The organism is Vibrio sp. R78045 (genome assembly GCF_042466085.1).
Taxonomy (GTDB): domain Bacteria; phylum Pseudomonadota; class Gammaproteobacteria; order Enterobacterales; family Vibrionaceae; genus Vibrio; species Vibrio cyclitrophicus.
In genome coordinates, this window is the sequence record NZ_JAXHBS010000012.1 from 115344 (window position 1) to 166955 (window position 51612).

Below are 51612 nucleotides of genomic sequence, written 5' to 3' on the forward strand. Positions count from 1 at the left end.
ACTAAAGCAACTGGTTAACCCACTTCCAAATGTACACAGAGAGTTCATTGATGTGACATTAGAGAACGTGCTTACTACATTGATCGGCCCTGCCTATTCGGTCATGTACGACGAGTACCAACGAAAGATCACAATCCAGCCCATTTACCGTGCAACTTTAAACAACTAGAACGAGGCTTATATATGTCTCAATCATTAGAGGCCATTCAAATGAGTGACAATCAAAACAACGTGCAAAGTTTACCTACGGATTTGTACAAAGATAAAAAAAGAGAAACGGAAGAGAGTGAAGATGTGGTTGAGGTTAGTGTGAGCAACACATCAGCTCATGAGGAAGATATGCCTTCTTCTGAGTATGCGGATACCATCAAACAAGAAAAGCCACCAGCAAAGCCCAATGGAATGCCAAGTGTCAAAAAAGCCCTTCAAACGTTTTTTAAGCTTACGGCAATCGCATCGGTTGTTGGTGGTGCAAGTTATGCTGTGTACACATATAAAGATACTCTGCTTACTTACCTACCTAGCAGTATTAATACACCACAACCAACACTGGTAGAAGTATCTCAACTTGAAGAGTTCAGGCTTTCTATACGACAGACCATTCAAGATAGCCAAGCTGAAACATTAAGCAAGACTGAGGAACTGCTTAGTGGCAAAGTTAACAAGTCTGACCATCTGACGTTGCAATACAACACGAATCAAAAGTTACTCACTTATAAAAATGAAATTGATGAGTATAGAAGTGAGATGGCATTTATGGACGCCGAACTAACAAGTCGTTTAGATACCTACAAAAGTAATATTGATACAATCCAGGCCTTTATATCCGAAAAAGCAGCAACTACATCGAATACTGTCTCTCCAAAGGAACTTAGTAAGTTCAAGGAACAGTTGTGGCTAGACATAAAGAGGTTTGTCGATAAGCAATCCAAGGCAGGAGTAATTAATCCTAAACAACCCAAAGTAACTTTACCAAGTAAGGCGTCAGCCAAGGTCATTGCTAAATCTCAACCTGTAACCAACGCAAAAGTAATATCTACTTCAAAAAGCGAACCTAAATCAACAGCAGCTCCAGAAGCTAACGTGCAAGTGAAGACTAATGTAGACGGTATGTCTCTTTATAGTGTTACAAGTGTCGGTGGTGACTACATAGCTCATTTAGCTAATGATGTTGTTCTGACATTTGCTAAGACTGGTGATTACATTAGTGACAATAGTGACTTTGTAGTCAAAGCCATAAAGCCAACAAGAAATGGCACCACACCAACAAAGATCCTTTTGCAAAACCAACAAACAAATGAGCTCGTAATTTTAGCAGCGTCTAGATAGGTGATTTATGAAAGGTCCTCTCTTTATTACAGGAAGTGCATTAGCGGCGTTACTTATTAGTTCTAATGCCTACTCGTCGACAATGAACGTACCGGTACTTACTACAAACCCAAAAGCAGCGACCGTAGATAATGAAGCTGCAAAGTTGGCCGAGGATGAATGGCAACGTAAGTCTTGGGATTTAACAAAGGAAGAGTGGGAACGGTATAAGTTAATAATTCGCACAACTAACCCTACTAGCCGTTTTTTAAACCTAGAAACGGTCGACCCATACCGAGTTCTATTTGATTACGCTGAAACTGACTTAGAGAAAGTGGAGTTATCCCGAAAAGCTATGCTCTATATCCGAAAACAGCATTTAAAAGAAGCTGAGTGGTTTGACTTAAATACCGCTGTTGGCAACGAACTATTCGGTGAACTTAAGGACAGCCCTTCAGCCCCAATTCGCTTTAATCAAATTGGCAATGTCGCTCTCGAGCCTATGGCAAAAAACAAAATGAGTAGAACCTTGTTTTTTTATAAAGTTGAAGGCTGTGATGCCCAGTGTGCCGAGAATGTTATTGATAGCGTTGCGAACGCCAAAGAGGAGCAGCAAATTGAAGTATTTTTGTCTAAAGATGGTGGAAAAGTAACAGAGAAAGATGTAACTGACTTTACCAATAAGTATGGAGTTACCAAGGATCAGGTTAAGTCAGATACCTATAATTTCCACATTGATAATGGTGAGGCTAAAGGCATGGGAGTCACTCATTACCCGACAATGGTTATCATGGGCTATACAGGCGCAATTTTCGCGACACGGTTATGATATGGATAGACGACTTTTCATAAAAAGCATGTCTGTTGCAGCTGGTGGTCTATTAATACCACCAGCAATAGCCAAGCCCCCTAAAGGTAAAGCGGTTGCTCCTGCTTATTTGTTTGCAGCACAGAAACATGATATTCCGCCCGAGCTCCTTTTTACCCTTGCCCATAAAGAAAGTGAACTCGGTTCTATCGAGATGCCTCACCCTTTTGCAATGAACTTTCGTGGCAGCTCCTTTTACTTTGACTCCCGCGCAGAACTGTACACCAACGTTAAGTACCTTTTGGATAATGGTCATCGTTCGTTTGACCTGGGCCCAATCCAAGTTAACTGGAAGTGGCATGGAGAAAAATTTGAAGATTTATGGGAGGCTACCCATCCAGCAAGGAGTTTAAATGTCGGAGCTGCTTACTATAGAGAGCAGTATGACAAATGTGGTGACTGGTTCACTGCTGCTGGGCTGTATCACTCCTTCACCCCTGAAAAGGCTGAAAACTACAGGAATGGCTTTATTCAGATTTATAAGAGGTTAGGTTATGCGTAATAAGCACGTATGGCTCCTATTCGTATATATGATGTCCATAACACCAGCGCACTCACAAGAGCTCATTGTTTTGCGAGATAAAGGTGGCAAGCCGTTAAGTGATTTTATTGCTCCTGATATTTTGGATCAAATCTCGGTACAAAAGCGAATTGAGAACATACAGAAGATCGAACATGCAGCTGCTATTGCTAAAGAAGAACAGGAAGACCCAAAAATGGTTGAGAAGAAAGTTCTTGGGTCGATGTTTCCGATTGTTAGTTACACGCTTAATCCAATAGCCCTTCAAGTTGATATAGAGCGGAAAAATTCGAGCGTTATAAATCCACTAGCAGTGATTGGTGACGATGATTTCTCGAAAGAGTGGGTAGAATCTAATGCCGATTACTTCATCTCCACAAACACTACTCTAGCAATAGTTGAAGCTAGTAGCCCTGATAGCATCCGCTACTATAAATCCAGATACCCGACGCTCACTTTATCAGTGAGGGTTGGTGACAGTTTAAATCGTGATTACGGGGTTCCTGGCTACCCCGTACTTGTTACCAATCAGGGTATTTATCAGTAACGCATTCGTAATGACCATTTAAACTCCTGCCCAATTTTGGGTACAAAAAAATAGGGCATTGAGCCCTATTTCGTTTTTTAGCTGGTGGAGTCATTCAAAGAACTTAACCTACTGCAACCAAGCCTGTGGAAGTATCGACCACATCATGAATAAACTAGCTGTAGCTACTGGCAAGAGCATGTTTACTGGCTCACCCTTGTGTCTAAGCGCCCTTTTAAAATCACAAGCAAACATCGGTATCGTTTTTCTGAGTAGAATCATCACAAGGCTTATCATAAATGCCCCTGCCCCTCTCTCCCACCCGCCACTCTCTGGACTTAATAGTAATACAAGACCTAGGCTAGCTGTTGGTATAATGACAAAACAACAACCAAGGGTAATTCTGTACAGTGCAGCCACTCGTCGAGAGGAATTAAACTTACATAACATATTAATCATCGCTTTCTCCATACGCTTGGTCACTTGAACGGTCCATGATGGCCGCTCAACGGTAACCCATTATTTTACTGTTTAGAAAACCGAGTTTTGCAGTTACCAAATTCAAATGACTCAGTGGATTGATCGTTAAGCTGATAGCTCACATGCGCACTCGTTAGGTCTTTGGATACATCAATCTTGAAGGTTTGTTTAGGCCCGTTCGGTTGATATGTCTCAAACTCACCCACAAAGGAATATTCACTTTTCTCATCAAGCTGAAGAACTCTTGTGATAGGTGGTTTCTTATCGTGGTACGTGTATTCAATCCCTTCACTGAAGATAGTAAAACTTAAAAGTCGGTTAGACATTGCTGAAACCCCCATACTCCTATCCCCAGATTCAGATAGACAGTTCACAGAAAAAAAGTTAAACGGCGTGTGATCTGCTTCGGGAGCTGCAAAAGCTTTCAGTGCAAATGAGGCTGAAATAATGGCGGCTGTACGCAGTAGAGCTACGGCTATTTGTTTAATGTGCATGAGATATTCCTTATAACAATCGAGAACAGACCACCAGCAATAAAATGTACGATTACAGTTCTTTACTAGTAATTAAGCTCAATAAAATGGGGTAATACCCCAATTATACAGCTAGAAATTGAAGAAGTCACTATTTGTGCGGCGTTGAGAGCATATGTCAATAAGGTCTTGTAAAATACTTGACACGAACTAAAGCTGCGGGGATTCAAAGTGGAAAGTACTAAGTACATTGGTGAGAAGAGTGCGCATCGAACAGAACAACCAAGTTTGAGTATTGGCTGCTATGAGGACATTTGGGCTGAAAGCCTTATTCAATCTATTCGCCATTGGTTTGAAATGGTTGATGTTGCAGAAAAGCCTTGGGCCTTAGAGCTTATAGGTCACCTTGAAACGGAACCTCATTCCTCTGATAGCCTCTTCGCGCTCGCAGAGTGCATTAAAAAGATCATCCTTAGCGGTGCACTAACCCCTGAGAAAGTATCCACAGCCGAAGCCTTCGAGGGGCTTATAGAGTGTGAGCTATCCAAACTAAGGGCTAAAGATAATCCCCCTTCAAATATCCAACATAAACACGCTGGCTAACACTTACTTTTACAACAAGCATAAAGGTGCTCAGATGACAGATTTTACAGTTGAAGTACTTAAAGAAGGCGACCTAACCTTGGAGCAATATCTTTCAAAGGAGATAGGTTGGCCTAGCAATGCAACATGCGCGACCCAAGAAAGTGATGGTTTAGTCGTTTATTGGAATGAGACCGTAGATATAGTGATTAAGGCAAGAAAAGAGGCAAGCGTGGTGTCTGGATTAATTCCAATCCTGGGTAACTCAAAAATTGCTCATATCACATACAAAATTAAAGAGGGCAATATTTACCTCTGTAGTGATTGGCTAGTGTCTGTGTTTGTACCGAAGGTAGTTAGTGATGAACTATAACGACGAATCAGCTCGCCTACGCAAGCTTATGTCCATTCCATGGGCTCCTTTAAAGATCAGTTTATTTTTGGTTGCAGTGTATTTCTTCGGGTCGACGATCGAATCAGTATCATTCATGTCATCTGCCCTCACAGTGGCCAGCTCTTATGGCTCTTGGCGATTTTATAGCTATCAAACATATTTTTCGTTAACCGTTCGACGTAGGAAACTCATACAGCTATCAAAGAAAAAGGAATTCTCACCTCTGTCACAACAGGTGTTTGTGGAACCTAATAGAGAGTTAAGCAATGAAGAGAAAATTCTCTTTTACACAAACCTAAGAGATTGCCAACAAGCATTGGATTATATCGAAGCTTTGAAACTCACACACTGGGTAGCCTTTAATGCAGAGCTGATAGCTGATCAACTATACCGCCCTATCAACACAAGGCGAGCCGCTGGCCTAGATGTCAATAATGATGGAACGCCTAACCTTCTCATTAATGGGGATTAGCCCCTACTCCTTATTAACCGCGCTGGTGGACATATAAGGCAATAAACTATTTAGAAAGGAATAATCATGAAACTTAAATTACTGGCTTTATCGCTCTTCGCTCCAATTGCAGTTAATGCTGCAGTGTTAAAACCGGCACCCACTCTTGCAAAGATTGAAGTGAGGTTTGATCAAAGCCTAGAGAAATATAGTATGGGTCTATCGCGAGTGCATGAGACAAAGCTACTTAATGTAAACACTCAGACATTGTTAGTTGGTTGGAACCATACAATCGATGAACAGGAAGTTCTCCCAATTCATAAAGACGTATCATCTGGTATTCAAATATACATGCAGCCTGTTCAAGGCCAACCAACCAACTTTGCGGTAAAGGTTACCTACAACACAGAGCTTGTTGTAAACGAAAAAAATGTGGTTGTGGCGTCTATGAGCCTTCCGGTTCATGAGTTCACGCAGAGCAAAATCACTGCGGAAGGAACTGTTAGCCTCAAGCAGGGAGAGCCGCCTGCTTGCATAACCGTTGATGGTATAGATCAACCTAACTCGCCATTTGAAGCTTGCTTCAGTGCTGGTTAATTCTTTCAATCAACCTTCGCTGGTGGAGTGACGCCTAGCCACCAGCGCTTCATATTCACCATTCCCGCATTTTTAGTCGTTCAATTTAAAAAATATACGGTGTTATACACATTTCTGTGCATAAACATTAAATAACAATTCAAGGCTCAATGATATGGCATCTAAGTGGACCCAGAAAACCCCCTTCTTTAACCCTAACAATACTCAATTTAAGAAGGTGCTAAGGATAATCTTGTCGGACCCTGACGGCATCTTCTTGGTGGTTTGGCTGCATTTGTATAAGGTCGACAACCGATTGGTAGCGATAGAGTCCAAAACCAATTACACCATCATTAAAGGAACTCCGGTTCCAGCCTGGGAGAGAGATAGCTACACCAAGCAAGAACTGAAAGATATCGAAATGGATTTTAGGCTTCTTGATCCTGAGCTTGATATCATCACAAACCAACCTGTGCACCTCAGTTGCTATTCCGACGCCGAGCAATACTTTAGCGACTGGGAACACGAATACTGCCAATGTGATGGCGGTTATACGACTTATTCCTCTAGATGTGTCCTTAGAACCATGCTTAAAATTTCCCACCCCCTTTAAACTTGCAGCTAAACATCAATTGATACATACTAAGTGTATCAATTGATATAGGAGTGATTGATATGGAGTTGCAAGCATTCAAACCAGTAAAACAACCTGCCAGCTTCTGGCAGCGAGTGGGCATCCCTGCTAGAGGGGTTACCCTTTATGAGATAGTCAACAAAGGCCTAGACTATGATGTTTTTGAAAAACTAGCTAAACATTCAAAAGTTGATAAGAAAGAACTGGCTACCGCTGTAACGATTCCTCGCGCAACATTAAACCGCCGATCTAAAACAGGCCGCTTCAACAAAGATGAAAGTGATCGCCTGTATCGATACGCGGAAATCTTCAGTAAAACAGTGGATTTGTTTGAAGGAGATGTTATTGCAGCATGTGAATGGATGAAATCTCCCGTAGTAGGGCTCGGTAACCGACGACCAATCGATATGGTTTCTACAACTGCAGAATCCGAAGGGGTTCTAAACCTGATAGGTCGACTGGAGCACGGAGTCTTCTCTTGATTACCATATACAGAATCGTTAAGGAGAAAAGAGCTGATACCGCTATGGATGGAAACGGAGCTCGTTTATACGGTGGAAGGTGGAATTCAATAGGCCGCCCCGCCGTATACGTCGCAGGGTCTGAATCGCTTGCCATTCTTGAGATTCTTGTGCACCTCAAGAATACTAAGGTATTAGACAGCTATGTTTTGTTCACTCTTGAACTCGATGAAGAAGATGCGCTTCTACTTAATAATGAAGACTTACCTAGTAACTGGAAAGAAGAACCAGCCCCTTTAGAAACTGCAGAGATTGGGGATCAATGGCTCTCAAGCAACAATAGCTTAGCTCTAGCTGTCCCATCAGTCGTTGTTCCTCGCGAGCTTAACTACATTCTAAATATTAACCACCCAAATTTTGACAAACTTATCAAGACAATGAAGAGACACGAGATATCTATTGATACTCGGTTAGTCTAATCCTGATTTGATAACTCCTAACTCAGTCTTTATGATCAAAAAAACGAGCCTATTGGCTCGTTTTTTAGTTTATTAAATCAGCTTCTATTAAAGAGAACTGAAAGTTTATCTGAACACTCAAAGACCGACACTAAGTTGTCGTCATTCTTTGGGTTTGTTCCATTAGCTATTGCAGCACTATGATCAGATAAGATTTGGAATAGCGCCTTTACATCGCTCCCATCTGTTTCACTTAACTTCTTTAAATAGTAAATGTTGTTTTGTTGCTGACTCGCGTATTCAACCAAAAGGCTCGCATTACCAATCACAACAGCAAAAGGGTCAATAGAAGACTCAACAAGCTTTTGAGCACACTTGCTTTCGTCGGTGCCATAGTGATTGTTTATGATGCCTACCAAAGCCGCAACGTTTGCTGCTTTTGATATTAGAGGCTTTTTACCGGCTTCCAGCAACTCTGCGCTATTGCTCATCCAGTCAGCACCTGCTTTAGCATCAAGAATGTGTATCTCAGTTAAGACCTCTTTCTCTTTGTTCGCTTTAGCATATTCATACCAACCAACCCCCGATGTCACAATGAGTACAATCGCGATAATTGGTCCAAAGAATTTAATTTTGTCGCTCATGAATAGATCCTTATTCTAATAATTATGTTTGTGGTTACCGCTACTCTGAATGCAGCTGGCACCATAGTTGACGTTGGTGAGTTACTTTTTCTTCTAGCTTTTCACACGTTAGGTTCAAAATACCAAATTGCGACTCCCCGCGATTAAAGCCATAGCGGCCAACCGTAAGAACGCCCTCACAACAAAGCTTGTTGATAGAACAAACTTGGCTATAGATAGTTTTAAGATCATCGAGAAAGATAACCTTTTTGTCGCGAACCAAAAATGCGGCTTCGTCATCCTGCAAAAGGATTTCAAGCTCATCAATACTTCCACGCCATTGGCAAGTTTGCTTTAGTTTCTCTGCGCACGAATACGCACCGATAACCTTTTGCAAAACACGCTCTTGAAGTACTGAAAATTCCTTAAGCAAAGCGTAAATGTAATGCTCCGCGTAAGTTATATCTGGCATTCCTGATGGGTTACCAAGTACTGTCTTTCCACTTTCATCCATGTATGTGAGGTTCATGCTTTTTTTGCATTCGCCTTTAAAATTACGGTGAGTATGGGTATAAATCAGTTGAGTTCTTTGTTCATTTTTTTCAAAAATCTTTGAGTTGGACATAGTGTTTTCCTTTTGGGTAAGAGCAAATAAATACTGCGTATAAATGAAGGCCACCAGCTGGTGGTTCGGAAATGAGTGGCGTACATCATAGATGCTGATACTTAACGCCAAGTATCAATCACTTAGAAATGATATCATATTAATATGCATATACACATTGTTGCTTCAACCACACAATGCATAACAATCAGAAAACTCACCACCCTAAAACATAAACAATCAAGGTTGATGATTTTTTATGCGTAAAGGTCTAAAAATAACCGGTGATATACAACAAGAGCTGAATATTTAATCACAAGCTGGTAGTTCAGTGCGCACTTCATCTACTTGTAAACGACGAATAGTAACTCGAACCAACGGCCTGTATTTACGTCTATGAAAGAAAACAAACTTGAGCACGGTCCATCGAAACAGCGCCCTTGGCCCCGCATAGATTCGAGACTGATCCATATACCAACCAGGTACACCCCTAATCTCATCACTAATAATTTTAAGGCACCGCTTAGATATCAGGTCGCTTTCTATAATCAGAGTATTAGAATCGTTATCGCGCTCTGAGGATTCAATGCCGGTGTAAATCATCCTTACTAGATACTCAGGTAAGCTCTTAGGAGTTAATTGGTTGAGCCCCGAACCGTTAGAAAGATCCATATTGATGCTCATTGGTATATGTAAGCCCAACTCCGCCTTACGTACATTCTTAATGATCATGACATCTCCCTTTAACTCATGGTCATCCATTGTCGACATAATGACCTTCGACACAATCAGCCAAAACACAAGAAGGCCCATGTAAGGTGTCAGAGAAGCGATCAGAAAAATGTTCACCCCAGTACACATGGTCACCACTAAAGCGAACGCTAGTGAACCCCCGACTCTGCTGAAGAAGCTTTTTTGTAAATAGAGGTTGATTTCGAACCGTGCTATGAGGTGGGCGTACGTTACATACGAGATAATTAACGATACACCAACAAACAGTATCCCTCTAAAGACACCAAGTGCTGCATCTAGGAAGCCATTGGAAAACACCATAAAAGCTACATCTACGAGCAAAAGCAGAAAAAAAGCGTACCACGGCCAACTGAGGTACTCAGATAGCTGCTCTCTAATAGGTACACTATAAACACTCTCATCCTCAATCATATACACCTAAACTCCTTATCATTTACCAGACCAATAGATTAACAGCAAAATGCCTCGTATTTCAGTTCACCATTTTACCCAGTACTACTTGTAAGCAAGACCGATATCATAAATAATCGCTGTGAATTAGGTTATAGATGCATTAATACCTACCCCCTAGCGGTCGCATCCCTCTTACACTCGCCTTGCTGGCAACTTCTTTATCAAATTCATCCCCAAAGGAACTTACTATGTCTGATACCCATAAAACCTCTAACATGCTGGTGGCTTGTCATAATGACAAAGGTGAACCGGATATGTTTTATTGCACCCTTAACTCTTCCGACAAAGGTCTAACAAATCAAACCCTACACGAACTAGCTATCGAGAAAGCCAAACAAAATGGTTTCCTCGGCCCATTCATCATTTATGGTCCAAAAGACCAAACCAACATTGCCAAACATGTAGAGCGCCTAGAATGCCCTATTCCCTTCTCACTGGAAGATAAATCAACTGAAGACCAACCCACCTCGATAACTGGTAACCTAGTTTTTGGCTGGGATGGTTTATCAATGAAACTAAATGGTTTTAGTGACTACCATTCAGATGATGATTTGGGGATCATAGGATTCCTTGAGCATTACAATGGCTCAGCTTATCTAAGAGCTTATGCGAATATCACTATAGATGAGCCAACACATAACATCTTGCTTGACGACGCTAGGAACGAAGTAAGAACAAACTAGCGTGACATTGTCACTTAACGACTGCGAGATGTAGAAGGTTACCACTTGACCAACCTTAGCGCTGGTCAATGATCAGGAACACTAGCCTTATGGCCATTCAATTGCTAATATTCAAATGCTTATTTGGTACATTGACGCTCTAAGTACCAAACACCTTTCTGGTGGCGTCCCTTACCTCCCCGCTACTCGTAGCACTTATGCCCTTACGCATGAACCTATGGCTTTACTGCCACAACCCCAAAAGGAAATACCATGTCTACTAAACTATACGTAAGAATCGAAGATCCAAAGTTAATTGGCGGCTTTACTATGCGTGAAGCAACTATTGATGATTACGCCTCTTCAATATCAACTGAAGATAAACTACAACTAGGTCATACCGCGTTGTCAGAAACCTTTAACAAGGGCGACGCAATCACTTCTCCAAATGAAATGAAACTCTACCTAGCTAATAAAATAGCGAAACTAGAGCGTGAAGAGTTTGGAGTGATATTCGGTGATAACCAACATCGAATCATCGCAGAAGAAGTTCTTTTTACCGGTACAGTAAATGCCTGCAACATTCACCCAAGGGAGATTATTAAACGTTCCCTAGAACTCAATGCTGCTTGTATTTGGGTGTACCACAATCATCCATCAGGTGATGCAACCCCATCTCAGGCCGATCGTCGAATAACAAGACAGTTAATTGATGCCCTTTCTTTAATGGAGATTCGCATACTCGATCACATGGTTGTCGGCGGGAACGAAGTAGTTAGCTTTGCAGAACGCGGCTGGATTTAACCTCTCAGCTTCATAAAACAAACAGATACACCCTCAACTATTCACCACCAGCATTTGCTGGTGGTGAATTAGCACCCCAAAAGGAAAATACCATGAAATATCTTAGTGATTACACAAACGACGCAATGTCCACGCTGTTTGAGAAAACAGGTACCTTCTTTGCGTTTAGCCAAGAGCAATTCCAAGAGCAAGCCAAAGAAAAAGCAAAATATGTTAGTTGTGGTAACGGTATGTACTGTCAATCAGAACACATAGAAACGCTTAAAACCGAGTATCCAACCATTATTAAAAATGCAAGAGAACTCGACCTGAAAGAAAACGGTGAAAGTGCCATTATTCGCCGCGAACTATTCAATCATGAGTGCTTCTACACGAATGATATAGAAGAGGTCGTAGAACGCTTGGAGCCATATGGCATAAGCGAAGAAAGCATCCTCAATAAGTTCAAAGAAATACGAAGTAAAGAAGACGTATAACGCTTAACCGTTAAAGCCATACCTTGTTGGTATGGCTTTCTTCACCACCCAAAAGGAATACACTATGAAACCATTACTGATTATTGGTTGTAGCAAACCAAAACTACCTGGTACCCATAACGCTTACGACCTATACACTGGTAATATCTATCAGATGATCAATAAGCAGGTACCCAATGTTCATGATCATTTTGAAGTTGTAATATTCAGTGCATTGCATGGCTTGATAAAACATGACGAACTGATTGAAAGCTACGATGTAGAAATGCATGATCAGAACAACCATGAAGCAACAACAAACTTCTTTAACCAACACTTCAAACCATCACGTCGACTGTTAAATAGCTATAAAAACAAAGAACGCGATTGCTATGTCATACTTACAAACCGTTATTTGAATATGTTTGAACTAATGTTTAAAGAAGATCAAATGCACAAATCATTCAATAGCTGTTACATAAGTCGTGGCCATAAAGGTATCGGAGAACTTAGAGGTCGCTTAAGCAAGGTATTAAGCTTTGTCAAAAATGGCATTCAACCTAAGCCTCCCATTACATTTAGGAGTGGTGTATCAAATAGTGCTGAACTTGGGTACATCGCAGCTGGTTGCAGTATCGGTGGTTCCTTAGCTCATACCAATACCGAGAAAAAATCATTCTTTTACAACGAACTGATTCAGACGACTAATCACTCAGCTTGCTTTATGGATAATGGTCTAGTCACCAAAGCCAGAGCGGGTGAAGACATCGATACTGACTGGGTTTTTAGTGAATATGCAAAAACAATCAAATACCTCCCACTTCGCATGAGTCGAAACCTTTTTACCGTTGTTCCTGATGACATAAAATGTAACGACAATGCGGTCAACATTGTACGCAAACACAAAACAGACATTCTGAAACTAACAAATCTGACTGAAGTTATATTGCCCATTCATAAATCTAACGACATCGAGTCTCACGCTCTAAGAATGATGCACGAGCTTGATTACCCTTCAAACATTAGACTAGGCATCCCATGCTTAGAAAAAGATGACTTAAACTTAGTTTTACCCCTCACCGATATCGACCGCCTACTGTCGATTAAAAACCCAAAGCGACCGAAGGAGAAGTTATTCAAAAAGGTCCACTTTTTTGGCATGAGTGATGCCTCATACCGCAACAAACTACACCCACGACTTTTGATCGCAAACCTTCATGGAATCGAAGGCAATAAGCTATCAATGGACGCATGTAGAACACCTAGTATCTTTGGTGCGAACCGAATTGGTTCAGAAACTGAAGAGGCCATAACTGAACAATATGAGTCACCACAAATCACCAAACTAGACTCGTTTATTAAGCATGACTATGACGTAGAATGCTTGGGAGATGAACCAATCGTTACACAAGAGTTGTTCGATATGATCAATGAAGATCAGGTGTTTGAGTTCCTAGACATTTACAATCGACTGATGAAAGGTCACCCAAGTCTTCAGATTGAAGTCAGAAAACAAGAAGGTATTGAGGAAGTCATCGCTTACGTATACCAAATAGTTTCCTGTCCCGACGTTAATAGAGTTTTGTTCGTTGAGTGTAAAAACCACTATTGGCGTAAATTCAGCCATTTATGCAGAAACTTTCAAACCCAATCTAGAGAATTAGTAAGATTTGAATCAATCAAAAAGGTATTTCAAAAGAACGAAACAGCGGTACCCGTCCAACTAGCACTTAAGTTGTCAGCATAAACGCAACTACCAACTAAGAGCTGGTGGAGTACCATCACCATCAATAAAAAAGCCGCCCTCGCTGAGGGACGGCTTTTTTATTTATCCAAACAATCTCGCTCTTCATGGATTGACGTGGTTTATCACCTGATTAACACACCCAAAGAAGATCCTATTAGTAGGCCGCAAATACATACCCAAATTAAGGTTTGTAAATCAACGATGTTTGCCACTTCATTCATTCGATCTTGTGCGTCCATTGACAGACTTTCCCCCATTAGCTGATTACTGGTAAAAGGCTAGTTTTTTTAAACCTTTCCATTTCCGATACTGGTACATGAAAATCTATCTCTGGAGGGTTATTTTTAGCACCGTTCATTTTGAACTGTACTAAGTGGTATAACGCTCGGTCATCAGCAGGAAAAACATGAAACTCACCTGTAGATGGTAGTTCGATGCTACAGCAAGCCACACCATCAAAAATCAAGATCATCGGGGTTTCAGGACTGTTCGGGATAAGGTCTATTTTGAACCCTGTAAAGTCATGTGTGTCCATCATTTTCCCTCTAGATCTCGTTGTATTCAGATTTGATTCGTTGAGCTATCTCTTTAAGCTCAAACTCGACTTCAAAGAGATAGTTATTATCACGACGATTAATCACTGGCGAACGCTCCACGTTGCGATTCAATATCTTTGCAGCTCTCAATATTAACCACGCTTCATAGTGTTTTTTAAACCAGTTTTTCATCGTGATTTTCCCCTAATAAGATTGATTGGTTGCGATTGATTTTACCGACAGCAACGAAGCTACGGACTTCAGTAAATTGATCTCATTATGTAGCGCATCACATTTGTCTAAAATAAAGTCGTAATCTTCATTCACTTTACTTATCAACTTCTGTAGCTGAACCATTTTTTTCAGCTTGGATTTAGCGACCTTCTGATCACCAATTTTGAACTCTATGGCAGCCTCAGCGCGACCTAACTGATAATAAAAATCAGTGGATTTCTCCTGGCTATGACTGATTTCTTCAGCCTCTTTGAGTTCAGCTAATTTAGCCTCTCGATCTTTAATGGCCTTTTCTGTTGCCGTAATCGCGGGGCTATAAGCATCAAATGATTTTGCCACGATTTTTCCCTCAACTTGCTAACCAAACACCAAAAACAAAACAAATCGCTCCAAAAAGTAGCCATTTCAACGAATTATTTAATCGCATCCTTTCCCCTATAAGATGGATTCGAAATAAGCTAAAGCGCTTTCTGCATAAGAATCACCATAACCCACTTCGGTCAATGCCGTCTTTTTCCGACTGCAATTCCTGGCATAACCAAAGCAAATCAATGCCTTTCTCAATGCCTTTCTTAATATCTGACATTTGTTTCTTTTCCCTCTGAGTTAGTTTGATAGTTTGCTAACAAGAAATTCGACCATTGGATCGAAATACACAAAGGCAAATATTTCCTCTTTATAGCTAAACGCAATAGCAATCAAAATGAACATTGCCATAACAGCAAATATATTCTTCGCGCTTTCCATTCTTTCCCTCGGTTAGTAAATTTCTTTGATTAACTGGATTCTGAACCAATCGGCAGATTCAAAGCCTGTCCATCCAGAACGCCAATGACGTCTTGCTTGCAATCTGTTAACACACAACAGTGGAACGCCCATTTTTAAACAAGAGGCGAGAAAGGTATCTCTGAACGTCCACCATTCGCAACAACCGTGATAGACGTTATCTAGTCGCTTTTCAACGTTCTGAGGATGCTCGTAGATGTCCATAATTTCCCCTCGTTATTCAAAAAATTGCACTTGATGCTCGCTAACTTCATCACCAAGCATCCATTGCCAACCATCTTCAAAGTCGTCCATATTTGCTTCGGGGGTGTCTGCATAAATTGCTTTAAAAACCCTCACGGTGACGTATGAACCGTCTTCGACTTCATCACGTTCGCAATGGAGTTGAAAGTCACCATTAACAAAATCAGAAAGTGCTTTTTCTGGCGTATCACCCTCGCCAAGATGTTTGATTGTTTCTTCAAAATGGGCACACGCGATGTAACCTTGTATTTGCATCTGATTCCCTCTTAACTATGAATTGAACGTTCAAGTAGGACTCGTTCTTGTTCTACTTTATCCATATCAATACCTAGAAATTTCGCCGCAAGAATTTCACCATTACGTTCTAAGTTGATAGGGTTTAACCAAGGTGTGTTGTTTATGCAGTTTCTGTGCTCACCAAATTGAACACCGTTCTTATTAAGGAACGTTAAAAACTCCATCAAGTCATTAACTTGCTCTCGTTTTTCAGCGAGTTTTTCGCACTCTACAAACTTTGTTTCGGCCATGTTTTTCCCTTACTTAACCAGTTGATATTCTTTCACAAGGCTATCCAATGGGATTCTAAGCCCATCGTGTAGCTTGCGAATCATTGAGATAGATAAACGTCTTTGACGGCTCAGAATCTCAGTAACACGGCTACGCTGACCAAGGAAAGGTACAAGGTCTTTATCTTCTAAGCCTTGCTGCTCCATACGGAACTTGATTGCTTCGATTGGATCTGGTGGTGCAATTGGATAATTAGCTTCTTCAAACGCCTCAATTAGAGTGGCAAGCACTTCTAACTCATCACCCTCTAGTGTGTTTGGTTCAGAATCCCAAAGCTGCTCGATTCGCGCTAAAGCAGCGCGGTTATCATCTGCTGTTTTGATTGGTTTAATATGCATATCTGCCTCTTCTAAACGGTTTTTGCATCAACTTTGTCATAGTCTGCATGTGTGCCAATAAAGCGAATATATACCATCGAAAATTTGTAATTAATCGCGGTGATCAGTCGATACTTATTGCCGTGAACGTTGAACACAACGCGATTATTGCCAACGAAAGACGCATTTCTGTACAGCGCCTTTATGTCTTGGGGCGTTTGCCAATTTGCGTGTTTGGCTTCGTCAAACCATGCCACTAGTGGCTGTTCAGAATCAGCGTAATTAGGCTGTTCCCAAAACTCTCGTAAAGTTGCTCTTGATAAAATTCGCATATATACCTCTGTCTACATTTCCCATTATGGGAAATACACAAAAAACAGTCAAGCGTTACTTTCCCAAAAAGGGAAAATAAATAAAATCATAAACCTAACAGAGTTATAAAGCCAGTTGCGCAGCTTGGCATAATTGAGTTTCTGAAATGTCGATGTACTCCAAACTCATACTCAGAATTACATATTTTATTTATTGGGATTTCGGGCACTTTAGGGGAAAAGGGGTATCAAACTTTGTTGTCACGCTTTTGTTTGGTGGTTATGTTGATAGAAGCTAAGTTTCGATCTTTATTGTCTTTCGACAACAGCCAAAAAAAAGCACCTGAATCAATCCAGGTGCCATTTTTGCGTTTTAGTATGGGGTTGTATCTATTTCGTCATGTAAACCTTGTAGATACGGCTAGCAGAGCATCCTTGAGCGTATCCGTCAGTTACCGTGATCGTGCAATGGCCATTTTGAATGTATGTATTGTAACCCAAACCAATAATGTGCCGATTTCCATTTACGTATGCGTATCTATAACCCGAAGGGAAATTGATACGACCAGACGTATTACCATTGTAAACATCTCTTCTTGTCCCGCCTGAAGAAGCCTTTGAAAAAGAGGCTGCTGAAGTTAAGTTACTTACTACTCCTGCAGAAGAGTCTCCTGCAACAGAATAGAATGACATACAACAGACAGCGGCTACTCCCCCTAGAACCTTAATAAACGATATCTTCATGTTATTTTTTCACCCCTACAATCGATCGGACATAACCAGTACCGCCGAACTTAATTGAAGAGCCTGGGTAGCAACTGCTACTCTCACATGCACCAGTTGACCAAGATTTCACAGTATTACAACCTTGCACATAAGTGTCAGTAATTATGATGTTACAATCAGGCACTGAAACAGTAGCTCTATCACTCGAACATTTATTTCCGCCACCATTATCACTACCTCCTCCCCAACCGCCACCCGAGGATGTTTCACACCAATGACGTGTAGTAGATGTTCCACTTTGAATATTGATAATTGTTGTTTGGCCTTTCCCTATATGGTGAGTTCTGCCGTTCACCGTGATCTGATTATATCCACTTGGAATATTCACACGACCAGTAGTTTTCCCTGTCCACAAGCGCTTTACCGTATCTGCGGGAGCGGCCTGAAAAGAATCACGCTGAGTCAAGTTACTAACAACGCTTTGAGTGGAATCACTAGCTTGAATATTGATAGAAGCAAGGCCTGCTACCAAAATGGCTAATATTTTCGTATTCATTATCTCTCTCCTGTCACAGAGTAAATGTTTCCTCGTGTACCAATATCCTCAGTACCGGACACTGAGCAGTGGCCATTACGACAAGTACGAGAAGTAAGATTTTGTTGAGTATTACAACCAACAACATACCGATCTGTTATTGTAATGATGCAAGCTGAGGCCTTAGCGGTTCTTCCTGACATTTGGCAACGGTTATCAGTCGGGGTACAGTCGGATGTATAATACTTACTCTCAGCACCCTGAACCGTTATTATTGTGTTTCCTTTACCCACCGTGTGCTCTACTCCATTCACGTAGAATGTTTTGTAACCAGACGGGAAATTCACGCGACCAGAGGTTTTGCCTTTGTAGATTCGAACTGCTGTACTAGCGGGAGCAGTACTGAATGAACTGTTTGAAGTTAAAGAGCTCACTACTGAGCTGGTGGAGTCTTGAGCTAACGTTGGTGCTGATAACAAAATACTTGCAACCATTCCCCCCAGCCCCAAAATAAATCCATATTTTCTCATTTCCAACAACCTTAGTTAGTCGATATATTAACCACCAAATTGTCATAAACATCGCTATTAAATACAACCAAGCACATAGTCATTTGATATTAATAGTTGCCTAACTATGATGCGCGTCCCATTAAAAATGGGCTCAATTTCATAAAAGAAGGAACAATTTAGTGACTACCGAGGGGGGTTGGTATAGAAGGTGTTTCGAGAAAGAGCAGGGGCGTTAACATTTTGAAGAGAACACCCTACAAAGAGCACACCTTGCCTTATGCCTATGCATGAAATTTTTTACTTTTCATATAATGCAATAGCATCCACGATAAAAATTTCACTTATAGTGCCATTGAAAAAAAATGGTTAGCTGATATTATTCATAACTCCTTTAGCACGAGCACCATTTTTAGTGTTCGAGCTGAGGTAGAGAAAATACGTTTAAGAAAGAGGCCAACTCATTGAGTTGGCTTTTTTGCATTATAAGAAGAGTCGATTTCAAAGAACGCTTAACTCACCATGGTAATTCGAGTAAAAAAAAAGCTACCGGATAACCGATAGCTAATTATGAAAAAGCCAAGACTTGGGAATTCTAACTCTCGGAACCCATTGGAATGATATAATGATGGTTAGAAAAAAATATCACAACAAGGGTATTTCCGTTCTACTACTGTCAACAAAATGGATAATTAAGAAACTCAGCCATCAATGGAGTTGATAGCATAAGATCCCCACTCACCCTCACTCTCTTATTGAAACCTGATTGATTTCACCGGAGTTAACTTTTACTAGCCAACTGAACGTTGTTATATTCATTGACGAGTGACGCTCGAAATACATATCTTGCTACGACTTATCACCGTATTTCTTAATCATAAACTCTACCCTCATCGCTCTATTCGATAGTAATCAAACAAGCTATTAAGGATTGACCACCAGCCTTAACTGGGGGTCCCAAACGCATTGAGGTAAAATTCTCTCTTCTCAACAACCGCTCTACGGCCAAAGGTGAAACACTTATTAGCTTTTGTGCACCATATGATTTGGCAACTTCCATCGTTTTCTTTAACAGTTCGACAGTAGACTCAGCGGAAAATTGGGTAATAGATTGAGGAACGCTGTTAAGATCGAAGCTTGTAAAACGTGAAAGCTCCCACACTTCTGAAGATTCAGGAGCTTTTAAGCCGTTTAATAATTCGGGGAAAACATCTTTCAGTAAGTAAGGCTTTGTTGTGGGTAATATCCGAGCGCAACCAACGATTTGATTATTCTCATCCTTTGCTAAGACGTAAATAGTATCCTCAGTATCAAATTGGTCCTTTTCCAGACACAAGTCAGTCGATCCGTAACCAGCAACCACTTCCCATTTGAGGTATTTGATAAATACATCATATCTGTAGCTGTATAGCTGGTTAATTTCCTTTTGGGGCAAATCACATGACATGCCAGTTACGTAGTGCATGCTATCTCATCTCATTAGAAATCTAGAAAAGTCAGTGACATAAGATAGCGTTGTATAGGATAAATCCTAGCTCGGGATTTTCACAGGTTGACAGTTTACTTGTAAGTGCCCTTAAGGCTTTCAGAGAGTAATGCGCTCCAATTATTCATGAACAAATGTGACTTAACGCACTGATAGACCTCCTGAGTATTCATATGACAGCCACTTTCATCACAAATTATAAAATTCACAAATGGGTCTCCTACAATAACGTAATCACCATTAACAAATGACCAGTCAAGCCCTATTGATAGTTTCGGTGATGTACTCGTAACCAACTCCAAATATCCACTTAACTCAGTGAGAGTATTGAGTTTGTTTTGTGTATAGTCTGCATTAAGTTGGGCATCTAAAACCTCAAAAACCATTACCTCAAGTTGGGTTAATGTTAAATGTATAACTCCGTCGCTCGTACGGTCAAATTGTTCAGCATTATTAATAGATAGCAAAATAAATCCTCTTTAAACGTATATAACTGGCTCCTCTACTTACTATGTGAATAGAGGAACCCACAATGAATTAATAGAATTATGAAGCATAACATCAATGTAATAATTGAAGACTACATACAGCAGTTGCTCACTTGTGAGTCTAAAGAAGATGTCACAAAAACCTTGCAAGCCGCTGCATCCTTTCTCGGTTTTGATTATTTCGCCTATGGAATTAAGACCAAGCTTCCTATTACATCACCTAGAGTAGAGATGCTTAATAGTTATTCTGACAAATGGAACGACCAATACATAAACAAAGGTTTAGCCTTACAGGACCCGTTAATATCTCTTGGCATGCAGCGAAGCCACTTTATTATTTGGGACAATGTTATTGATGAGTCAGCTCATTTTTGGCAGCAGGCTAAATTGCATGGTATCCATGCCGGTTGGTCTAAATCCACACACTTCCCTGGAGGAGCCGCCTCATTACTCTCATTTTCACGCGGGGAGTCAGATACGCCCATAAAAGAAATCAACGCTAATATGCCTTACCTGTTATGGATCGCTAGTATCGCTGACTCCTGCATGGAAAAAGTACTCGATATAAATACAACCCCCTCTCCTAGCACTCACCTAACCCCCAGAGAAATTGAAGTTTTAAAGTGGACGGCAGATGGAAAGACAATGTCAGAGATAGGAATCATTTTGAATGTATCTGATAGGACAGCTGAGTTTCACCTCGCTAACGCAGCAAAAAAGCTGGGGGCTCCTAATAAAACTTCTGCAGCAGTTCGCGCAGCCTTACTTGGTCTGATTTAGTCAAGGTACCACCAGCCACAAATACAACACAAACAGCTGAACAAAAGGGTGGCGCTCGTTATTAAATATGTGATGGTCAATTATCAAATCTCTTGATTTAGTACGCATTGCGTACTATTTTAGACATAAACTCCTAATGGTAATAATTGGGATAAATTAAACCGTAGAGATAGCCCCTTCTTGTATAGAGCCTATTGTGGAATTTCTTCAAGGTAAGCTATCGAACTGAAGGGGAACTAATGATCGATTTCAGAGGTGGTAAAGTCGGGTGGACAGAACTCAGTCGTCGCTATGGTATCCCGATTTCAACTCTTGTTAACCGTTATGATTCTGGTCTACGTGATGACGAATTGGTGAGTAAGCTACATAAGGGCAGCGGTAATAAACGCGCAGCATCCAAACTTACAAAAGAAGAAGTCATAGAAATAAAGATTAAGCTTCAAACAGCAAAGTTTACGCAAACAGAGATAGCTAAACAGTTTAACGTTCACCAAAGCCACATTTCTGATATTAAACGTGAAAAAAAATGGGCTGAAATTAAAATCTAGAGGAAATAAATTGTGAGAATTGACTATGAATACCTGAACAACTTCTTAAATTTAGTCTTAGACAATGGTACAAGTGACTTCAAACTCAACGCCGAATCATTTCAAACTCTATGGCCAAAGGGAGATGATGAAGCTTTAGATAAGCTAGTCTTCCACCTTGAAATATTAGCTGATCAAAATTGCTTAGAGTCAGCTCTTACCAATAAAGACAGCATTGGCTTTAGAAGAACAGGTTCAGGTTGGATAGTTAGTCTCGTACCTTTACGCCTTACAGCGACTGGACATCAATTTGCGGCTGACATAACCAAACCAACGGTAATAGATCAATTAAAAACGTCCTTCGCTGACGCAGGGCCTAATGAGGTTGTAAAAATCGCGTTTGCATTAAGCAAGAATGTACTTGAAAAGAAATTAAAGCAGATAACCGACCTATGAGGATTATGATTCATGGTCACTAGGATAACTATACTATCGGTTTTTGTTGGTCTGGGTATGTACCTTTCAAGCCCATATTTCAATACACATATTGACAAACAGCATGTCAGGAAAGTTCCATTTAACCAGGCTTCAACTGTCGTCATGGACGAGCCTAAGACCCAATACCTCCCTAATTCAGAGAATTTGCACAAGACCTTTGACAATGAGAGCTTAAACGCAACGCATGAGAAAAACACAATAGCAAACGCAGAGTTGATAATGTCTGACTCTCTACAGGACTTACACCTGAAACAGTTCACTGAGTACCTGAACGGAGAAGTTGCAAGTGAGCATACTATTATAGCGTTTTATACAGATAGCCGTTGGTATAACTTTTACGAGGATCTCGGGTACAAACCAGAAGATATTGATCAATTGATCGTTGTTAGAAACCAATATTTATCTGATGTAAGTCAATCGGGTAAGAAGTATTACTTCCACCGCTGGTCTAGCTCCCCCCACTCAATCATCTCAAAATCAATTGCCTTCGAAATTTTTCTGCACTTCGGTTACGGAGAGGACACGGAGATGATTTTAAGCAATAGTTTGGAAAATGTAGCTAGTAAGTATGGGATCACTACATCGCTGGTCGAGACAATCGCAAGAGTACACCTCCTGAATTCAATAGGTGAGATTGAATCAGCATCTGCGGCATTCAACTCGTCGCTAAACAATCAAGTTGATGAGATTAAATTTGATGCGGCTTTCGTAGAGTTTTTGGAAGAGCAAGCGGGATACTCAAAAAAAGTGATAGTCATCGGTGATAAGCCGCTACATGTAATAGTTGGTACTTTATCAACAAAAACAAACTCAGCAATCTTAGAGAAATCATCTCTTACTGAGTGATGAATTGATGTGGTGCGGGAACACCACATCAATCCAGCCAACAAGGACTAAAAAGGAGTCATTATGGCGACATCTAATTTAACTCACAATGAGCTAGCTAACAATCTTGCTCGCCACCTAATGGGCGAGAGTCGTATGGTATGGGAAGATCTCCCCGCAGGTAAAAGAGGTTCCGTTCGTCCTGATGTATTCACCATTGAAAAAAGCTTTGCCAACCCTAATCCAATTTCTTACGAAATTAAGGTTAGTTTATCGGACTTTCGTTCCGACGTTACGAAAGCAAAGTGGAAAAACTATTTAGACTTTTCTTATGGCGTTGTTTTTGCCGTTCCGAAAGGGCTAGTCACGAAAAAAGACATTCCTAATGGGTGTGGTTTAATCACATTTAACGGGGAGTTCTGGAATACCGTTAAACGCCCCACTCTTAATCCTGCCAAGCTAAATGATGATCTTTTATTAAAACTGCTCATTTCTGGCAGTCAGAGACAAACTCAACCAGAAATCATTCAACCTCGTGAATTTGAACATTACAAAGAACATGAGAAGTTACGTAAAAAGTTTGGAAAAGACATAGGTTCGAAACTTCATTTCATTGACGAATATCCATCAATGAAAAAAGAGTTAAAGAAAATGCGGAATAGTTTTTCAAACCTCTTTGATATCGATTTAGATCATTGGAATTTCGAGGATACTGTTCGCTGGCATATCGAACAGTTAGAAATAATGGCCAATGAGAATGAAAGAAAAGCAGCTATAGCTAAAGAACTTGGAAGCCTATCTAGCGATATAGAGCGTAGGTTTAATTTGATTATAAACCAATACACGTCATAACGAGGGAATGTTCTATGCAGATTAAAGCTGATTACACTCAACAATTTGATACTAAACGTGGCTTAGTATTTGTTCCTGACTTGATTATTGACGGTACCAAAACTTCAATCAAAAATGCTCAACAATATGATACAAAATCTGAGGCAATTTCAGAGGCTGAATCTGTAATTAAACGGTACCTTGAAAATAAAAACCCGACCAAAAAAACGGTAGAAGGTCTAGGTGACTTCAACGAATCAAGCGAATCAAACGCAAAAGCCTCTGCTAGCTTAAGAGTTAAAATGGAATCAATCCGACTTACCATCGATACCATGACAGATAATCAATATGGGGACTGGATTGAGAGTTTAGAATTCGATGAATTCTTAGAGCTTGCTAGTCTAAGCAGTAAATACCAAGACTAGGGGAAGGCATCGTGACACTGCAAAAATCGTCATTAAGGAAAATTATATGAAATGGTGTTGTGACACTTGCGAGAAATCAACCGTTCACTTACTAGATTACATATCTGATGAGACAAAAAGGCCAAAGTCATTCTTGTCTGCAAAATTAACATGCACTGTTTGCGAAACTGTTGATTGGGCTACTGATGAGATTTTTGAAGCTCATACTTGTTCTGGCAACGGTAATTGGTGTTGGTGTAACGACACTCAACACCAACATTGTACTCAGTGCGATGCTATCTGCAGTATCGACCCAACATATGAGCCGTAGCACAAAATAAGATTATCTTACGAACCCTTGTAAATGGGGTAATACCCCATTACTATATCATTTAATGAAATTATCAAACTGAGCTATTGCTGGTGGAAATTAATGATTAGGAACAACTATGTTTGAAACAAGGCTTAAAGCAACCCCTACAGATAAACTCAAAACTCTTCCTATTGCTTGGGAGGAAATCTACTCCCACCAAAAACGACTGATTAACGCGTTCTACAAAGCCCTGATTCATATCGTCAAAGGAGATCTGCTCGTTTTGGTCACGTTTTACCTGTCTACTCACTTCTTTGAAAACCCAATTATTATTGGATTATCAATCATGGAGATTGTTACGTTCTTCACAATTTTTCACCTTGTTTCATGGGTGGTATTAAAGTATCCGAGCGAACGTAGAACATGGGGGCACATGCAGCAGTTAACTAACTTTGAATTCATCAAAAGAACAACTTTCTTAGCATAACCCTTAACTAAATTGTTCATTAATAGACAGCAGGTATACTTAAATGAAACCTTGTAAGATCCCACGCTCAATAGCTGTTGGCAGTATATTCTACTCATATACTGCTTGCTCTTATGATGACGGCACGAGCTCGGTCATTGAACATGAGTGGCATGTCCGAAGCATTCAAAAAAAATCTACATGGATTGACCTGGCTGGCACGAGTATCTTAAACAGCACTCGAAAAACAAGATTTGTAGGTATGGCAAGTAAGGTCAACGGCTTAACTTGGGTAAAGGGGGCTTGGACTAAACATATACCTAAAGATCATTTGTTGAGGTTCGAATTTAAAGAGCAACTGCCTCAAGGGGTTTACACTACAAAGCTTCAAGCTATTAAGTATGCAATTGAGGTTTTCAATACAGACATACTCTGGTATGAAACAAAGCTTTCTGAGATAAACCAACCCTCCGAGGCTAAAAGGTATAGCGATGATCTACTCGATCTTAAGAAGGAATTAAAACTACTAAAAGGTAAACTAACTCGCTTAAGAAATTCATCAAAATAATTTTAGAGTGCCTTGTGATAACACTCGAACCGTTACTTTAGCAACTGGGTACCGAACACCCGAGGCGTAAGTTCCACCAGCTTTTTAAATGCAATTTACCTACTCAGCTATCACGTATTTCTGCTATTATCGTTACGTCAAAGGCACACTAGGTGTTAAGTGCCAGCGTTAACAAACGTCACCCCTCCTCACCTCACTTGGTTAATAAACCACTGCTTTTAGACCGTGATAAATCACAACTCCCAAAAGGTAAATCTATGAAACATAACGCCACAGTAATCATTAGTGATGACGATTCAGAACTTGAATTCCAAATATCTGCCACTTCCTCCCATTTGAGAACCCGCGCAATTGAACGCTTACTTGAAAATGAAAGTGAGTCTGATGTTCTTTCAATCGTGTACTGGACTGAATAGCCCAAAAGGAAAATACGTTAACCGTAAAGCAAATCGAGATGGTTCTATATCAATTTCACAATGGGCGTGAATTTATATACTTACCCGTCAATGAGATCATCAAGGCTACAATCAAATCTAGCAATTAACTAATAAATGGGGCCGGCATAATGCTGGCCCTCTTTTGTTTCTTACCCTAATACACGCTGAGTACTGTAGACCTGTGCGGATTATGCCCCTAGATATGTTGAATTGATGATTAAAATGAACGACAATCAAATGGCGTATTACATCATTTAGAAAGGTAGCCCTCATGGCTGTGCCGATAGACCAGCAGATTGAAACTTATAAGCTTAGATATGTTTTGACATACTCTCAGTATCGGGAACAGATCGACAAATGGACCCGAGAAGTATTTGACGCCGGTATTACTACGGACAAAGGCAAGCCGATCCCAATTACTTTTTGGGGAGTATTCCTTGGTATTAGCCGTAAAACACATTCAGACATTTATAAGCTAGTCCACAACACAAATGATATACCTAGCCCCGACAGGCTGGTGCCTAAATATTACGTCAGAAGCGTGTTTCTAACGAATCAACTTAGTAAAAGAGCTTTCAATGCAGAAGTAAAGAAAGTGTATGCACTCACTAGCCTGGGTGGTTCATTCATGACTGAATTAGAAGAGTCTGCAAGTAGGTAGAGGTTGGATATGTGGAAAAATAAATATTTAGGCTGCACTCCGGTAACATGGATTTCACTACTCATTGTATTTGCTTATTCAGCATATTTAGCCCTTGGGTAACAAACCCTAAGCTTTACTTCGATTGCCTATAAAACTAATATTACCTCACAACGAGTGACATTGATGCTTTAAGTCACAAAGCTATGCTTGCATCCCTCTTAACTATCCATCGCTGGTGGACCTCATTGAATCCATACAGAAACACCCCAAAAGGAAATTACTTATGATCTGCAAAGTATCATCCAATACTTACACCTGTAAAACCCGTGGTCACGACATGAAGCTAACCATTAATGCTAATGGCTCATGCACGATGGCAACAATTAACTCTTCTCAACAGGCTCACAGAGGGCTTGGAATCTCAGAGTTTAAAAATATTTCTGAAGTTGAAAAAAAGTATAAGTCTTGGCGCGGGATCGCCGCACTAACACAGGCAAACACCAGCAATAACAACTCTTTCATTATGGTTAGCCCTTTAAAAGGCAAACTTCATGTTGATTGCGAAATCAATACGCATGACAAAGAGATACTTGATTACGTTTGTTACACATTCAGCTATCTGCTCAAACGAAATATAGAGACACCATTAAGCGAAGTCGCAGAACTTATTGAGTCATATCATAGTGATGAGAGAACGAAAGCTATCGCGAGTAAACTCCGTGAGTTAAGTCAACGACCAACTCTAAACGAAAATCCAACACACTAATGTCATCTTTACTAGAAAGCCCATGTATAAAAACGGCAAGCTAAATTGAAAGTGACTATCAAACAAATTCTGAGGGTCTTTGACCAACTCTAAATGAAAAACGATACAACGAGGTAACTATGTTAGACCGTTCAAGTTTTGAAAAGGTAAGGATTTGGGCCTATATGCAAGCAGGCGTTAACCGGCCACCTTTACCAAAAATTATCAGAAAACTATTTGCCAAGTCTCCTTTGCATCGAGCGTGGTTACAAGGTCATTCGGGTAGCTTCCTGTTAGCTATATTGGAGAGAAGTGCGAAATAGGAAACAAGGAAATCACTATGAGTTATATCCAACTGATAAATACGACAAACAATGAAGTGGTACAACAGCGTCTTGGTGGGCCCAGTGAGGTTAATCATCATAAATTGAACACTTGGAATGTGAAAACAGGCCTTAAGGTTATTTGCGTAGCCAGTTCAGACTATGCTCAACCGTACAAATTTATGAGTCCAGTACCAAAGGAAACCAAAGTTTTCGTTTATCAAGACGTAACACTGGACACTCTTCCAATAAACAAAACCCCTACTTGGACAGGAACGGCATTCGAACTCGAGACAATGGAACTTGGGGCTCACTCCATTGTAGGAGAGAGCTGGTCAGCTTTTACTAGTGACGGTAAATGGATCGGTACTTCTGAGTACTAAATACAAAAAGAGCGGCCTGGCCGCTCTTTTTTTATATCAAGACATTCAACATCATCTGGGCTTAGATTTTAGCCATTCAATCATTTAAACACCCTACCCACATTGCTGCCCCATATATCTAACTTAACGCTCTAAAATTGATTGTTCTAACTCACCAATGGTGGTCATGAACTTGGCATGAGCTCTCCAATTCATCTTCAAAATTGGTACGTATTTCTTAGCATCTTCACATTTATTAACAGCAATACCATCGTCACACAAAGCAAGATATATGCGATGAGACCTAAGTGATTCAAAGAGAGCTTCTCTGTCATAAATATCTACCGAATTTGCAATAACATCAGATTCAAGATGGTTAATGTAACGTCCCATCAACTCCCCCTCTGTCGTAACATCAGTTTGGAACGCACTGGCCTTACCCACAAGACCCAATATTATCAATATAACAGATACGAATCGCATGATTACATGCCTCACTTGGTTAATGTTATTACACCTAAAAATGGTGTAATAAATAGTTCTACATGGTAGATTCAACAAAGGATTATTACAACCCAACAAACCTAGATTGATTGCTTTTTGTACTAGATACACCCAGCTTATCCACTAAAAATGAGCATAACTGGGAATTAAGCTTTACTTTCAATAACTTAATCATGGTAAGCAATGAACCTTAAGTCAATATTTAACATCGTTAATCTTAAGCAACACCCCGAGATGAGACCGTTCATATACTTAGCAATACATGAGCTGAAACAAGATCCAGATGAAATATCGCTTAGAGATATTATCAGGTACTTAGAGAGCGAAGTTAACTCGGCCAACCAAAAACTCACCAAAGAGTTAGATAACAGCTCATTTGCAAAGGTGGATATAGAAAAAACAAACCAGCAACTCATAACCACACTAGAGAACGCTATGAGCTGTACCGCTGAAGACTGTGATATTTCGGTTGAAGACAATAGCTTCATAAGCCGAAGGGGCCATTTCATCGAATACAAGCGGGATTTCACAACGGAAATTGAGTACCTCAAAAGCTTCATCGTCCAAAGGCACATAATCAACCTGCCTATCATCATCAACATCATTGGTACGCCTAACGTCGGCAAAACAGCACTATCAACAGTACTAACCTCCACTGGGAGTAATGTAAGCTATTTTGATTGCTCTGAAAAAGTAAACATTAGAGATATTTTGATCAATACAGCCAGCACTACAGTAATCATAGATGGCTTAAAGCGAGGCCTTTGTTCGATTGAGTTTTTAAAGACTTTATGGGACTTCGCGAAGAAGGGCGGGATTATTATTTTTATGAGTTCAGAAGCCTTAGATTTTAACTACCTCAAAGAGAATGTCGTAGAGTTAAGATTAACGAGTGCGACATTAAGTGAAAGGTAGCTAGTCACTAAAGGTCCAGCATTAGTTATCTCTATCTTGCTTAAAGGTAAACCACCACCATATAACAGCCACAAGTAAAACTAAAAACAACCCACTTAGGTACGGAAGATTGATCGTATTCATAAAATTATTTAACACTCCAAAATAGTAGCTAATTTAAAAAGATCTCTTTCAGGTAAGGTTGAGCACCTATAACTTTTCCAGATAGCGTAATCAGCATCAGTGATGACTAAATCTAACTCAACGTCAACCGCATGGTCATGTAAGCGAAACATTGAATTGATAGCCGCAGCTTCAATTGACTGAGTATCTTGCCTAACCTTTTGAGCAGTTTGTATTTCGAATTCCAATTTCGCCCTACAGGACATTTCCAAGGGCGCGATGTCGGTGTCACTACATTCATTAAAGTGAGCTGTTATGAATTCAGTTAACTTCAGCTGATCACTTCTATCGATGTCGACTCCATGGTTATTGAATACCCATATACCAAGAAGAACAATTAACGCCGCACAAAAATACCTTTTCATAAGAGGACCACGTCACTTAACCATAGTTATAAATATACACGTTCCTAGCGAAATACATGGTCAATGTGAAAATTATGCGGCGTTGTTTGAGAACGAATCTTTATAAGTTCAGAATTAGCCTATCACGGATATTGAGGAAATGAGTCATGACAGTCGATTCAACATACAGCGAAAGTAAAGAGCTCCTTGAGCACTATCAAGTTCACGTCGACTACTTCTGCAAGGCTCTTGATAACGCCAAAGTACGGTCTCAGTTTGGTTGTTTCGCGATTTATGTAGATGAAAGACCAGTTGTATTCCTGGTTAGAGGAGAGGTTTTCTATCGATTGTCAGAGGAACAGTTAAAGAGTATTCCAGAAACATCTCGCCACCAGCTCAAGCAATCACTTCGCCACAACAGGTGTAGACATCAAAATTATCACAGAGTCGACGTAGATTATCGCTCTGAGGCCGCAATAAAAATCATTAAGGATTCGCTTAAAAGCTGGACCATCAAACCTCAGCGCATAGTTAGTGAAAACCGAATAAAAGACATGCCTAATATGCGCTTATGTCACGAGAGAATGCTAAAGAAGATTGGGATCACCACCCCGATTGAAATGAGACAAAATACAACCGAAGAAATCATGAAATCATTATTCAAAGGTGACATGGAACCAATCCTCATGCTTCAACTTGCCCTGTATATTGAGGGAGCTATTAAAGTTGAACATTGGTCGCTGATACCACATGAGCGTCGAGAAGAATTATCTAAATTCATTAACTCAAAGTGTCATGTATTCGTAAATTGATAAACCGCCCCCCCTTTTAACAGGAGCTTCCCATGAAAACCATGGCTTTCAACAAACACACTATTAGTTCAATTTTTAATAAGTTGGTTCGACTGTCTTTCAAGTTAATGATTTTGGCCGTCATTGCATTCGCATCTCAACTAGGCCAATACATGGTTAGTATTGAGGATGCAAGAATGCATGCCATTGCAGAATGGAACGATAAAAATCCAGACCGAATTGATGATTCAGTTACATTCATTAACGACTGCTTAAATTCAAGACCTAAAGAGATTAATGAAAACCTTGAAACAGAGTTCAAAAAAGCAATTCTAGTCGAAGAAAAACCGATTAGCATTTATGATTGCGGGGAAAAATTGGGGGTCGGTAGCTTGATGCTTGATCTAAAGAAAATGGACAATTCAATGATTTCATTGGCGTGGCCACTATCTATTTTTACTGACAACTTATAATTACCCTAAGACACTCGACTGAGTTAAAACAGAGATAAAGATTCAAATGACTATAGAAACTGAGCAACCTACAATCCAAGAACTTGAAACAAAAATGCAAATTTTACAGGAGGCGATTCATTTCGCGAAAGAGCATGGCTACTCAAGTGTTACTATTGATATTGACTTGCTAGAGGTGCTACTCAAAACCAGCAAGTCTAACCAATCAATCAACTAGCTTTAGAACGGGCTTGCCGTTGTTAGTTTTACTCTTAATTACATCCCGTTTTCCAAGGTGAATAAAACGCTCGCAAGTCTTTTTTAACTGCTCCTCTATTGAAGGATCACTTACCCCTTCCGACACCACTGATAAAGTGGCCAATTTTGGCTTGTCACTTTTCATTATCATCCTCCTTCATATGGGATTTATACTTTACGTATATTCAAATTTGCCTCTACAAATCATCACTGCTTTTTTGTATGGATAGTACTTGGCGCATGTAGGGGGCTTCCTTTTTCATCCATGACAGTTTGTAAGGCCCCCAATCTAATATGACGTAACGTCCGGTCTTCTTAGCACCTATAAACTCAACCTTTATATCAAGTCCTTCTAGTGAATCAATAATGTTCTGTATTGTCCTGTAGGGCATCTCTAGCTCACGTCGAAGCTTTGGAACACTATCTATACCGCAGTGGATCGAATAAGCAACCAAGTATCGCTTATACAATTGAGCCTTTGTGCTCATAACCCAAGCCTCATTAAAAACCTATCAAACATATATGAACTTCAATAAAATATTAACCCATTCCACCAAAGATCAACAGGTACCAATTGCTACCGCTATCACGGTCATTTTATTAAATCTATTTGTATCTAGTTGCAGGTTGGATTAGCATTAAATAGAACATTAGCGAACTGGCACTTTATCGCTAAGGACAACTGTCCGTGCCCCTCCCCTCTCTACCACCGCTGGTGGACTTAAAAATTGGCCTTTGCCACTACCCACAAGGAAACTCTAATGAAAATTCCATTCATCGACATGTGCGCTGGGATAGGTACTTTTTCCTATGCGAATGCACTTACAAAAAACTCGGCAATTGATTTTATCGGGAGTTGTGAAATAGATACGTTTTGTAATCGCGTCCTTCATAAACATGGCCATGAACTATTGGGTCCTCTCGACTGGATTGGTAAGCCTGAAAGTGAAAACCAACACAGCCTATATTGTAAAGAAATTGAACACCCCGCTTGTGAACTGACAGGTCTAACTACCATCACACACGAAGAGATCATGGAAGGTGTAGTTGAGTGGCCAAAAGGGATTTGCATTGGCTTTCCCTGTCAAAACATTTCGCCAGCATCTACTGAGGATTTGAGCGGCGTTGCCGGTTCCAAAAGTAGCATAATTGATGACGCTTTGAGCTTTGCTGAAAAGTACGACTTAGAATACATGATTATGGAGAACTCAAGTTTATTACCTAATCGAGGTTTAGATGTACTGCTGACAAAGCTTGACTCGATGGGGTTCGCGGCTGAGTGGGAAATTATTAATGCTGTTAATTTTGGGTACCCCTATTACCGGAGTCGTTGCTTTGTTATTGCATACAAAGAAAACACAGCTCCATTGAACTTGAATGAACAAGTATTTACGCGAGTAGCCAAGTTTGCAAACCAACATCCTGGCGACAAATTCCCATTACTCGATGACCATTCTCCTCAAAAGCGAGAATTGGCTGTTACCCTTGAAACAAAAGGTAACTTTCGACGCGACAGAGTTGGAGCACTGGGTAACGCAGTGGTCTTAGACAAAGCAAAAGCTATAATTCAGTCATTAAGTGACATGATAATTGAGAGTCAGCAATCCACGCTTCCTAACCTAAATTTTGATCGTCCAAACCAAGCGTTTGACATTAATCAGCTTGAGGTTAACAAGGCCGGTTACCGCGTAATGCCCAAAAGAGGCTTTATGATTAATTCTCAATACTACACAGATGAAGACAACAACACTCTTAATCCCCCTAGGAGTACCTATAAGAACCTATCTATAATGCCATCATTGATTAGAAGTGATATGAAGAACAACTTCACTAGTTCAAGCAGAACTTCGCGTCCTGGGACTCTCGGGGGCTTAGTTGGTGCGTTACAAACTAAATTTGGCTTTGACGCTGGTGGACTTAATCCACATTATTGCGAACTACTTCAAGGATTCCCCAAGGGATTTACTGAAGTCGTTAAAAATGAACTCAGTTTTAAGCTTCCATCTTAAGCTACACCCTAATACTACCTACCCCATAAGGAAAACATCATGAAGACTACCGACACATTTTCACTCGATAGTGATTTCAGCATCACCTACTGCAACAATACAAGAACCATCCGACAACTACCGAATAACTGCCTCCTTGCCACCAATCAAACCCATGGTGTGCGTTGTGAGTTCATTATGACACCAGACCTAAATTGTAATATTGACCTTGTCCTATGCGCGACAAAGGTCCTAATGGAGCATCAATATAAATGGACCGCCACCAAGAAGGAGCAACTCAATACGGTGAAGGCCATTGCTGATGAGTTTAAGTCGAGCAAGACGAAAGCGATGAACTTAACCACTCAATATTTACGAGCAAGGCTATGTTTGGTATCTCGAACAGCTTTTGAGTCAGTTCAGGAAACTGTACGTGGCGAAAACACGATATTTATTAATAGTGCCGATAATGAGCTGATCATCGATCTAAACCATCTTAAGTCGGTGGATGTTGAACGAGCTGAACTAGTAAAAAGCATCATTATCGAGGGTAGTGAAATACCCTTAATTGAAGATGTGATTAAACAAGATCATTGCCTGCTTTTACATTGCTAGCATGACGAATCTAAAGAATTTGAAAAATATATGAGCTGTTTACGCAGCTCATTTTTCATTCTGCTATCCACTACCCAAAAGGAAAAACCATGACTCAGGAACAATCAGTCATTCCATTGAAATTGTTAGATTCCCTCCTCACTAAAAGAGAGCAGCTAATTAGCATTTACTGTGCAATCACTAAGCTTCAGAAAGACTCTTTAGCTATTGAAGATAATATTGAGCAAGAAGTGCCAAGGGTTAATGAAGCGTACCTCTCTGTATTTTCGGGCCTATCCATTGTTGTTTCTCAAGCATTAGATGACAGTACCCAAAATCGTAGCCACGCCCGTTCCACCAGCCTCCGATACCTTTCACAAGAAGAAATCGATAAAAGGATTACAACCACAATAGACCGCGAACTCTGGAAGTTAGTATTCAACCGACTTGGACTAATGGGAATGATGTCTACCAATCAAAGGGCTCAACTTAACAAAGAGTTAACTGACTCTCCCAAGCCTTTTACTATTGATAACTTAGAACCCACAATGAGAAGTTACTATCAGGATAGGGATTTACATCACCTGAATTGCCTAATAGATACACTTCAAGGATTGAATGCTTTTTACGTAAGTAATCAGAAACCCGTCTTTAACAAGAAGATTATCATTGAGGAAACCACCACTACTAACAACACGCTCACAGTTAAACTTCAGTCGATAAGCGAACTTAGGCCGCTTGTTGCTTCAATATGGAAATGGTCCCTACACTCGGACTGGAAAATAACGGAAGACGGAGTAGCAAGCGGTGACCTTTGGGATCATCTAAATGCGAAGGTTAATGAGTGTGATGGAGATTGGGACTTATTAAGGCAACTCGACATAAATGGCATTAAGTTTAAGTTCTTCAAGAAAGGAACGGCTCATATCGAGTTACCCGCACCTCTAATTGACTGCCTAAACGCTCAAATCGAAAAAACTCAATTCCTAAATAAGTAATTAAAAGCCCGCGAATATCGCGGGCTTTTTGTTGATTGGTAGACAGGAAAGTTAAAGTGGTTACTCGTTCGCATGATGATTTAGTTTAACCAACCATTCACTGTTGATATCCCTAACTAAAATACCTTTATCTACTGCAGCTTCAACTAGTTGGGAAGCTCTGCTATAGCCTATACGCATGTAACGCTGGACCCTTGATACACCAAAGGATTCACCCTGAAATTCAGGTATAGTTTTCAATGCATTCAAATCACTTTCTAACATTGGGTATGACATTGTTTTAAACCCCTAGCTTTGTTCCTTCTCAAGGATTAACGCTTTCTTTGCTTCGATAAATCGTTCTATTTCAAGTTCGTACTTTTCATCGGACATTGCCTCAACCTGCGCACGGTCATAAACAGAGAAAAACTCAGCTCTTCCGCCTTTACTTGCCATGTAACCAATTAGCTTTTCAACAGCTTTTGAGTCAGTCATATCCCTCAAATTTAGGTTGCAGACATCTTCAAAAATATCGACAAGCATTTCCTTTAACGGTACGTCTAAGTAACCCCACATATCAGTAACCGATCTACTGTCCTTGGTAAAAACCCCTGTCAATATGCTGTGCACATACGTTTCGCTTGAACTACCACCGCCTTTTATCAAGGACTTCAAAACTAAATGTTGATAATGTTCCATAAATTTCAAATACCTTATTCCATACAATTTTTCACTTTGAATACCACCAACTCGGAGAATGACCAGCGGAATGGTCCACCATGGCTTTTCAAAAACAGGTTCTATGATATTTTTGCTGGCCACGCATCCCAATGAGCAGCTTCATACAAGCCCTCTCCAATCCCCATTAAAACCGAGCGATCTGAAATAAACGCTTCTTCTATTTTATTGAGTGGCGCGTCGTCTGGTAACTTAGAGAGCTCTCCAACTGGATGGTAAATCTCAACTCGTTTAACCCAGGTACGTACATCTTGAGGAGTCAACTTCGGCAATATTGTCGACATATCAACTTTCCTTTTGAGAGCTTTCCGTTAATACGCCACTATCCTTCAACGCATTGATTAGATCTGGTATTTTGTAGTCATTAACGTGAGCTAATAGAGCCATAATTGCCGCCGTAGCTTTCACTTCATCTTTAGCGGCATCAACTAATTGTTCCATAATCTCATCTACTGATATATCTAGGGGCATCTTTGCTATCCTCTAATGATAATGAGTGACGGTGGTGGGAGTCTCACCCACCCGACTGGTACCTATTACGTTGAGAGTGGTATTAACTCAACTACCTGTCGAACTACCGTCATGATTCTCTGAGCCTTAAACGTTTTACTAACTCTTCTTCTCCATGCTGACTTTTAATGTGCATTGCTACAGCCATTGGAGTGTCAAAAGCCCTATTTTTCTTCTGCTTACAACCTTGCACAGGGCAACGATAACCATGATTTCTTAATTTAGATTCAGCCATGCGACTCTCCCGAAATTAGTGCGAGCAATTTAGGTCAATCTCCATTGCTAGATCTTCCATTTGAACCTGATCTAATCTAAATCGTTTACCGTAACAGTGGCAGACCTCACACCTCATCCAATCAAAGATCTTGTCTTTTTTCTTGTCTTCAACAGATACCAGCGACCACTTTAGCCAATCATGATTACAAGTCATTACATGAACTGGCAACTGTGGCTTCGTTGATTGATCTCTATATTCAGCGGTGTATTTGTAATAGTGCACCTCATACCCCCCTTGGGAGACAAATTTAGCGCAATCTGAGCAAGTTCTCCACCAGCCAAAATTCTCAGATTCAGTTTCATCGAGGTAATATTTACCAACTGCTTTAGGATTGCTGCATAGTTGACAGTCACGTTTACGCTTAGCTTTACAGGCTTCACCAGTCAATACCGCAATAGCAGCCTCTATAGACTTAAAACTCATAGTTATTCAACTCCTATTTCGTTAACCGCTCAATAACCAATGCGAGAATAGCGGCACGGCCAGCATGATTAGTCTTGTCCATGGCTTTACGAATGGGCTTAACGAGTTCATCAATGTGGGTATTTATAGTGCGCTCTTTTGCTTTCTTGAGCATCGCAGCTTGAGTCTGAGCCGACCTTTCAAGTGTCGACATTTCGCGATCAAATCCACCTAAAATATGCGGCCTTATAGGTAAGGCATCAGAAAATGATATTGAAACAATTTCGTTGGTTGTTGGGTCAATACTCCCCGTACCAGAATGAATCCATCCTGTCGACAACCGGCCTTTGGATCGTGTTTTTTTAAAGAGGCTGTAGTTATCCGTAAGGAGTTCACCATTAACAAGAGGACACACCAAAGCTACGAGTGTTGTTCCATTAAGTCGCTCGCCCATATACGCATACGTAATTGTCTCTTCCTCAACTACTTTTTCTTCCATACAGCCCCCTTAAGCCATGTAATTTCTAACTAAAGTAGACAATGGCAAAACAAGGTGTCGATAGTCAGACACTGACTCATCAAAAACAACTACCCTTGCTTCATTACCTGATTCCTTTACCTCATGAATTAACTTGTCTGCAGAGTAATACCAATCAAACCTATTAAGCAGACCATTGTTGAGGTTTAGTAGGTTATTCAATGAAACTAGTAGCTTTTGCTGGCCATTTACCATAACTGATTATCCTTAACCGCTTAATCAAATCCGGTTAACTATATAGTACGCATTGCGTACCATTGCAACTACTGCAATAATCGGTCAATCGCATCCTTAGCTAAAGTGGGGATTTTGCGATAATCCTTAGATGTTTCGGGCATGCGATACGTTTTTAACGCTCTCGGGTTAATATTGGTCCTATATGCCAATTCATCCCACGTAACACCAAGCTTTGCTTTTACACTATTCAGATATTCTTTTTGAGTCATAACTACTTTTAATTTTTATAATACGCATTGCGTACCAGTTTAGCTTGCAGTTCTACAATGGCAAATTCTTTTTGGCAAAAGAAAAGCCGCCCCTCATATGAGGAACGGCTTATAGTTACTTATGACCTAATAAAACTGTAGTGTCAGTTTCTAGGTTGATATATTTCATAGAACAAAACGCAGAAGCGGCAGCTTTCTCGGTTATACCAAGCTCATCAGACGCTTGTTTAGCGCTAACAATCCACCCCTTCAGGCGTCCCATCTCTACGTTGATTCGCGTCATAAAATTCTGATTGAAGGTTAAGTGCATAGAGCCTTTTTTGAAAACTTTCGCAACAAATAATACCTCTCTTTCACCATCTTCATTTTTGAAGAAAAACTCAACTTTCTCGCCACTTTTATACTTATGTGCCATAGGGTCAAGATTGTCGATACAGTCAAAACCAAGGTTATAAGCAATGGCCATTAAATCCACCAGCATTTCACCCGTAGAAAATGTTGAGTGTTTCTCCTCACGCTTAACCAAGCCAAATGAATAGATAGGGTCCAGCACCATTCTGTATTCAAAATAGTACTTCGCACCATCCTCTTTTTGCCAGCGCCACGAACGGTTAGAGTTAGCAAATAATGAACGATTACTTTTGTACAACTGGACATTAACGGCATCATCCAACTTAACCATTGTTTCCAAAAATTGGCTATCCAGGTAAGTACTAGTGTTTTTCAGTGCCCACATGACAATGGCTCGTACATTATCGCTCGTCAGATCAAGATTAGCCTTCGACTCAATTTTACAAAGTAGTTCTTTTCGAGTTGAAGCCGTCAATCTTTGCTTTAACTCAGGTAGTGAATCAAACAACCGTCTCCAATAAATTGATTTTATCGATTTCAACCTGAACTTAAGTCGAGATCGCAATGTATGATCAGCCCCGCCGAGCTCCCTAATTACATCTTGAGGTAGATTTGATATTGCATTGTATGTAGAAAAGATAGAATTCATCTCAGTATCATATGAGCTGCAGATTTGCGTAACTTCATCAAACCTTGTAACCAACTCTTTTGATCCTGACTTAGTTAAATGATCAACCATTCTATCTTCGATTTCCCCTTCAATTTGATAATTGGCTAAGGAACATCCACTTGATTTTTTAATATCTGGGAATGTGGTATCAAACCATGCATCGAAAGGGTCTGTCGAACTAGAAGACTCTTTGTAATAAGAGTTACCTTTTGCAAAAAAACGTACAACATCAACAACGACATTTGCTTGCCTATCGGCATATTCATAGCTAAACGTACCTAGAACCTTCTCCTGCCACCCTCTTAGCTTCATAGCTCCTAGAATGTCAGCTTTCTTTTTCCAACGTTGAGGCATTATGAGGACCACTGAGTCGCTAAAGGCCTCGGTAAGTATTTTGGTAGCCCAACTCACAAACTCTAAATATGGTGAATTACTAAAAATCAAATCCACTCTTTTATCTATAAGTGTTTGGGCGTGAAAATCAGTTCCTAAAACAGTTACATTCGCGGGGTATAAGTTACGGAGGGTTTCAGATATTTCAATAGCATAACGGTCTCCCTCAGTTAGTTGGCAAAGGACGCGACCGTCTCCTGCACCACAATCTAAAACAGACAGTGGATCAAGTGTGTAGGTATGTTTTTGTATATCCTTAATTATACAGTCAATTTGCTCTTGAGTTGTCGGGTACCATTCGTAGTCTTCTTTACGTTCACGAACGATGCGTAAAAGAGGCAGGGTATTAATCGACGCCTGTTCAGTATCAAATGAGAGTTGCTCCATGATGGGATTTCCTTATGGGGTATGGGTATAAACTATAAACCGAAAGTAAAAAGCGCTCTTGGTAGAGCTGGTTAGGAAGGGGCGCAAGCATGAATATGCCCTGATGATGTAAACGCCTAAATCATCAATTCGCTTTAAATGTACAACATATCTCAATGAAACTACAACAAAGTCCAACGACAACCAAAGAATTGAACTTGAGAAAAATAGTGTTAATATAAATTGGTTACCAGATAACACTGATGCTTAAAGTTATCGAAGCTCATTGCTTGCATCCCTTACCTACCACCACTACTTATTTAGTAGACTTTTACTCCCAGCCTTAATCAGGCACCACCCCATAAGGAAATACCATGAACACGACGATGTATCAGGTCAAAGCTGTCACACCTCAAACAAAATTACGCCCCGTTGCTTATCGACACCTAAACACAGATCCGAATAAGGCTTATTTATACGCGCTACTCGATCAAGATAATGACTTAATAGGCCCTCTAAAAGGCTCCCTACCCGTCACTTTTGATACGATAGGTTCACTCCATAAGGTGACAAACAAGCCCAACCCAATCCGCACCGAGTCTTACCATGCTTACCCCATTCGCTTTAGTTACGACGGAGACTTTGTTGAACTTATCTTGGCTGAAGAGCTATCTAAAGGTGATTTCGAAAATAAGCAAAATTGGAAGGACATACTTAAAGCCAATTCATACTTCTAAATAAAGACTATCCCACCAGCTGGTGGCTAACCCCATAAGGAAATTGCATCATGGCAAGCGTTAAACTAATCATGTCCAAATCTATCAACACTCATCTCCTTAGTAGTGACCAACTTGAAGCGCTTAGCGACTTATCAGGTGAAGACGGTCACACAGAAACAACTATTGATGGCGTCGTTTTGATTGTTGATGAGCACTACGACCTAAAATCGATAGATATCGAACCGGTCACCGAAGTTTTAGTTAAAAATAAAATTCCTTACGATCTCCATTACGAGGCGTTTGGCGACAACCGAGACGAATATGGAGTTATTTACATGCGTTTCTATGGAAACGCTGGTGAGTGCACGGAAATTCGAGGTACCGAAAAGGAACTAAGCATCAATTTAAGCGAACTCAAAAAAGCGATGGAGACATCAACTTTAACGCTAACCGAGCTTGTTAATGGTGCAATTGAAGAAGCTGAAAAGCTATCTTGGACACATCAAACAAAGCATTACAACCTATAACGGCCTCTGGCTACACCCCAAAAGGAAAACACCATGAAACCATTAATCTTTCAAGCAATTGGCTTACCTATGTCGGATGAAAATAGCATCAGCTGCAGAATTCGAACGGTAACAATGCATAAGAACGGACGTAAGGCTTACCTTGAATTTATTGGCGTACCAGTTAAGGGAGAAAACCCAAAATACATCGATACACGCATCCTAGATGCTGGCTTTGATTATTGTGGGAATGTGAGCAATGCCTTTTACGTTCGCGAAGACAATGAAGAAAACGACTTTGTTCAATTGAACAACTCACACGATCTAGGCCATTTTGATTTTACTCAGCAAGGTATTTTAGCCTTCGTAAATAAGATACTAGGATTTGACTCTGCAGATAACGGGTTTACCGATCTTCAATTTACAGATGAACTAGAATATCCACGCTGCTGTTTATGTTAAGGAGGCAGTATCATGCTAGTTGAGATTAAAAGAATCACTAAGTGTGGCAGCTATACTAAGTGGGAAACAGAGGTTTTGGGTCGAAATATTGAAGTACGGCAAAAGGACGACGGAAAGCCGCAACTAACGGACTTAGCGCTAACCTTCGCGCTTGATGACAACGGCCTAAGTGCTGATGAATTTACTAACCCTGTAGTAAATGCAGGAACAGGCGATAAGTTCATCATCTCTTCAATTCCTTTGAGCACCACAATGAATTTTTGCAATCGAAAATTAAATGCAAATCTAACTTGTCTGGTCGGCTCAGCTCACCGTCACTTGGATGCTTATGTGCTTACTTCACGATATGGCAAAAACCGTCTTGAGGGTTTATTAAGTAAGATAAATGAACGCTCCGAACGTCGCTTTGACCGAGTTAAAAAGGGAGGTAATTGTAATCGCTCCCCTAAAACGACCCGATTAGAACGCCAGTTAATGTCCATTATTAACTTCTCACTTAAAGCTAAACCGTTATGAGGAGGGGTTATGACAACCTTCCATGCAAAAGATAACAAACTTTGGACTCTGGATGCCGAAAAGGAAGAGTGGATATGCGAAGGTAAAACAATCCCCGCATTAAGCTCCGTACCTTTTACATTCGAACAGTCTATTGTGTTTATGTCAGGCTTCTTAAAGCTTGAGCTCGTTAACATGAAGTCAAAAAAACGCACAGTCGTTAAACTACCTTCGGCTCCAAATATTCTGAACACTGGCTCACGCTCCATTCCTGGAGTTACCGTCAGTGAGATGGGAATTGAAGAGATGATTGTTGGACTAGCTATCACTAAAAATGAAGCTGTGGGACTGGCTGACACCCTATTCTACGTAATCAATGAAGGTGGAGAACACACACAGTTCGAAACCACGATGTTTGATGACAACTGCGAAGACATACCAATTCACTGCTCATTCATCTAATTTAATAGCCAGCTTTTCGCTGGCTATTTTTTTTCAAAACCTTATTATGAATTTGAACATTGATGACACTGGCACTCGATCATCACAGTAATTACTTTTACTGGTGCCCTTACCCCTTACCCCTTACCTCTCTTGAGGTCCTTAATTCACATTTAGCATCTGCTTACCTTCCCCAAAAGGAAATACAAATGATCAATTTAACCTCCACCACAATCAATGAAGTATCTAACCGTCTAACGGCTCACATTAACTGGCTTAATCGCGAAGAGATCGCCATACAAAACCGTAATTTCTTCAAAGAAATCTTTAAAGATTCAATCGAAGGGTACGAAAATGAAGACTTTGTTCAGCCGCTTATAGAAGGGTTAACCAGTGATTTTCATCTAACTGTCAAGGGTGCAGAGCATCCATCTGGTTATAATTTCGACAACAAACCTGAATGGCAAGTTTTAGTTAACTTTGGCATTTTTGATTGTATGTTTTCGTGGACAATGGAAAGCAGCAACGGCCACCAATACTGCAGCGAACAAACAGCAGTTTTTGACAGTTACGGGAACTTAACTAATGAACACTCTATTGAGGTAGAGTGTATTTTCGGTGCCCTGTGTAATGAAATCTGCAAAAAAATTATGGGGGGAGCGATACAAGACACCCCTTCCGTTTCCAGTATTACCTATGATGACTTTTTAAATGCTCAGCGCTTCTTTAACACCTTTGGCCAACCAAGCTCATACTATCGTGTATCTTCATCAATACGCATTGGTGAAAAGGAGTTTGAAACAACCTATCTTGTTGAAGCTAGCTCGAAGAAGGAGGCGGAATTAAATTTACTTAAGTACTTGGTCACTGACGAACGTGGCATCGTTGAACAGGATGATGAGTACTATGAGAGTGACTACAATGTTTGCTACGAGCAGTTTGCTGTAACGCATTTAACAATGTGCGAATTTGAAAGCTGTAAGTCCGACTATCAACTTGTTGAACGTCAAAATGTACCTAAAGCGAAATCTGATGATATTCAACTAGTGTGTATTAATGCTGACGAGCCGACGCTTGCGTTACTTGGATCTGAACACCCTGTAGGCAAACCACCTACACAAAATTCGTTCATCATAGATTTGAGTAATGTCGCACAACAAGACGATGGTACCCCGAACTTGGATTGTACGGGCTTTCAAATCGTTCAGGACACCGCAGACTCTCTAAGCGTCGAGCCCATGAAGATTGCAGGTCAATGTATTATGATCGGAGATGTGTTAAGTGGCCAGTTGGCCATGCAGAGTTACCTGGTTAATATCGCTGTTTTTGATCATCTAATAGACAAGGCGAACGATGAGTGTAAATTTACGTTTGAAGACAATCACGCTGTTATTTTTGACCTCTCTAAAGATCCCAAGCTTTGTAGTGAGCTTGAGCTCTATCTGGAGAAATGGAATAGCCAATACATAGTTGTAAAGAACGGTGGTTTCTCGGAATAACCCTAATCAATATGTTCACCCCTTAAACCACATAGCCAGCATTTTTTGCTGGCTATTTTTATATCAAGATTCTACTATGAAAAGGAATATTGATGACAACGGCACATGGTCATCACAGTGCTCACTGGTGCCCTTAAATAGTTTCCCTCGACTGAGGAGCTACTTCACATTAAGCGTCTGCTTACATCCCAAAAGGAAACTCATATGGCCTTTACTCCATACCTATCGAGTATTTTTTGCAATACTAACGAACAATCAATTCCTCGACCAAAAACTTGGAACACCGCTCCAGCACCTTTCTCCCACTCTATTCGAGATAAATTTAGCTGGGTTAAAACACCATCCATTTTCAATGAAACCTCTTTCGTTGCTCTGCACCAACCCAAAATAGGCGGCGATATTTTTGATTACACATCAACCCTTCCTCTTGGTGTCCAAACGTATCAAGAAGACAATACTGCGTATTGGAACAATTGTGCGCGACTTGCGCTGTGTTGGATTAATTACTATCGAAACACAAAGCAGCAATGCCTGTTGAACTTAACTGCCATTAACGAAAAGTTGCCCTACCCCTCTAACGAAATGAAGAGTCGCCTTCGTATTGCTTCTAAAGGGATACGAAAATGGAAAGAGCATTTTCACTGGTATCGACTATGTGCAAAAACATCATTTGGGCTCATTACTCCAAATGCACTTCCAAAAGAGGTTTCATTGCGTAGAGCTAACTTCGTAGCTACACACATATTCATTTCGCACCAAAAGTCTGAATGTTACTTCTATTGTCAACACATGCATTCATACCTATCTGAAGCGAGTGTTGCCTTTATAAGAAACAGGAAAAACAATAGCGACATACTGCTCCTTCCTCAAACAACCACTGTCTATGAAAATTGGCACTATATTGCAATTGCTTTGCTAGTAGAGAAAACCGTCAAATACAGTTGTAATGAGCTTATAGAACACAAAACAGTTTCAGCGTTATTTTGTCGCCTGTTTTACAGTTCAGAAAGCTCAAACTCGAAGATAAACCTGCTTCGACCTCTTGAGCGTTATGCCCGTAAATACCTCAAACCAAACATTTTTCAACGCTTTGCCAATATGGCTAACCAACCCATTTAACATCCACCAGCTGGTGGCACCCCAAAAGGAAATTTAATATGTTCAAAACTATCCACTTAGATGTTCGTGGTGGCGCGATAAAGCGTTACGTCTTGAGATTAAAAGGTAAGAACAACCGTTACTACTCGATTTCAATTGAGAATGTTTCTTTCGAAAATCGATACCAAACCCTACTAGATCCTCTCCAAAAGTTTAGTGTTGAGATATGCAGAGTAGAAAAGCCTTACAGCTGGACTTTCCACACACTCATATCCACCACCTATAGAAACAGTGATTCCGTCATATCATATCTAACTGCACAGCTAGTTCGAGTTGGAGCAATTGATGCCGGTGTGCCCGTTATTATTTGCTTCACACTTGACGGAACCATGCATTCTTGGACAGTAATGAATCCAGGCCTGAACGATAGACAAACAGGTATTGAATCGCGCCGTCACTTACAGCTTGTTCCACAATTAGCGTAAATAGTCTCGAGCGCTCAGACCGATTTACACAACCGTTTGTTTTCAGCTTCCTACATGAGGCTGAAAACTACATCTGTAGAGCTAACACGAGTCAGTTAGAGAAATTGTTAGTTGTAATGAGAGACCAAAATCACCTTTAAGTAGCTAGGCGAAATTCATTTCTACAAATTAACCCCAAATCAGGGCCCTTACCCTGACGACGGGTATGTGGCTCACATTTATTCAGGAGTCACCATGAACAAGGTAAAAATCTCTTCCAGCTTAGACGCAAACACTCAGCCAAAATGTGGCGATGTTGTTATCCCGTTATCAGGCGAACACATCGGCGTACACGCAATGATCTGCAACCACCACTGCACAATTGAAAACCACGTTTATGTTGGTTACCACGTAAGAGGCAATAAGATCCCAGGCGAGTTTGACTCAGTCCAGTGCTCAGGAGGTCCTTTTCAAAACGTCAAAATCTCAAATTTAACTCTAATAGGTACGAAAATGGAGTTGTTTCTAGATGCTCGGGTGGTTACGGGACCAAACCGCTACGACAAATACGAAGAGGAAGTTAACGTATGGTTGGATGCAACAGAAACAACCAACAGTAATGAATTAGGCCGCTCATACAAGACCTACCAAGATTTACTGAACGGAGAAAAAGAGTTGAACCAGTTATACACTAAACATTTAGCTAACTGTGATGACATTAAGCCCAAAGCAAATGACCGACCACTCAATGGGCGACACGTTTTAAGGGGTAGTCATCAAGTTTGTAACGACCGCCTACAGTTCCACGAAGACTTTATAGCGAAAATCATGTTCACCTCGTACAAATCAAACCGGAAAATCGGCTTACGAAAGCGAAATGCTTCTGAAGATGTGAAGTATTTATACGAGAACCTGCAATTAGGACTGGTACTAAAGGATGATGAAGAGCTTAATGCTTTACTCGAAGCTTATAGCATTACCGAAACAAGCTACGATGAAGAGATCAGTTATTTATTCATCACTCCAAACATCGATATATCAACATGGGCCAATCTTGAAGTAAAAAGAGATTAGCCCTTACCCCTACAAAAGCCGCGATCATTTCGCGGCTTTTTGTTTGAAGATGAAAACAGTTATTGCTTACTCAAAAGCGATACGAATAATTCCATCGATCGAGTCTGCAAATCCATGCTAATATAAAGGTTCTTACAGATGCATTGGTATTTAAAGCATCAACTCTTTATGAGTCATACCACTAAATCATCCGTCTCAACCTAGAGACCATGCTAAACCCCTCTTCTATCTAGAACTCTCCCAAAAGGAAACACAATGAAAGCCATCTCATCTTTGAGTGCGCTATTGTTTTGTACTTGTATTAGTACTACTGCTTTAGTTCACGCTTACAATCCAACTCAAGATCCCTACGGTAAAGATAAAACAGAAGAGATTGACCTTTTAAATATCACTTCAGATGTTGAAATCGACCTACAATGTTTTGCTATTACTTTAACCCCAAATCCGCGCCAAAAATGCGAGCCTATATTGAAGAATAATGGCTTAATTCAAGCGGCCATCAGTACAAGACCATTTAGTATTTAACGAACCCCTCACCCAAAAGGAAACACCATGGAAATTCATGATATCGAAAAACTGATCAACACTAACCTTGCTAACCGCACACCTAAAACTGCAAGTGATATAGCGATAAACAACAGTAAAGTACTCTCAGAGGTCTTGCTAAATTGCGGCCTTGAATCAAACAACCCTTTACTAGTATTCCTTTCAAAAAAACCGTTTTATTTGACGATTAAAGGAAGTTCTGACTACAGAGATACAAATAGTGATGGAGCTGAAGAATGGAAAGTACTCTTTCATCTCAAATGTGATGACCACAATCTAAACACTTGGTTTGAACTTACCTGGCTTACAGATCGCCATGGTGGTTCATGGGGATCATATGACCATGAAGTAACTCATGATGAAGATATTGTGTCTGCCTTGAATAACTACGGTAAAGGCGATGCAGATGTAAAACTGCCTGCCCTAAAAGAAGCTCTCGTGGGCTTAGCTAACGAGATATCAAGCGAAGAACCCGTTTCTGATATTCGTGGCCATGACGATCACCGAGTTCAGTTAAATGGATTCTCTAAAGTAGATATCGAACTAGCGGATAAAATCATAAATGCTGACTACGGGGTAGATAATTACTACGTAACGACTACTAATTTTTATGATGGAGAGATGGAAGTTGCGAAGCTAAGTCTCGTTAAATCTGATTGCCCTTCTGACGCTAGCGAGTTTGCAGCTTTACATCACGGTGGTCATATTGACGCTACTACTGTCGAAAAAGCAGGTAAAGGATATTTCATTAAAGGAAGTGACTCGGCGGTTATACCTGGGGAAGCTCGTAGCATCTCGCACTTAGAGTTCTTAATTGCAAAAGATACTTTACATATTGAGTTTCTCGGTACTGCTAAACGTGAAAAGTTTCCTGAAATTATTTATCAATAAGTGACGCGCCCCCGACTAACAACTTAGTTAGGGGGCTTTTATATCAAGTAAACCAACCACCAGCGTATAACTATCGGTTAATTAGCCCAACACGGATCACCTCTTCCATATTGAGAAAAGTAATCTCAGTTATAAATTTAGGAGTCCTAAAATGAACCAAGCACAGCCTGTAAGTTATATACACTTACTTATAGGCTGTGCTTTTTTTTTGCTCAAATTCAAGTTTCCGAGTTTCCTATGAGGGCGAATAAGCAGCTTTGGTCAGGTATAAGCAAAACTAATGGTAATTCTGACTGACTTGGGTATTATGTTGCATGAGCAAACTGCTTGCTTGTGTTCCGAACCTTGGCTTGCCAATTGGCAAAGATCGTATGATCAGCAGAATAATCCCCTACCAATAATATCTTTACATCAATGTGTAAGGAGTCGGACGTTGCTCATTGAACTGTGAGGATATATCTATGCGTACACCAGACGACTTATTGCGTTTCCCAAACGGTACAACTGTTTCAGAAATAAAGAAGCAAGCTAAGAAGCTCAAGAAAGAAACAGGCAAATCACACAGTCAGGTGCTTAGGCAATTAACTAAAGATTGTGGCATTGACCTACCTTGGGAGAAAGCACTTAATCAACTAAGAACCTATTGGGATTCACATTTCGCTGAGTTCATCTTCCAAGAAGAACCAGAGTGGGATTTTACCGTATTGATCGGAGGTTTCAAAAATGAACAATCAGCTCTTAAATACGCCAAACGTGACGGTAGCTTAAAGTGGTTTAACGGTATGCTGCTGTTTAAATATGATGGTGATGATCATCCCGAATGGCGCATATTAGATGAGCGAGAAATCGTCATTAAACAACAAAAGCCTGAAACAATAGGCAATATGACTGTTTACCCCCAAGACTTCGAACTAGTGAAATTCAGATCGCACGAATTTTCACAAGTAGTAGGTCGTAAAGTAACTTCATTCGGTAGCCTCGCTTACGGTGTATCAAAGTCTCCTTTAATACAAGAGCTTCCCACGGTTGAAAAAAACCAACCTGATTTCATTAAAGGTGAGGTGCTAGGTCTTAAATTTAGAGCGAGCCAATTTGGACATAAAATCTATCAAATCAAAGGCGTGATAGATGATGATAAACACCACTACATTCATACGAACTTCAATAAAAACCTACTATGGTTGGCGCTAGCTCTAGAGAAAGCCATAAATTTCGATAATTACAAAAAACTCAGAGTGGCTTCATTACCGATGAAGCATTATTCATTGACCCATCTAGAATTGTACGATTTCTCGAACCAACGTGAATTTGATAAAGAATTTGAGGGGATGGAGTGTCATGTTATCGACTTTTCTAACTTTGAGTTACCAAAAATTGAAACTCTATCGAGCCCATTCATTAGTCTCTTTTGGGCGATGACTCAATCAGTAATTAAACTGCAAAGCTCTTTGAATAAGTTTTCGGATCACAACGTAGTAGATTACGAGTATGCTATGAAATTGATAAAGCTAGGAGAAATCCAGTCTATTAGCGATTCGATATTAGATGATGCTAAGAAAACATATCAATACCCCAAAGACTACTACGATAAGGTCACTGCTTCGGTCTTACCATTGATTCATTACGCACCTATCTCACAACCTCATCTAAGCTAAACCCAATCGCATTACTTCAAATAAATTGAGGTAATGCGAGTTTCCTACATTCCAGCTCTTGCCATAGATTCAGTGGTCACACTATTTCGACTTGACAGCGCTACAATGTAGCGTATCATAATGTTTATCTAAAGAAGAGGTGATCACCATGAGTTCATACTCACAAATGGAATTGTTTGATGCTGTAGAGCAATCCTACATGGAAAACGATGGCAAATTGTCACAACGCGAGCTATACAACTCTGTCGCTCAAAAACTTGGTATAAATCCAGACACCCAATACGGTGAAGTTGGTAAACAAAAGAATGTGAACTTGTTCTATCGAAAATGCCGATGGATTCAACAGTCGTTAAAAGAAAAGAGACTACTCACGCAAGTTAGTCGTGGTATTTGGGAAGTCGCGGGAAGTGCGAAAGATAAGCTTCACACCATTAACGAAGCTAAAAGTGTCATCGCAATGTCTACGAACTTAGGAATAATGATCTGTTCAAAATCAGAGGCAGTGTTTGGAAATGACATTATCGAAGAAGATATCGACCTCGTATTGACCAGTCCACCCTACATTTTGCAGCAAGCCAGAAATTATGGCGGTACAAATCAATCTAAAGAATGGGTCGCATTCATTATGGGGATCATTGAAAAACTCACCCCGCGACTAGCGAAAGGCGCAAGTATTTGTTTGAACATCGGACAAGATAGCTTTCATAAAGGAGTACCAGCTCGCCAAACGCATATTGAACGACTGATTATAGAAATGGAAGATGCGGGTTTTTGGCTGGTAGATAGACTAATATGGCAATCCAATAAAGCTCCAACGCCTTATCCTTGGACGTCCTTAAACCGATATATGCTAAAAGCGAGTTACGAGTTTTGCTTACACTTCACAAACGATCCCTTATCACTCAAATCCAACAATCAACGTGTGTTATTACCACATACTGAGCAGTACAAAACCTTTGTTCGCAGTGGTGGGACACGTAGAGCCGCGATTCACTCTGATGGCGCACATACAAAGCGAGTGGGCGATTATAGTGGTGCAGATTTAGCGAAAGGTAAACTCGCCTCAAATACACTTTACTTTGCCAATAAATGCACTCGGAATGAAACCGTCAACCTATTCGCTAGAGAGAATGGAATGCCGACGCATGGAGCTAAAATGCCTTGGAAACTTGCCGAGTTTTTAGTGAAATATCTTTGTCCTGTTGGTGGCCTAGTCGTAGATCCATTTGGAGGCTCAGGCACGACAGCAAGTGCTTGTCAGGAAACTGGACGCAACTGGGTCAGCATAGAGCCTGTTCTTGAATATATCCGCCAGTCCTTTACACGCTTCACATCACTCGAAGATGATGTGTGGTTTAACCCTGAATTCATTAAGTAGGCCGTAAATGACGAATCAAGAGTTCAAACAGCAAATATCAAACTGGCAGTCTTTGATCACTCAAGCAAACGTAACGTTATCCGATGGACAACCGTTACCTGATAAATTTTTTCATGTTTTTTTAGGGGTGGGTTCTTCAACATTTCGGAAAATGATTAACGGTCAAGATTCCATGCGCGAGATACAGCCCTACACTGCAAGAACTGTGCGTTTTATTAATAAGCTAGAGCCAACCGTATTTCTTGATGAAGTAAGGCTATGCATCCCGCAATACATGAAACAGTACCGCGCTACAAAGTAGCTCAACCTGAATTTCCTATCTCATCACATAAAAACAACCACTTACACGCAGTGAGTAAAAAATATACTACCATATGGGAAATGATAACTTCCTATATGGGGTGAACTTCAATGGT

At 40.4% G+C, this 51612-nt stretch carries 81 protein-coding genes (1 of these 81 cut by a window edge); 50 read left to right on the forward strand and 31 right to left on the reverse strand.

Going from position 1 to position 51612, the window contains the following annotated elements; genetic code table 11:
* The 5 genes in view from SJY39_RS10255 to SJY39_RS10275 are tightly spaced (at most 14 nt apart) and all read left to right on the forward strand, a layout consistent with a single transcriptional unit that may run on beyond the window.
* Positions 1 to 169, forward strand: partial view of a hypothetical protein gene (locus tag SJY39_RS10255; protein ID WP_229636332.1) — the end only. It extends 272 nt beyond the left edge of the window; the window shows 169 of its 441 coding nt (coding positions 273-441); its start codon lies beyond the left edge, outside the window; the stop codon is at positions 167 to 169.
* A gap of 14 nt (positions 170 to 183) precedes the next feature.
* Positions 184 to 1329, forward strand: coding sequence for a hypothetical protein (locus tag SJY39_RS10260; protein ID WP_229636333.1), 1146 nt, complete (start codon positions 184 to 186; stop codon positions 1327 to 1329).
* Between the two features lie 7 nt (positions 1330 to 1336).
* On the forward strand, positions 1337 to 2137 hold the full coding sequence (locus tag SJY39_RS10265) for a hypothetical protein (RefSeq protein ID WP_229636334.1): 801 nt from the start codon (positions 1337 to 1339) through the stop codon (positions 2135 to 2137).
* Position 2138: 1 nt separating this feature from the next.
* Positions 2139 to 2678, forward strand: a complete 540-nt coding sequence (locus SJY39_RS10270) for a hypothetical protein (RefSeq protein WP_229636335.1) — start codon at positions 2139 to 2141, stop codon at positions 2676 to 2678.
* On the forward strand, positions 2671 to 3243 hold the full coding sequence (locus SJY39_RS10275) for a DUF2859 domain-containing protein (protein WP_229636336.1): 573 nt from the start codon (positions 2671 to 2673) through the stop codon (positions 3241 to 3243). The genes SJY39_RS10270 and SJY39_RS10275 overlap by 8 nt, the downstream gene beginning before the upstream one ends.
* 503 nt (positions 3244 to 3746) lie before the next feature.
* On the opposite strand, the gene SJY39_RS10280 is transcribed toward SJY39_RS10275, so the two are convergent.
* Positions 3747 to 4196, reverse strand: coding sequence for a hypothetical protein (locus SJY39_RS10280; protein ID WP_229636337.1), 450 nt, complete (start codon positions 4194 to 4196; stop codon positions 3747 to 3749).
* 210 nt (positions 4197 to 4406) lie between these two features.
* On the opposite strand from SJY39_RS10280, the gene SJY39_RS10285 reads away from it, so the two are divergent.
* From SJY39_RS10285 to SJY39_RS10315, 7 genes are all read left to right on the forward strand, one after another.
* Positions 4407 to 4778, forward strand: coding sequence for a hypothetical protein (locus SJY39_RS10285; RefSeq protein WP_229636338.1), 372 nt, complete (start codon positions 4407 to 4409; stop codon positions 4776 to 4778).
* A gap of 34 nt (positions 4779 to 4812) precedes the next feature.
* Positions 4813 to 5130, forward strand: coding sequence for a hypothetical protein (locus SJY39_RS10290; protein WP_229636339.1), 318 nt, complete (start codon positions 4813 to 4815; stop codon positions 5128 to 5130).
* Positions 5120 to 5623 carry a hypothetical protein gene (locus SJY39_RS10295; protein WP_229636340.1) on the forward strand — a complete coding sequence of 168 codons (504 nt, stop codon included), beginning with the start codon at positions 5120 to 5122 and terminating at the stop codon, positions 5621 to 5623. Before SJY39_RS10290 ends, SJY39_RS10295 begins: the two co-directional genes overlap by 11 nt.
* A 66-nt stretch (positions 5624 to 5689) precedes the next feature.
* Entirely contained in the window at positions 5690 to 6199 is a 510-nt protein-coding gene (locus SJY39_RS10300; protein WP_229636341.1) for a hypothetical protein, read from the forward strand.
* A gap of 154 nt (positions 6200 to 6353) precedes the next feature.
* Complete coding sequence (locus tag SJY39_RS10305; RefSeq protein ID WP_390241927.1) at positions 6354 to 6791, forward strand: hypothetical protein; 438 nt, start codon at positions 6354 to 6356, stop codon at positions 6789 to 6791.
* 62 nt (positions 6792 to 6853) lie between these two features.
* Positions 6854 to 7294, forward strand: a complete 441-nt coding sequence (locus SJY39_RS10310; RefSeq protein WP_229636343.1) for an antitoxin Xre-like helix-turn-helix domain-containing protein — start codon at positions 6854 to 6856, stop codon at positions 7292 to 7294.
* Positions 7291 to 7752 (forward strand): RES family NAD+ phosphorylase, encoded by a 462-nt coding sequence (locus tag SJY39_RS10315; RefSeq protein ID WP_267869867.1) that lies wholly within the window; start codon positions 7291 to 7293, stop codon positions 7750 to 7752. The genes SJY39_RS10310 and SJY39_RS10315 overlap by 4 nt, the downstream gene beginning before the upstream one ends.
* Positions 7753 to 7829: 77 nt before the next feature.
* On the opposite strand, the gene SJY39_RS10320 is transcribed toward SJY39_RS10315, so the two are convergent.
* The 3 genes from SJY39_RS10320 to SJY39_RS10330 all read right to left on the reverse strand — a co-directional run bounded on the left by SJY39_RS10320 (position 7830) and on the right by SJY39_RS10330 (position 10128).
* Entirely contained in the window at positions 7830 to 8375 is a 546-nt protein-coding gene (locus SJY39_RS10320) for a hypothetical protein (RefSeq protein WP_390241928.1), read from the reverse strand.
* A gap of 40 nt (positions 8376 to 8415) precedes the next feature.
* Complete coding sequence (locus tag SJY39_RS10325) at positions 8416 to 8979, reverse strand: hypothetical protein (RefSeq protein ID WP_390241929.1); 564 nt, start codon at positions 8977 to 8979, stop codon at positions 8416 to 8418.
* Between the two features lie 288 nt (positions 8980 to 9267).
* The gene (locus SJY39_RS10330; protein ID WP_390241930.1) at positions 9268 to 10128 is read right to left on the reverse strand and encodes a hypothetical protein; all 861 of its coding nucleotides are present in this window, start codon (positions 10126 to 10128) and stop codon (positions 9268 to 9270) included.
* Between the two features lie 224 nt (positions 10129 to 10352).
* Here SJY39_RS10330 and SJY39_RS10335 point away from each other — a divergent pair, with 224 nt between their 5' ends.
* The 4 genes from SJY39_RS10335 (at position 10353) to SJY39_RS10350 (ending at position 13832) form a co-directional block, all read left to right on the forward strand.
* Positions 10353 to 10847: a hypothetical protein gene (locus tag SJY39_RS10335; protein ID WP_390241931.1), complete on the forward strand. Its 495-nt coding sequence runs from the start codon at positions 10353 to 10355 to the stop codon at positions 10845 to 10847.
* A 252-nt stretch (positions 10848 to 11099) separates the two neighbouring features.
* The gene (gene radC, locus SJY39_RS10340; RefSeq protein ID WP_390241932.1) at positions 11100 to 11630 is read left to right on the forward strand and encodes a DNA repair protein RadC; all 531 of its coding nucleotides are present in this window, start codon (positions 11100 to 11102) and stop codon (positions 11628 to 11630) included.
* 92 nt (positions 11631 to 11722) lie between these two features.
* Positions 11723 to 12106, forward strand: a complete 384-nt coding sequence (locus SJY39_RS10345) for a hypothetical protein (protein WP_229636349.1) — start codon at positions 11723 to 11725, stop codon at positions 12104 to 12106.
* Between the two features lie 64 nt (positions 12107 to 12170).
* A complete protein-coding gene (locus SJY39_RS10350) occupies positions 12171 to 13832 on the forward strand; it encodes a DUF6884 domain-containing protein (RefSeq protein ID WP_229636350.1) in 1662 nt (553 codons plus the stop codon).
* A 256-nt stretch (positions 13833 to 14088) separates the two neighbouring features.
* On the opposite strand, the gene SJY39_RS10355 is transcribed toward SJY39_RS10350, so the two are convergent.
* The 13 genes from SJY39_RS10355 to SJY39_RS10415 all read right to left on the reverse strand — a co-directional run bounded on the left by SJY39_RS10355 (position 14089) and on the right by SJY39_RS10415 (position 20549).
* Complete coding sequence (locus tag SJY39_RS10355; protein WP_229636351.1) at positions 14089 to 14370, reverse strand: hypothetical protein; 282 nt, start codon at positions 14368 to 14370, stop codon at positions 14089 to 14091.
* A 7-nt stretch (positions 14371 to 14377) separates the two neighbouring features.
* A complete protein-coding gene (locus tag SJY39_RS10360) occupies positions 14378 to 14560 on the reverse strand; it encodes a hypothetical protein (RefSeq protein ID WP_229636352.1) in 183 nt (60 codons plus the stop codon).
* Positions 14561 to 14572: 12 nt separating this feature from the next.
* On the reverse strand, positions 14573 to 14941 hold the full coding sequence (locus tag SJY39_RS10365) for a hypothetical protein (RefSeq protein ID WP_229636353.1): 369 nt from the start codon (positions 14939 to 14941) through the stop codon (positions 14573 to 14575).
* Between the two features lie 420 nt (positions 14942 to 15361).
* A complete protein-coding gene (locus SJY39_RS10370) occupies positions 15362 to 15592 on the reverse strand; it encodes a hypothetical protein (RefSeq protein WP_229636354.1) in 231 nt (76 codons plus the stop codon).
* Between the two features lie 12 nt (positions 15593 to 15604).
* Positions 15605 to 15886: a hypothetical protein gene (locus tag SJY39_RS10375; RefSeq protein ID WP_229636355.1), complete on the reverse strand. Its 282-nt coding sequence runs from the start codon at positions 15884 to 15886 to the stop codon at positions 15605 to 15607.
* Positions 15887 to 15897: 11 nt separating this feature from the next.
* Complete coding sequence (locus SJY39_RS10380; protein WP_229636356.1) at positions 15898 to 16158, reverse strand: hypothetical protein; 261 nt, start codon at positions 16156 to 16158, stop codon at positions 15898 to 15900.
* A gap of 9 nt (positions 16159 to 16167) precedes the next feature.
* Complete coding sequence (locus SJY39_RS10385; RefSeq protein WP_229636357.1) at positions 16168 to 16536, reverse strand: type II toxin-antitoxin system HigA family antitoxin; 369 nt, start codon at positions 16534 to 16536, stop codon at positions 16168 to 16170.
* Positions 16537 to 16547: 11 nt separating this feature from the next.
* Positions 16548 to 16847 carry a type II toxin-antitoxin system HigB family toxin gene (locus SJY39_RS10390; RefSeq protein WP_229636358.1) on the reverse strand — a complete coding sequence of 100 codons (300 nt, stop codon included), beginning with the start codon at positions 16845 to 16847 and terminating at the stop codon, positions 16548 to 16550.
* Between the two features lie 369 nt (positions 16848 to 17216).
* Positions 17217 to 17570 carry a hypothetical protein gene (locus tag SJY39_RS10395; RefSeq protein WP_229636359.1) on the reverse strand — a complete coding sequence of 118 codons (354 nt, stop codon included), beginning with the start codon at positions 17568 to 17570 and terminating at the stop codon, positions 17217 to 17219.
* Position 17571: 1 nt separating this feature from the next.
* Positions 17572 to 18108, reverse strand: a complete 537-nt coding sequence (locus SJY39_RS10400) for a hypothetical protein (RefSeq protein ID WP_229636360.1) — start codon at positions 18106 to 18108, stop codon at positions 17572 to 17574.
* Positions 18108 to 18617 (reverse strand): hypothetical protein, encoded by a 510-nt coding sequence (locus SJY39_RS10405; protein WP_133149475.1) that lies wholly within the window; start codon positions 18615 to 18617, stop codon positions 18108 to 18110. The genes SJY39_RS10400 and SJY39_RS10405 overlap by 1 nt, the downstream gene beginning before the upstream one ends.
* A gap of 877 nt (positions 18618 to 19494) precedes the next feature.
* Positions 19495 to 20061: an acyl-homoserine-lactone synthase gene (locus SJY39_RS10410; protein ID WP_102444031.1), complete on the reverse strand. Its 567-nt coding sequence runs from the start codon at positions 20059 to 20061 to the stop codon at positions 19495 to 19497.
* A gap of 95 nt (positions 20062 to 20156) precedes the next feature.
* Positions 20157 to 20549 (reverse strand): DUF4902 domain-containing protein, encoded by a 393-nt coding sequence (locus SJY39_RS10415; protein WP_390241933.1) that lies wholly within the window; start codon positions 20547 to 20549, stop codon positions 20157 to 20159.
* Positions 20550 to 20630: 81 nt separating this feature from the next.
* Between SJY39_RS10415 and SJY39_RS10420 the strand changes: the two genes are divergently transcribed.
* The 13 genes from SJY39_RS10420 (at position 20631) to SJY39_RS10480 (ending at position 28313) form a co-directional block, all read left to right on the forward strand.
* Positions 20631 to 21350 (forward strand): autoinducer binding domain-containing protein, encoded by a 720-nt coding sequence (locus SJY39_RS10420; RefSeq protein ID WP_229636362.1) that lies wholly within the window; start codon positions 20631 to 20633, stop codon positions 21348 to 21350.
* 239 nt (positions 21351 to 21589) lie between these two features.
* Positions 21590 to 21898, forward strand: a complete 309-nt coding sequence (locus SJY39_RS10425; RefSeq protein ID WP_390241934.1) for a hypothetical protein — start codon at positions 21590 to 21592, stop codon at positions 21896 to 21898.
* 12 nt (positions 21899 to 21910) lie between these two features.
* Complete coding sequence (locus SJY39_RS10430; protein ID WP_390241935.1) at positions 21911 to 22333, forward strand: hypothetical protein; 423 nt, start codon at positions 21911 to 21913, stop codon at positions 22331 to 22333.
* 261 nt (positions 22334 to 22594) lie between these two features.
* The gene (locus SJY39_RS10435; RefSeq protein WP_390241936.1) at positions 22595 to 23221 is read left to right on the forward strand and encodes a hypothetical protein; all 627 of its coding nucleotides are present in this window, start codon (positions 22595 to 22597) and stop codon (positions 23219 to 23221) included.
* A 63-nt stretch (positions 23222 to 23284) separates the two neighbouring features.
* Positions 23285 to 24052, forward strand: coding sequence for an MmcB family DNA repair protein (locus SJY39_RS10440; RefSeq protein WP_390241937.1), 768 nt, complete (start codon positions 23285 to 23287; stop codon positions 24050 to 24052).
* 14 nt (positions 24053 to 24066) lie between these two features.
* Positions 24067 to 24456, forward strand: a complete 390-nt coding sequence (locus SJY39_RS10445) for a hypothetical protein (RefSeq protein ID WP_390241938.1) — start codon at positions 24067 to 24069, stop codon at positions 24454 to 24456.
* A 185-nt stretch (positions 24457 to 24641) separates the two neighbouring features.
* The gene (locus SJY39_RS10450; RefSeq protein WP_390241939.1) at positions 24642 to 24776 is read left to right on the forward strand and encodes a hypothetical protein; all 135 of its coding nucleotides are present in this window, start codon (positions 24642 to 24644) and stop codon (positions 24774 to 24776) included.
* Between the two features lie 108 nt (positions 24777 to 24884).
* Positions 24885 to 25235, forward strand: a complete 351-nt coding sequence (locus tag SJY39_RS10455) for a hypothetical protein (protein ID WP_390241940.1) — start codon at positions 24885 to 24887, stop codon at positions 25233 to 25235.
* Positions 25236 to 25278: 43 nt separating this feature from the next.
* A complete protein-coding gene (locus tag SJY39_RS10460; protein WP_390241941.1) occupies positions 25279 to 25782 on the forward strand; it encodes a hypothetical protein in 504 nt (167 codons plus the stop codon).
* 257 nt (positions 25783 to 26039) lie between these two features.
* Positions 26040 to 26198 carry a hypothetical protein gene (locus SJY39_RS10465; protein ID WP_390241942.1) on the forward strand — a complete coding sequence of 53 codons (159 nt, stop codon included), beginning with the start codon at positions 26040 to 26042 and terminating at the stop codon, positions 26196 to 26198.
* Positions 26199 to 26490: 292 nt separating this feature from the next.
* On the forward strand, positions 26491 to 26880 hold the full coding sequence (locus tag SJY39_RS10470) for a hypothetical protein (protein WP_390241943.1): 390 nt from the start codon (positions 26491 to 26493) through the stop codon (positions 26878 to 26880).
* Between the two features lie 265 nt (positions 26881 to 27145).
* On the forward strand, positions 27146 to 27628 hold the full coding sequence (locus tag SJY39_RS10475) for a hypothetical protein (RefSeq protein ID WP_390241944.1): 483 nt from the start codon (positions 27146 to 27148) through the stop codon (positions 27626 to 27628).
* Between the two features lie 319 nt (positions 27629 to 27947).
* Positions 27948 to 28313 carry a hypothetical protein gene (locus tag SJY39_RS10480; protein WP_390241945.1) on the forward strand — a complete coding sequence of 122 codons (366 nt, stop codon included), beginning with the start codon at positions 27948 to 27950 and terminating at the stop codon, positions 28311 to 28313.
* Between the two features lie 123 nt (positions 28314 to 28436).
* Here SJY39_RS10480 and SJY39_RS10485 read toward each other — a convergent pair whose 3' ends face one another.
* A complete protein-coding gene (locus SJY39_RS10485) occupies positions 28437 to 28775 on the reverse strand; it encodes a hypothetical protein (RefSeq protein ID WP_390241946.1) in 339 nt (112 codons plus the stop codon).
* Positions 28776 to 28979: 204 nt separating this feature from the next.
* Here SJY39_RS10485 and SJY39_RS10490 point away from each other — a divergent pair, with 204 nt between their 5' ends.
* Positions 28980 to 29711, forward strand: coding sequence for a hypothetical protein (locus SJY39_RS10490; RefSeq protein ID WP_390241947.1), 732 nt, complete (start codon positions 28980 to 28982; stop codon positions 29709 to 29711).
* A 131-nt stretch (positions 29712 to 29842) separates the two neighbouring features.
* Here SJY39_RS10490 and SJY39_RS10495 read toward each other — a convergent pair whose 3' ends face one another.
* Positions 29843 to 30238, reverse strand: coding sequence for a hypothetical protein (locus tag SJY39_RS10495; protein WP_102444016.1), 396 nt, complete (start codon positions 30236 to 30238; stop codon positions 29843 to 29845).
* 146 nt (positions 30239 to 30384) lie between these two features.
* Between SJY39_RS10495 and SJY39_RS10500 the strand changes: the two genes are divergently transcribed.
* From SJY39_RS10500 to SJY39_RS10510, 3 genes are read left to right on the forward strand one after another with little or no spacing between them, the layout of a single operon-like run.
* The gene (locus SJY39_RS10500) at positions 30385 to 31029 is read left to right on the forward strand and encodes a TfoX/Sxy family DNA transformation protein (protein WP_229636370.1); all 645 of its coding nucleotides are present in this window, start codon (positions 30385 to 30387) and stop codon (positions 31027 to 31029) included.
* A gap of 32 nt (positions 31030 to 31061) precedes the next feature.
* Complete coding sequence (locus SJY39_RS10505) at positions 31062 to 31481, forward strand: hypothetical protein (protein ID WP_102444014.1); 420 nt, start codon at positions 31062 to 31064, stop codon at positions 31479 to 31481.
* 46 nt (positions 31482 to 31527) lie between these two features.
* The gene (locus SJY39_RS10510; protein ID WP_157936460.1) at positions 31528 to 31698 is read left to right on the forward strand and encodes a hypothetical protein; all 171 of its coding nucleotides are present in this window, start codon (positions 31528 to 31530) and stop codon (positions 31696 to 31698) included.
* Here the strand turns inward: SJY39_RS10510 and SJY39_RS10515 are convergent.
* Both SJY39_RS10515 and SJY39_RS10520 read right to left on the reverse strand, forming a co-directional pair.
* On the reverse strand, positions 31687 to 31863 hold the full coding sequence (locus SJY39_RS10515) for a hypothetical protein (protein WP_157936458.1): 177 nt from the start codon (positions 31861 to 31863) through the stop codon (positions 31687 to 31689). The two genes, SJY39_RS10510 and SJY39_RS10515, sit on opposite strands and share 12 nt — an antisense overlap.
* Positions 31864 to 31915: 52 nt before the next feature.
* Positions 31916 to 32206, reverse strand: coding sequence for a helix-turn-helix domain-containing protein (locus SJY39_RS10520; protein WP_102444013.1), 291 nt, complete (start codon positions 32204 to 32206; stop codon positions 31916 to 31918).
* Positions 32207 to 32479: 273 nt separating this feature from the next.
* Here SJY39_RS10520 and SJY39_RS10525 point away from each other — a divergent pair, with 273 nt between their 5' ends.
* The 3 genes from SJY39_RS10525 to SJY39_RS10535 all read left to right on the forward strand — a co-directional run bounded on the left by SJY39_RS10525 (position 32480) and on the right by SJY39_RS10535 (position 35298).
* On the forward strand, positions 32480 to 33727 hold the full coding sequence (locus tag SJY39_RS10525) for a DNA cytosine methyltransferase (protein ID WP_229636371.1): 1248 nt from the start codon (positions 32480 to 32482) through the stop codon (positions 33725 to 33727).
* Between the two features lie 39 nt (positions 33728 to 33766).
* Positions 33767 to 34321: a hypothetical protein gene (locus SJY39_RS10530; protein ID WP_102444011.1), complete on the forward strand. Its 555-nt coding sequence runs from the start codon at positions 33767 to 33769 to the stop codon at positions 34319 to 34321.
* Positions 34322 to 34410: 89 nt separating this feature from the next.
* Positions 34411 to 35298, forward strand: coding sequence for a DUF4942 domain-containing protein (locus SJY39_RS10535; RefSeq protein ID WP_390241948.1), 888 nt, complete (start codon positions 34411 to 34413; stop codon positions 35296 to 35298).
* 60 nt (positions 35299 to 35358) lie between these two features.
* Here SJY39_RS10535 and SJY39_RS10540 read toward each other — a convergent pair whose 3' ends face one another.
* From SJY39_RS10540 to SJY39_RS10585, 10 genes are all read right to left on the reverse strand, one after another.
* The gene (locus tag SJY39_RS10540; protein WP_133149474.1) at positions 35359 to 35574 is read right to left on the reverse strand and encodes a hypothetical protein; all 216 of its coding nucleotides are present in this window, start codon (positions 35572 to 35574) and stop codon (positions 35359 to 35361) included.
* Between the two features lie 12 nt (positions 35575 to 35586).
* Positions 35587 to 36099: a hypothetical protein gene (locus tag SJY39_RS10545; RefSeq protein ID WP_102444008.1), complete on the reverse strand. Its 513-nt coding sequence runs from the start codon at positions 36097 to 36099 to the stop codon at positions 35587 to 35589.
* On the reverse strand, positions 36078 to 36299 hold the full coding sequence (locus tag SJY39_RS10550) for a hypothetical protein (RefSeq protein ID WP_229636373.1): 222 nt from the start codon (positions 36297 to 36299) through the stop codon (positions 36078 to 36080). The genes SJY39_RS10545 and SJY39_RS10550 overlap by 22 nt, the downstream gene beginning before the upstream one ends.
* 1 nt (position 36300) lies before the next feature.
* Positions 36301 to 36486: a hypothetical protein gene (locus SJY39_RS10555; RefSeq protein ID WP_102444006.1), complete on the reverse strand. Its 186-nt coding sequence runs from the start codon at positions 36484 to 36486 to the stop codon at positions 36301 to 36303.
* 109 nt (positions 36487 to 36595) lie between these two features.
* Entirely contained in the window at positions 36596 to 36760 is a 165-nt protein-coding gene (locus tag SJY39_RS10560; protein WP_157936456.1) for a hypothetical protein, read from the reverse strand.
* A 15-nt stretch (positions 36761 to 36775) separates the two neighbouring features.
* On the reverse strand, positions 36776 to 37225 hold the full coding sequence (locus SJY39_RS10565) for a hypothetical protein (protein WP_102444005.1): 450 nt from the start codon (positions 37223 to 37225) through the stop codon (positions 36776 to 36778).
* Positions 37226 to 37238: 13 nt separating this feature from the next.
* Positions 37239 to 37703 carry a hypothetical protein gene (locus SJY39_RS10570; RefSeq protein ID WP_229636375.1) on the reverse strand — a complete coding sequence of 155 codons (465 nt, stop codon included), beginning with the start codon at positions 37701 to 37703 and terminating at the stop codon, positions 37239 to 37241.
* Between the two features lie 9 nt (positions 37704 to 37712).
* Entirely contained in the window at positions 37713 to 37937 is a 225-nt protein-coding gene (locus SJY39_RS10575; RefSeq protein WP_229636376.1) for a hypothetical protein, read from the reverse strand.
* 68 nt (positions 37938 to 38005) lie between these two features.
* Positions 38006 to 38188, reverse strand: coding sequence for a hypothetical protein (locus tag SJY39_RS10580; protein ID WP_102444002.1), 183 nt, complete (start codon positions 38186 to 38188; stop codon positions 38006 to 38008).
* Between the two features lie 115 nt (positions 38189 to 38303).
* Positions 38304 to 39989 carry a DUF4942 domain-containing protein gene (locus tag SJY39_RS10585; protein ID WP_390241949.1) on the reverse strand — a complete coding sequence of 562 codons (1686 nt, stop codon included), beginning with the start codon at positions 39987 to 39989 and terminating at the stop codon, positions 38304 to 38306.
* 353 nt (positions 39990 to 40342) lie between these two features.
* On the opposite strand from SJY39_RS10585, the gene SJY39_RS10590 reads away from it, so the two are divergent.
* From SJY39_RS10590 to SJY39_RS10655, 14 genes are all read left to right on the forward strand, one after another.
* On the forward strand, positions 40343 to 40705 hold the full coding sequence (locus SJY39_RS10590; RefSeq protein WP_390241950.1) for a hypothetical protein: 363 nt from the start codon (positions 40343 to 40345) through the stop codon (positions 40703 to 40705).
* A gap of 50 nt (positions 40706 to 40755) precedes the next feature.
* The gene (locus SJY39_RS10595) at positions 40756 to 41214 is read left to right on the forward strand and encodes a hypothetical protein (protein ID WP_229636379.1); all 459 of its coding nucleotides are present in this window, start codon (positions 40756 to 40758) and stop codon (positions 41212 to 41214) included.
* A 33-nt stretch (positions 41215 to 41247) separates the two neighbouring features.
* Positions 41248 to 41655: a hypothetical protein gene (locus SJY39_RS10600; RefSeq protein WP_390241951.1), complete on the forward strand. Its 408-nt coding sequence runs from the start codon at positions 41248 to 41250 to the stop codon at positions 41653 to 41655.
* 12 nt (positions 41656 to 41667) lie between these two features.
* Complete coding sequence (locus SJY39_RS10605) at positions 41668 to 42171, forward strand: hypothetical protein (RefSeq protein WP_390241952.1); 504 nt, start codon at positions 41668 to 41670, stop codon at positions 42169 to 42171.
* A gap of 9 nt (positions 42172 to 42180) precedes the next feature.
* Entirely contained in the window at positions 42181 to 42612 is a 432-nt protein-coding gene (locus tag SJY39_RS10610) for a hypothetical protein (RefSeq protein WP_390241953.1), read from the forward strand.
* Positions 42613 to 42800: 188 nt separating this feature from the next.
* Positions 42801 to 44090, forward strand: coding sequence for a hypothetical protein (locus SJY39_RS10615; RefSeq protein WP_390241954.1), 1290 nt, complete (start codon positions 42801 to 42803; stop codon positions 44088 to 44090).
* A 204-nt stretch (positions 44091 to 44294) separates the two neighbouring features.
* On the forward strand, positions 44295 to 45209 hold the full coding sequence (locus SJY39_RS10620; protein WP_390241955.1) for a hypothetical protein: 915 nt from the start codon (positions 44295 to 44297) through the stop codon (positions 45207 to 45209).
* Between the two features lie 38 nt (positions 45210 to 45247).
* Positions 45248 to 45673, forward strand: a complete 426-nt coding sequence (locus SJY39_RS10625) for a hypothetical protein (RefSeq protein ID WP_390241956.1) — start codon at positions 45248 to 45250, stop codon at positions 45671 to 45673.
* A gap of 234 nt (positions 45674 to 45907) precedes the next feature.
* The gene (locus tag SJY39_RS10630; RefSeq protein WP_390241957.1) at positions 45908 to 46726 is read left to right on the forward strand and encodes a hypothetical protein; all 819 of its coding nucleotides are present in this window, start codon (positions 45908 to 45910) and stop codon (positions 46724 to 46726) included.
* A 255-nt stretch (positions 46727 to 46981) separates the two neighbouring features.
* Positions 46982 to 47251, forward strand: a complete 270-nt coding sequence (locus SJY39_RS10635) for a hypothetical protein (protein ID WP_102443991.1) — start codon at positions 46982 to 46984, stop codon at positions 47249 to 47251.
* A gap of 27 nt (positions 47252 to 47278) precedes the next feature.
* A complete protein-coding gene (locus SJY39_RS10640; protein ID WP_390241958.1) occupies positions 47279 to 48163 on the forward strand; it encodes a hypothetical protein in 885 nt (294 codons plus the stop codon).
* Positions 48164 to 48624: 461 nt separating this feature from the next.
* Positions 48625 to 49818, forward strand: coding sequence for a hypothetical protein (locus tag SJY39_RS10645; protein WP_390241959.1), 1194 nt, complete (start codon positions 48625 to 48627; stop codon positions 49816 to 49818).
* A 148-nt stretch (positions 49819 to 49966) separates the two neighbouring features.
* A complete protein-coding gene (locus tag SJY39_RS10650; protein ID WP_390241960.1) occupies positions 49967 to 51196 on the forward strand; it encodes a DNA methyltransferase in 1230 nt (409 codons plus the stop codon).
* 7 nt (positions 51197 to 51203) lie between these two features.
* A complete protein-coding gene (locus tag SJY39_RS10655) occupies positions 51204 to 51497 on the forward strand; it encodes a hypothetical protein (protein WP_390241961.1) in 294 nt (97 codons plus the stop codon).
* The last annotated feature ends 115 nt before the right edge of the window (positions 51498 to 51612 follow it).

Bases quoted from the DNA above. Each gene is read 5' to 3' on its own strand.
- SJY39_RS10260 (WP_229636333.1), top strand. From the start codon at position 184: ATGTCTCAATCATTAGAGGCCATTCAAATGAGTGACAATCAAAACAAC.
- SJY39_RS10265 (WP_229636334.1), top strand. From the start codon at position 1,337: ATGAAAGGTCCTCTCTTTATTACAGGAAGTGCATTAGCGGCGTTACTT.
- SJY39_RS10270 (WP_229636335.1), top strand. From the start codon at position 2,139: ATGGATAGACGACTTTTCATAAAAAGCATGTCTGTTGCAGCTGGTGGT.
- SJY39_RS10275 (WP_229636336.1), top strand. From the start codon at position 2,671: ATGCGTAATAAGCACGTATGGCTCCTATTCGTATATATGATGTCCATA.
- SJY39_RS10280 (WP_229636337.1), bottom strand. From the start codon at position 4,196: ATGCACATTAAACAAATAGCCGTAGCTCTACTGCGTACAGCCGCCATT.
- SJY39_RS10290 (WP_229636339.1), top strand. From the start codon at position 4,813: ATGACAGATTTTACAGTTGAAGTACTTAAAGAAGGCGACCTAACCTTG.
- SJY39_RS10295 (WP_229636340.1), top strand. From the start codon at position 5,120: ATGAACTATAACGACGAATCAGCTCGCCTACGCAAGCTTATGTCCATT.
- SJY39_RS10300 (WP_229636341.1), top strand. From the start codon at position 5,690: ATGAAACTTAAATTACTGGCTTTATCGCTCTTCGCTCCAATTGCAGTT.
- SJY39_RS10305 (WP_390241927.1), top strand. From the start codon at position 6,354: ATGGCATCTAAGTGGACCCAGAAAACCCCCTTCTTTAACCCTAACAAT.
- SJY39_RS10310 (WP_229636343.1), top strand. From the start codon at position 6,854: ATGGAGTTGCAAGCATTCAAACCAGTAAAACAACCTGCCAGCTTCTGG.
- SJY39_RS10320 (WP_390241928.1), bottom strand. From the start codon at position 8,375: ATGAGCGACAAAATTAAATTCTTTGGACCAATTATCGCGATTGTACTC.
- SJY39_RS10325 (WP_390241929.1), bottom strand. From the start codon at position 8,979: ATGTCCAACTCAAAGATTTTTGAAAAAAATGAACAAAGAACTCAACTG.
- SJY39_RS10335 (WP_390241931.1), top strand. From the start codon at position 10,353: ATGTCTGATACCCATAAAACCTCTAACATGCTGGTGGCTTGTCATAAT.
- radC (WP_390241932.1), top strand. From the start codon at position 11,100: ATGTCTACTAAACTATACGTAAGAATCGAAGATCCAAAGTTAATTGGC.
- SJY39_RS10345 (WP_229636349.1), top strand. From the start codon at position 11,723: ATGAAATATCTTAGTGATTACACAAACGACGCAATGTCCACGCTGTTT.
- SJY39_RS10350 (WP_229636350.1), top strand. From the start codon at position 12,171: ATGAAACCATTACTGATTATTGGTTGTAGCAAACCAAAACTACCTGGT.
- SJY39_RS10355 (WP_229636351.1), bottom strand. From the start codon at position 14,370: ATGATGGACACACATGACTTTACAGGGTTCAAAATAGACCTTATCCCG.
- SJY39_RS10360 (WP_229636352.1), bottom strand. From the start codon at position 14,560: ATGAAAAACTGGTTTAAAAAACACTATGAAGCGTGGTTAATATTGAGA.
- SJY39_RS10370 (WP_229636354.1), bottom strand. From the start codon at position 15,592: ATGGACATCTACGAGCATCCTCAGAACGTTGAAAAGCGACTAGATAAC.
- SJY39_RS10375 (WP_229636355.1), bottom strand. From the start codon at position 15,886: ATGCAAATACAAGGTTACATCGCGTGTGCCCATTTTGAAGAAACAATC.
- SJY39_RS10380 (WP_229636356.1), bottom strand. From the start codon at position 16,158: ATGGCCGAAACAAAGTTTGTAGAGTGCGAAAAACTCGCTGAAAAACGA.
- SJY39_RS10385 (WP_229636357.1), bottom strand. From the start codon at position 16,536: ATGCATATTAAACCAATCAAAACAGCAGATGATAACCGCGCTGCTTTA.
- SJY39_RS10390 (WP_229636358.1), bottom strand. From the start codon at position 16,847: ATGCGAATTTTATCAAGAGCAACTTTACGAGAGTTTTGGGAACAGCCT.
- SJY39_RS10395 (WP_229636359.1), bottom strand. From the start codon at position 17,570: ATGAAGATATCGTTTATTAAGGTTCTAGGGGGAGTAGCCGCTGTCTGT.
- SJY39_RS10400 (WP_229636360.1), bottom strand. From the start codon at position 18,108: ATGAATACGAAAATATTAGCCATTTTGGTAGCAGGCCTTGCTTCTATC.
- SJY39_RS10405 (WP_133149475.1), bottom strand. From the start codon at position 18,617: ATGAGAAAATATGGATTTATTTTGGGGCTGGGGGGAATGGTTGCAAGT.
- SJY39_RS10410 (WP_102444031.1), bottom strand. From the start codon at position 20,061: ATGCACTACGTAACTGGCATGTCATGTGATTTGCCCCAAAAGGAAATT.
- SJY39_RS10420 (WP_229636362.1), top strand. From the start codon at position 20,631: ATGAAGCATAACATCAATGTAATAATTGAAGACTACATACAGCAGTTG.
- SJY39_RS10425 (WP_390241934.1), top strand. From the start codon at position 21,590: ATGATCGATTTCAGAGGTGGTAAAGTCGGGTGGACAGAACTCAGTCGT.
- SJY39_RS10435 (WP_390241936.1), top strand. From the start codon at position 22,595: ATGTCTGACTCTCTACAGGACTTACACCTGAAACAGTTCACTGAGTAC.
- SJY39_RS10440 (WP_390241937.1), top strand. From the start codon at position 23,285: ATGGCGACATCTAATTTAACTCACAATGAGCTAGCTAACAATCTTGCT.
- SJY39_RS10445 (WP_390241938.1), top strand. From the start codon at position 24,067: ATGCAGATTAAAGCTGATTACACTCAACAATTTGATACTAAACGTGGC.
- SJY39_RS10450 (WP_390241939.1), top strand. From the start codon at position 24,642: ATGAGATTTTTGAAGCTCATACTTGTTCTGGCAACGGTAATTGGTGTT.
- SJY39_RS10455 (WP_390241940.1), top strand. From the start codon at position 24,885: ATGTTTGAAACAAGGCTTAAAGCAACCCCTACAGATAAACTCAAAACT.
- SJY39_RS10460 (WP_390241941.1), top strand. From the start codon at position 25,279: ATGAAACCTTGTAAGATCCCACGCTCAATAGCTGTTGGCAGTATATTC.
- SJY39_RS10465 (WP_390241942.1), top strand. From the start codon at position 26,040: ATGAAACATAACGCCACAGTAATCATTAGTGATGACGATTCAGAACTT.
- SJY39_RS10470 (WP_390241943.1), top strand. From the start codon at position 26,491: ATGGCTGTGCCGATAGACCAGCAGATTGAAACTTATAAGCTTAGATAT.
- SJY39_RS10475 (WP_390241944.1), top strand. From the start codon at position 27,146: ATGATCTGCAAAGTATCATCCAATACTTACACCTGTAAAACCCGTGGT.
- SJY39_RS10480 (WP_390241945.1), top strand. From the start codon at position 27,948: ATGAGTTATATCCAACTGATAAATACGACAAACAATGAAGTGGTACAA.
- SJY39_RS10485 (WP_390241946.1), bottom strand. From the start codon at position 28,775: ATGCGATTCGTATCTGTTATATTGATAATATTGGGTCTTGTGGGTAAG.
- SJY39_RS10490 (WP_390241947.1), top strand. From the start codon at position 28,980: ATGAACCTTAAGTCAATATTTAACATCGTTAATCTTAAGCAACACCCC.
- SJY39_RS10495 (WP_102444016.1), bottom strand. From the start codon at position 30,238: ATGAAAAGGTATTTTTGTGCGGCGTTAATTGTTCTTCTTGGTATATGG.
- SJY39_RS10500 (WP_229636370.1), top strand. From the start codon at position 30,385: ATGACAGTCGATTCAACATACAGCGAAAGTAAAGAGCTCCTTGAGCAC.
- SJY39_RS10505 (WP_102444014.1), top strand. From the start codon at position 31,062: ATGAAAACCATGGCTTTCAACAAACACACTATTAGTTCAATTTTTAAT.
- SJY39_RS10510 (WP_157936460.1), top strand. From the start codon at position 31,528: ATGACTATAGAAACTGAGCAACCTACAATCCAAGAACTTGAAACAAAA.
- SJY39_RS10515 (WP_157936458.1), bottom strand. From the start codon at position 31,863: ATGAAAAGTGACAAGCCAAAATTGGCCACTTTATCAGTGGTGTCGGAA.
- SJY39_RS10520 (WP_102444013.1), bottom strand. From the start codon at position 32,206: ATGAGCACAAAGGCTCAATTGTATAAGCGATACTTGGTTGCTTATTCG.
- SJY39_RS10525 (WP_229636371.1), top strand. From the start codon at position 32,480: ATGAAAATTCCATTCATCGACATGTGCGCTGGGATAGGTACTTTTTCC.
- SJY39_RS10530 (WP_102444011.1), top strand. From the start codon at position 33,767: ATGAAGACTACCGACACATTTTCACTCGATAGTGATTTCAGCATCACC.
- SJY39_RS10535 (WP_390241948.1), top strand. From the start codon at position 34,411: ATGACTCAGGAACAATCAGTCATTCCATTGAAATTGTTAGATTCCCTC.
- SJY39_RS10540 (WP_133149474.1), bottom strand. From the start codon at position 35,574: ATGTCATACCCAATGTTAGAAAGTGATTTGAATGCATTGAAAACTATA.
- SJY39_RS10550 (WP_229636373.1), bottom strand. From the start codon at position 36,299: ATGTCGACAATATTGCCGAAGTTGACTCCTCAAGATGTACGTACCTGG.
- SJY39_RS10555 (WP_102444006.1), bottom strand. From the start codon at position 36,486: ATGCCCCTAGATATATCAGTAGATGAGATTATGGAACAATTAGTTGAT.
- SJY39_RS10560 (WP_157936456.1), bottom strand. From the start codon at position 36,760: ATGGCTGAATCTAAATTAAGAAATCATGGTTATCGTTGCCCTGTGCAA.
- SJY39_RS10565 (WP_102444005.1), bottom strand. From the start codon at position 37,225: ATGAGTTTTAAGTCTATAGAGGCTGCTATTGCGGTATTGACTGGTGAA.
- SJY39_RS10570 (WP_229636375.1), bottom strand. From the start codon at position 37,703: ATGGAAGAAAAAGTAGTTGAGGAAGAGACAATTACGTATGCGTATATG.
- SJY39_RS10575 (WP_229636376.1), bottom strand. From the start codon at position 37,937: ATGGTAAATGGCCAGCAAAAGCTACTAGTTTCATTGAATAACCTACTA.
- SJY39_RS10580 (WP_102444002.1), bottom strand. From the start codon at position 38,188: ATGACTCAAAAAGAATATCTGAATAGTGTAAAAGCAAAGCTTGGTGTT.
- SJY39_RS10585 (WP_390241949.1), bottom strand. From the start codon at position 39,989: ATGGAGCAACTCTCATTTGATACTGAACAGGCGTCGATTAATACCCTG.
- SJY39_RS10590 (WP_390241950.1), top strand. From the start codon at position 40,343: ATGAACACGACGATGTATCAGGTCAAAGCTGTCACACCTCAAACAAAA.
- SJY39_RS10595 (WP_229636379.1), top strand. From the start codon at position 40,756: ATGGCAAGCGTTAAACTAATCATGTCCAAATCTATCAACACTCATCTC.
- SJY39_RS10600 (WP_390241951.1), top strand. From the start codon at position 41,248: ATGAAACCATTAATCTTTCAAGCAATTGGCTTACCTATGTCGGATGAA.
- SJY39_RS10605 (WP_390241952.1), top strand. From the start codon at position 41,668: ATGCTAGTTGAGATTAAAAGAATCACTAAGTGTGGCAGCTATACTAAG.
- SJY39_RS10610 (WP_390241953.1), top strand. From the start codon at position 42,181: ATGACAACCTTCCATGCAAAAGATAACAAACTTTGGACTCTGGATGCC.
- SJY39_RS10615 (WP_390241954.1), top strand. From the start codon at position 42,801: ATGATCAATTTAACCTCCACCACAATCAATGAAGTATCTAACCGTCTA.
- SJY39_RS10620 (WP_390241955.1), top strand. From the start codon at position 44,295: ATGGCCTTTACTCCATACCTATCGAGTATTTTTTGCAATACTAACGAA.
- SJY39_RS10625 (WP_390241956.1), top strand. From the start codon at position 45,248: ATGTTCAAAACTATCCACTTAGATGTTCGTGGTGGCGCGATAAAGCGT.
- SJY39_RS10630 (WP_390241957.1), top strand. From the start codon at position 45,908: ATGAACAAGGTAAAAATCTCTTCCAGCTTAGACGCAAACACTCAGCCA.
- SJY39_RS10635 (WP_102443991.1), top strand. From the start codon at position 46,982: ATGAAAGCCATCTCATCTTTGAGTGCGCTATTGTTTTGTACTTGTATT.
- SJY39_RS10640 (WP_390241958.1), top strand. From the start codon at position 47,279: ATGGAAATTCATGATATCGAAAAACTGATCAACACTAACCTTGCTAAC.
- SJY39_RS10645 (WP_390241959.1), top strand. From the start codon at position 48,625: ATGCGTACACCAGACGACTTATTGCGTTTCCCAAACGGTACAACTGTT.
- SJY39_RS10650 (WP_390241960.1), top strand. From the start codon at position 49,967: ATGAGTTCATACTCACAAATGGAATTGTTTGATGCTGTAGAGCAATCC.
- SJY39_RS10655 (WP_390241961.1), top strand. From the start codon at position 51,204: ATGACGAATCAAGAGTTCAAACAGCAAATATCAAACTGGCAGTCTTTG.